Origin of the sequence: Ilumatobacter sp. (genome assembly GCF_039969435.1) — a bacterium.
Lineage (GTDB): Bacteria > Actinomycetota > Acidimicrobiia > Acidimicrobiales > Ilumatobacteraceae > Ilumatobacter_A.
Window position 1 is genome coordinate 113,601 of record NZ_JBDVNU010000021.1, and the last position, 57,671, is coordinate 171,271.

The 57,671-nt window shown below is 67.7% G+C and carries 50 protein-coding genes and 1 tRNA gene (2 of these 51 cut by a window edge); 20 read left to right on the forward strand and 31 right to left on the reverse strand.

Features of this window, described 5'->3' with window-relative positions:
- The 3 genes from ABJK40_RS12300 to ABJK40_RS12310 all read right to left on the reverse strand — a co-directional run.
- Positions 1–246, reverse strand: partial view of a hypothetical protein gene (locus ABJK40_RS12300; protein WP_348479564.1) — the start only. The gene continues 897 nt to the left of window position 1, outside the view; only the first 246 of its 1,143 coding nucleotides appear in the window; it begins with the start codon at positions 244–246; its stop codon lies beyond the left edge, outside the window.
- A 102-nt stretch (positions 247–348) separates the two neighbouring features.
- On the reverse strand, positions 349–1,614 hold the full coding sequence (locus ABJK40_RS12305; RefSeq protein ID WP_348479565.1) for a citrate synthase: 1,266 nt from the start codon (positions 1,612–1,614) through the stop codon (positions 349–351).
- Between the two features lie 136 nt (positions 1,615–1,750).
- Positions 1,751–3,973, reverse strand: coding sequence for an NADP-dependent isocitrate dehydrogenase (locus ABJK40_RS12310; protein WP_348479566.1), 2,223 nt, complete (start codon positions 3,971–3,973; stop codon positions 1,751–1,753).
- A 198-nt stretch (positions 3,974–4,171) separates the two neighbouring features.
- Here ABJK40_RS12310 and ABJK40_RS12315 point away from each other — a divergent pair, with 198 nt between their 5' ends.
- Positions 4,172–5,278 carry an acyl-CoA dehydrogenase family protein gene (locus tag ABJK40_RS12315; RefSeq protein ID WP_348479567.1) on the forward strand — a complete coding sequence of 369 codons (1,107 nt, stop codon included), beginning with the start codon at positions 4,172–4,174 and terminating at the stop codon, positions 5,276–5,278.
- A gap of 17 nt (positions 5,279–5,295) precedes the next feature.
- Positions 5,296–6,165 carry an alpha/beta fold hydrolase gene (locus ABJK40_RS12320; RefSeq protein ID WP_348479568.1) on the forward strand — a complete coding sequence of 290 codons (870 nt, stop codon included), beginning with the start codon at positions 5,296–5,298 and terminating at the stop codon, positions 6,163–6,165.
- Positions 6,166–6,188: 23 nt separating this feature from the next.
- Here the strand turns inward: ABJK40_RS12320 and ABJK40_RS12325 are convergent, their stop codons facing one another.
- The 9 genes from ABJK40_RS12325 to lepA form a co-directional block, all read right to left on the reverse strand.
- A complete protein-coding gene (locus ABJK40_RS12325) occupies positions 6,189–7,223 on the reverse strand; it encodes a hypothetical protein (RefSeq protein WP_348479569.1) in 1,035 nt (344 codons plus the stop codon).
- Positions 7,224–7,292: 69 nt separating this feature from the next.
- Positions 7,293–7,366 (reverse strand) — tRNA-Val (locus tag ABJK40_RS12330).
- A 46-nt stretch (positions 7,367–7,412) separates the two neighbouring features.
- A complete protein-coding gene (hemW, locus tag ABJK40_RS12335) occupies positions 7,413–8,498 on the reverse strand; it encodes a radical SAM family heme chaperone HemW (protein ID WP_348479570.1) in 1,086 nt (361 codons plus the stop codon).
- Between the two features lie 59 nt (positions 8,499–8,557).
- Positions 8,558–9,061, reverse strand: coding sequence for a transcriptional regulator (locus tag ABJK40_RS12340; RefSeq protein WP_348479571.1), 504 nt, complete (start codon positions 9,059–9,061; stop codon positions 8,558–8,560).
- 108 nt (positions 9,062–9,169) lie between these two features.
- Positions 9,170–9,874 (reverse strand): RsmE family RNA methyltransferase, encoded by a 705-nt coding sequence (locus ABJK40_RS12345; RefSeq protein ID WP_348479572.1) that lies wholly within the window; start codon positions 9,872–9,874, stop codon positions 9,170–9,172.
- Positions 9,875–9,951: 77 nt separating this feature from the next.
- Complete coding sequence (gene dnaJ / locus ABJK40_RS12350) at positions 9,952–11,088, reverse strand: molecular chaperone DnaJ (RefSeq protein ID WP_348479573.1); 1,137 nt, start codon at positions 11,086–11,088, stop codon at positions 9,952–9,954.
- Between the two features lie 84 nt (positions 11,089–11,172).
- Positions 11,173–12,168, reverse strand: a complete 996-nt coding sequence (hrcA, locus tag ABJK40_RS12355) for a heat-inducible transcriptional repressor HrcA (protein ID WP_348479574.1) — start codon at positions 12,166–12,168, stop codon at positions 11,173–11,175.
- 12 nt (positions 12,169–12,180) lie between these two features.
- Complete coding sequence (locus ABJK40_RS12360) at positions 12,181–13,542, reverse strand: deoxyribodipyrimidine photo-lyase (RefSeq protein WP_348479575.1); 1,362 nt, start codon at positions 13,540–13,542, stop codon at positions 12,181–12,183.
- Positions 13,543–13,662: 120 nt separating this feature from the next.
- Positions 13,663–15,447, reverse strand: coding sequence for a translation elongation factor 4 (gene lepA / locus ABJK40_RS12365; RefSeq protein ID WP_348479576.1), 1,785 nt, complete (start codon positions 15,445–15,447; stop codon positions 13,663–13,665).
- Between the two features lie 244 nt (positions 15,448–15,691).
- On the opposite strand from lepA, the gene rpsT reads away from it, so the two are divergent.
- Together rpsT and ABJK40_RS12375 are read left to right on the forward strand one after the other, a co-directional pair.
- Positions 15,692–15,943 (forward strand): 30S ribosomal protein S20, encoded by a 252-nt coding sequence (gene rpsT, locus ABJK40_RS12370; RefSeq protein ID WP_348479577.1) that lies wholly within the window; start codon positions 15,692–15,694, stop codon positions 15,941–15,943.
- Between the two features lie 164 nt (positions 15,944–16,107).
- Positions 16,108–16,995, forward strand: coding sequence for an EamA family transporter (locus ABJK40_RS12375; protein ID WP_348479578.1), 888 nt, complete (start codon positions 16,108–16,110; stop codon positions 16,993–16,995).
- Positions 16,996–17,099: 104 nt separating this feature from the next.
- On the opposite strand, the gene holA is transcribed toward ABJK40_RS12375, so the two are convergent.
- On the reverse strand, positions 17,100–18,056 hold the full coding sequence (gene holA, locus ABJK40_RS12380; RefSeq protein WP_348479579.1) for a DNA polymerase III subunit delta: 957 nt from the start codon (positions 18,054–18,056) through the stop codon (positions 17,100–17,102).
- Positions 18,031–19,404 (reverse strand): ComEC/Rec2 family competence protein, encoded by a 1,374-nt coding sequence (locus ABJK40_RS12385; RefSeq protein ID WP_348479580.1) that lies wholly within the window; start codon positions 19,402–19,404, stop codon positions 18,031–18,033. Before ABJK40_RS12385 ends, holA begins: the two co-directional genes overlap by 26 nt.
- A 106-nt stretch (positions 19,405–19,510) precedes the next feature.
- Between ABJK40_RS12385 and ABJK40_RS12390 the strand changes: the two genes are divergently transcribed.
- The gene (locus tag ABJK40_RS12390) at positions 19,511–19,990 is read left to right on the forward strand and encodes a hypothetical protein (protein WP_348479581.1); all 480 of its coding nucleotides are present in this window, start codon (positions 19,511–19,513) and stop codon (positions 19,988–19,990) included.
- Positions 19,991–20,107: 117 nt separating this feature from the next.
- Here ABJK40_RS12390 and ABJK40_RS12395 read toward each other — a convergent pair whose 3' ends face one another.
- Complete coding sequence (locus ABJK40_RS12395; RefSeq protein ID WP_348510281.1) at positions 20,108–20,860, reverse strand: ComEA family DNA-binding protein; 753 nt, start codon at positions 20,858–20,860, stop codon at positions 20,108–20,110.
- A 106-nt stretch (positions 20,861–20,966) separates the two neighbouring features.
- On the reverse strand, positions 20,967–21,674 hold the full coding sequence (gene trxA, locus ABJK40_RS12400; protein WP_348479583.1) for a thioredoxin: 708 nt from the start codon (positions 21,672–21,674) through the stop codon (positions 20,967–20,969).
- Between the two features lie 44 nt (positions 21,675–21,718).
- Between trxA and ABJK40_RS12405 the strand changes: the two genes are divergently transcribed.
- From ABJK40_RS12405 to ABJK40_RS12415, 3 genes are all read left to right on the forward strand, one after another.
- Positions 21,719–22,810: a phosphotransferase family protein gene (locus tag ABJK40_RS12405; protein ID WP_348479584.1), complete on the forward strand. Its 1,092-nt coding sequence runs from the start codon at positions 21,719–21,721 to the stop codon at positions 22,808–22,810.
- The gene (locus ABJK40_RS12410; RefSeq protein ID WP_348479585.1) at positions 22,807–23,766 is read left to right on the forward strand and encodes a PAC2 family protein; all 960 of its coding nucleotides are present in this window, start codon (positions 22,807–22,809) and stop codon (positions 23,764–23,766) included. The genes ABJK40_RS12405 and ABJK40_RS12410 overlap by 4 nt, the downstream gene beginning before the upstream one ends.
- A 139-nt stretch (positions 23,767–23,905) precedes the next feature.
- Positions 23,906–24,925 carry an LLM class F420-dependent oxidoreductase gene (locus tag ABJK40_RS12415; RefSeq protein WP_348479586.1) on the forward strand — a complete coding sequence of 340 codons (1,020 nt, stop codon included), beginning with the start codon at positions 23,906–23,908 and terminating at the stop codon, positions 24,923–24,925.
- A 64-nt stretch (positions 24,926–24,989) separates the two neighbouring features.
- On the opposite strand, the gene ABJK40_RS12420 is transcribed toward ABJK40_RS12415, so the two are convergent.
- Entirely contained in the window at positions 24,990–25,835 is an 846-nt protein-coding gene (locus ABJK40_RS12420; protein WP_348479587.1) for a PhzF family phenazine biosynthesis protein, read from the reverse strand.
- Entirely contained in the window at positions 25,832–26,554 is a 723-nt protein-coding gene (locus ABJK40_RS12425; protein ID WP_348479588.1) for a MerR family transcriptional regulator, read from the reverse strand. Before ABJK40_RS12425 ends, ABJK40_RS12420 begins: the two co-directional genes overlap by 4 nt.
- Before the next feature lie 90 nt (positions 26,555–26,644).
- Here ABJK40_RS12425 and ABJK40_RS12430 point away from each other — a divergent pair, with 90 nt between their 5' ends.
- Positions 26,645–27,601 carry a diiron oxygenase gene (locus tag ABJK40_RS12430; RefSeq protein WP_348479589.1) on the forward strand — a complete coding sequence of 319 codons (957 nt, stop codon included), beginning with the start codon at positions 26,645–26,647 and terminating at the stop codon, positions 27,599–27,601.
- A 66-nt stretch (positions 27,602–27,667) separates the two neighbouring features.
- On the opposite strand, the gene ABJK40_RS12435 is transcribed toward ABJK40_RS12430, so the two are convergent.
- Entirely contained in the window at positions 27,668–28,123 is a 456-nt protein-coding gene (locus ABJK40_RS12435; RefSeq protein WP_348479590.1) for a transcriptional repressor, read from the reverse strand.
- Positions 28,124–28,607: 484 nt separating this feature from the next.
- Here ABJK40_RS12435 and ABJK40_RS12440 point away from each other — a divergent pair, with 484 nt between their 5' ends.
- Genes ABJK40_RS12440 through ABJK40_RS12455 form a run of 4 tightly spaced genes read left to right on the forward strand, consistent with a single transcriptional unit; the run spans position 28,608 to position 33,421 of the window.
- Positions 28,608–30,128: a Gfo/Idh/MocA family oxidoreductase gene (locus ABJK40_RS12440; protein ID WP_348510282.1), complete on the forward strand. Its 1,521-nt coding sequence runs from the start codon at positions 28,608–28,610 to the stop codon at positions 30,126–30,128.
- A 2-nt stretch (positions 30,129–30,130) separates the two neighbouring features.
- The gene (locus tag ABJK40_RS12445; protein ID WP_348510283.1) at positions 30,131–31,183 is read left to right on the forward strand and encodes a Gfo/Idh/MocA family oxidoreductase; all 1,053 of its coding nucleotides are present in this window, start codon (positions 30,131–30,133) and stop codon (positions 31,181–31,183) included.
- Positions 31,176–32,108: an alpha/beta hydrolase gene (locus tag ABJK40_RS12450; protein ID WP_348480922.1), complete on the forward strand. Its 933-nt coding sequence runs from the start codon at positions 31,176–31,178 to the stop codon at positions 32,106–32,108. The genes ABJK40_RS12445 and ABJK40_RS12450 overlap by 8 nt, the downstream gene beginning before the upstream one ends.
- Positions 32,105–33,421, forward strand: a complete 1,317-nt coding sequence (locus ABJK40_RS12455; RefSeq protein WP_348480923.1) for a hypothetical protein — start codon at positions 32,105–32,107, stop codon at positions 33,419–33,421. The genes ABJK40_RS12450 and ABJK40_RS12455 overlap by 4 nt, the downstream gene beginning before the upstream one ends.
- A 60-nt stretch (positions 33,422–33,481) precedes the next feature.
- Here the strand turns inward: ABJK40_RS12455 and ABJK40_RS12460 are convergent, their stop codons facing one another.
- The 5 genes from ABJK40_RS12460 to ABJK40_RS12480 form a co-directional block, all read right to left on the reverse strand.
- Positions 33,482–35,548 (reverse strand): ABC transporter ATP-binding protein, encoded by a 2,067-nt coding sequence (locus ABJK40_RS12460; protein WP_348510284.1) that lies wholly within the window; start codon positions 35,546–35,548, stop codon positions 33,482–33,484.
- Complete coding sequence (locus ABJK40_RS12465) at positions 35,545–36,504, reverse strand: ABC transporter permease (RefSeq protein ID WP_348480925.1); 960 nt, start codon at positions 36,502–36,504, stop codon at positions 35,545–35,547. Before ABJK40_RS12465 ends, ABJK40_RS12460 begins: the two co-directional genes overlap by 4 nt.
- Position 36,505: 1 nt before the next feature.
- Positions 36,506–37,453 (reverse strand): ABC transporter permease, encoded by a 948-nt coding sequence (locus ABJK40_RS12470; protein ID WP_348510285.1) that lies wholly within the window; start codon positions 37,451–37,453, stop codon positions 36,506–36,508.
- A gap of 103 nt (positions 37,454–37,556) precedes the next feature.
- Complete coding sequence (locus ABJK40_RS12475) at positions 37,557–39,284, reverse strand: ABC transporter substrate-binding protein (protein WP_348480927.1); 1,728 nt, start codon at positions 39,282–39,284, stop codon at positions 37,557–37,559.
- Between the two features lie 255 nt (positions 39,285–39,539).
- Entirely contained in the window at positions 39,540–40,178 is a 639-nt protein-coding gene (locus ABJK40_RS12480; RefSeq protein ID WP_348480928.1) for a TetR/AcrR family transcriptional regulator, read from the reverse strand.
- 86 nt (positions 40,179–40,264) lie between these two features.
- On the opposite strand from ABJK40_RS12480, the gene ABJK40_RS12485 reads away from it, so the two are divergent.
- Complete coding sequence (locus ABJK40_RS12485) at positions 40,265–41,248, forward strand: LLM class F420-dependent oxidoreductase (protein WP_348480929.1); 984 nt, start codon at positions 40,265–40,267, stop codon at positions 41,246–41,248.
- A gap of 117 nt (positions 41,249–41,365) precedes the next feature.
- On the opposite strand, the gene ABJK40_RS12490 is transcribed toward ABJK40_RS12485, so the two are convergent.
- On the reverse strand, positions 41,366–42,622 hold the full coding sequence (locus ABJK40_RS12490) for a Ca2+-dependent phosphoinositide-specific phospholipase C (protein ID WP_348480930.1): 1,257 nt from the start codon (positions 42,620–42,622) through the stop codon (positions 41,366–41,368).
- A 38-nt stretch (positions 42,623–42,660) separates the two neighbouring features.
- Entirely contained in the window at positions 42,661–44,361 is a 1,701-nt protein-coding gene (locus ABJK40_RS12495; protein ID WP_348480931.1) for an AMP-binding protein, read from the reverse strand.
- A 376-nt stretch (positions 44,362–44,737) separates the two neighbouring features.
- Here ABJK40_RS12495 and leuS point away from each other — a divergent pair, with 376 nt between their 5' ends.
- Complete coding sequence (leuS, locus tag ABJK40_RS12500) at positions 44,738–47,611, forward strand: leucine--tRNA ligase (protein WP_348480932.1); 2,874 nt, start codon at positions 44,738–44,740, stop codon at positions 47,609–47,611.
- Between the two features lie 3 nt (positions 47,612–47,614).
- Here the strand turns inward: leuS and ABJK40_RS12505 are convergent, their stop codons facing one another.
- The 5 genes from ABJK40_RS12505 to ABJK40_RS12525 all read right to left on the reverse strand — a co-directional run bounded on the left by ABJK40_RS12505 (position 47,615) and on the right by ABJK40_RS12525 (position 52,738).
- Positions 47,615–48,481, reverse strand: coding sequence for a hypothetical protein (locus ABJK40_RS12505; protein WP_348480933.1), 867 nt, complete (start codon positions 48,479–48,481; stop codon positions 47,615–47,617).
- A gap of 52 nt (positions 48,482–48,533) precedes the next feature.
- Complete coding sequence (locus tag ABJK40_RS12510; protein WP_348480934.1) at positions 48,534–48,776, reverse strand: TOBE domain-containing protein; 243 nt, start codon at positions 48,774–48,776, stop codon at positions 48,534–48,536.
- 15 nt (positions 48,777–48,791) lie between these two features.
- A complete protein-coding gene (locus ABJK40_RS12515) occupies positions 48,792–50,192 on the reverse strand; it encodes a radical SAM domain-containing protein (protein ID WP_348480935.1) in 1,401 nt (466 codons plus the stop codon).
- Positions 50,193–50,294: 102 nt separating this feature from the next.
- Entirely contained in the window at positions 50,295–51,218 is a 924-nt protein-coding gene (locus tag ABJK40_RS12520) for a 1-acyl-sn-glycerol-3-phosphate acyltransferase (protein WP_348480936.1), read from the reverse strand.
- A gap of 71 nt (positions 51,219–51,289) precedes the next feature.
- Positions 51,290–52,738 carry an AMP-binding protein gene (locus tag ABJK40_RS12525; RefSeq protein ID WP_348480937.1) on the reverse strand — a complete coding sequence of 483 codons (1,449 nt, stop codon included), beginning with the start codon at positions 52,736–52,738 and terminating at the stop codon, positions 51,290–51,292.
- 126 nt (positions 52,739–52,864) lie between these two features.
- On the opposite strand from ABJK40_RS12525, the gene ABJK40_RS12530 reads away from it, so the two are divergent.
- From ABJK40_RS12530 to ABJK40_RS12550, 5 genes are all read left to right on the forward strand, one after another.
- Complete coding sequence (locus ABJK40_RS12530) at positions 52,865–54,319, forward strand: HAD-IB family hydrolase (RefSeq protein ID WP_348480938.1); 1,455 nt, start codon at positions 52,865–52,867, stop codon at positions 54,317–54,319.
- A 93-nt stretch (positions 54,320–54,412) separates the two neighbouring features.
- On the forward strand, positions 54,413–55,831 hold the full coding sequence (locus ABJK40_RS12535) for a wax ester/triacylglycerol synthase domain-containing protein (protein ID WP_348510286.1): 1,419 nt from the start codon (positions 54,413–54,415) through the stop codon (positions 55,829–55,831).
- Positions 55,832–55,879: 48 nt separating this feature from the next.
- The gene (locus ABJK40_RS12540) at positions 55,880–56,221 is read left to right on the forward strand and encodes a hypothetical protein (RefSeq protein WP_348480940.1); all 342 of its coding nucleotides are present in this window, start codon (positions 55,880–55,882) and stop codon (positions 56,219–56,221) included.
- A 167-nt stretch (positions 56,222–56,388) separates the two neighbouring features.
- Positions 56,389–57,357, forward strand: a complete 969-nt coding sequence (corA, locus tag ABJK40_RS12545; protein WP_348480941.1) for a magnesium/cobalt transporter CorA — start codon at positions 56,389–56,391, stop codon at positions 57,355–57,357.
- A 142-nt stretch (positions 57,358–57,499) separates the two neighbouring features.
- On the forward strand, positions 57,500–57,671 hold the 5' portion of the coding sequence (locus ABJK40_RS12550) for a hypothetical protein (protein WP_348480942.1). 77 nt of this gene lie beyond the right edge of the window; only the first 172 of its 249 coding nucleotides appear in the window; its start codon is at positions 57,500–57,502; the stop codon falls past the right edge of the window.

The window sequence follows — 57,671 nt, forward strand, 5'->3', positions numbered from 1 at the left end:
GGCGGTCGTCGGTGATTCCGACGGGGTGGAGTCGGGGACCGCGGACGTGGAGGTCGCTCCGGTCGCGCTCGGATCGTCGGCACCGGTGGACACCGTCTCGACGTCCGACGACGCAGGATCGGTGGGCGCCGACACCGGTTCGCTGTCGGAGCCGGCCCCACCGCCGGGAGCCTCGCCGTCGGGCGCGACCGGGTCACCGCATGCGGCGAGGAGGACGCCGATGACGAGCGGGAGGAGACGCTTCATGCGGACCACTCTCGCGCACCGACGAGGTCGGTTCGGGAGATTTTCGGTCGGTGTCGGACGACCCGACCTCGTCACCCCGACAGCAACCGGGGCGACGTGAGGTCAGCGGTCGGTGAGATCCACGTAGTCACGCTCGTCGGCGCCGGTGTACCACTGGCGGGGACGGCTGATCTTCTGGCCCTCCACGAGCAGTTCGTCCCAGTGCGCCAACCAGCCCGACATGCGGGGGATGGCGAACAGCACCGTGAACATCTCGGTCGGGAACCGCAGCGCCTGGTAGATCAGGCCCGAGTAGAAGTCGACGTTCGGGTAGAGCTTGCGCTCGATGAAGTAGGGGTCGGACAGAGCGACCTCTTCGAGCTTGAGTGCGATGTCGAGCAACGGGCTCTTGCCCGTCACGTCGAACACGTCGTACGCGGCCTTCTTGATGATCGTGGCACGCGGGTCGAAGTTCTTGTAGACGCGGTGGCCGAATCCCATGAGTCGGCCTTCACCCTTCTTCACCGACTCGACGAACGCCGGAACGTCGTCGATCGAGCCGATCTCGGTGAGCATGCGGATGACGGCCTCGTTGGCGCCTCCGTGACGGGGCCCGTAGAGGGCAGAGGCAGCGCCGGCGGCCGACGAGTACGGGTCGGCATGGCTGGAACCGATCACCCGCATCGCGGTGGTTCCGCAGTTCTGCTCGTGGTCGGCGTGCAGGATGAACAGGATGTCCATCGCCCGCTCGAGGCGCGGGTCGACCTCGTAGTTCTCGCCGATCTTCCACATCATGTTCAAGAAGTTGGCCGAGTACGACAGGTCGTTGTCGGGCATGTTGAACGGCAGGCCGACGGAGAACCGGTAGCACATGGCGGCGATGGTCGGGGCCTTCGCGATGAGGCGAAGAACCTGGTGGTTGCGCGAGACCGGATCCTCGATGTTCTTCGCTCCGTCGTAGAACGTGCCGAGCGCTGCGACGGCCGACACGAACATTCCCATCGGGTGGGCGTTGTAGTGGAAACCGTCGACGAAACGCTTGCGCATGTTCTCGTGGATGAACGTGTGATGGGTGACGTCGTGGGTCCACTGGTCGAGCTGCGTCGTGTCGGGCAGGTCGCCGTTCATCAGGAGATAGGCGACCTCGAGATACGTCGACTTCTCGGCCAGCTGTTCGATCGGATAGCCGCGGTAGCGCAGAACGCCGTTGGTGCCGTCGAGGTACGTGATCGCCGACTGCGTGGCCGCCGTCGACATGTACGCCGGGTCGTACATGAAGAGGCTCGGATCGAGTTCACGCAACGCCGAAGAAGAGAACACACCGCCCTCGATGGGGACCGTGACGGTCTTTCCGGTGCGGTCGTCGGTGATGGTGATCGTGTCGGGCACGTGGCTTCCTCCGTGGCTCCAGGGTTGTGGGTCGTGCTCGGAGGATCCTCTCCGAACACGTGGTCACGATAACTGCTGTTCGCTCGTCGGACCGCAACGCAGTGGCCGACATCGACGCATCGATGTCGGCCACCGATCAGAGCGTGGCCAGGATCGCGTTGAAGGTGTCACTCGGACGCATGACGGCGCCGGCCTTCGCGTCGTCGGGCTGGTAGTAGGCCCCGATGTCGGCGGGATGGCCCTGCACGGCGAGCAGCTCCTCGTTGATCGTCTCCTCGTTCTCGGTCAACGCGGCCGCCAGGGGGGCGAACCGGGCGGCCACCGCCGGATTCTCGGTCTGTGCTGCGAGCGCCTGCGCCCAGTACAGCGCGATGTAGAAGTGGCTCCCCCGGTTGTCGATCTGCCCGAGGCGGCGCGCGGGCGACTTGCCGTTCTCGAGCAGCTGCCCGGTCGCGGTGTCGAGAGCGTCGCCGAGCATCCGCGCGGCGTCGTTGTCGGTCACCTCGGCGAGGTGCTCGAACGACACGGCGAGGGCCAGGAACTCACCCAGGCTGTCCCAGCGCAGGTAGTTCTCCTTCATCAGCTGCTGGACGTGCTTGGGCGCGGACCCGCCCGCACCGGTCTCGAACAGCCCGCCGCCGTTCAGCAGCGGCACGATCGACAGCATCTTGGCCGAGGTCCCCAGTTCCAGGATCGGGAAGAGATCGGTGTTGTAGTCGCGCAGAACGTTGCCGGTGACCGAGATCGTGTCCTGTCCGTCACGGATGCGGGCGAGCGAGTACTTCGTGGCGTCGGTGGGGTTCATCACCGAGATGTCGAGGTCGGTGGTGTCGTGCTCACGCAGGTAGGTCTTGACCTTGGCGATCAGTTGGGCGTCGTGGGCCCGTTCCTGGTCGAGCCAGAAGACCGCCGGCGCTCCGGTCGCGCGGGCACGGGACACGGCGAGGCGCACCCAGTCCCGGATCGGCTCGTCCTTCACCTGGCACGCGCGGAAGATGTCGCCCGCCTCGACCTCGTGCGACATGAGCACACCACCGTCGGCGGTGACCACACGGATCACACCGTCCGACGGCGCCTCGAAGGTCTTGTCGTGGCTGCCGTACTCCTCGGCCTTCTGGGCCATCAGGCCCACGTTCGGGACGGTCCCCATCGTGGTCGGGTCGAAGGCGCCGTTCGCGATGCAGTCGTCGATCGTGGCCTGGTAGATGCCGGCGTACGACGAGTCGGGGATGACCGCCTTGGCGTCCTGACGTTCCCCCGCCTTGTTCCACATCTTCCCCGAGTCCCGGATCATCGCCGGCATGGAGGCGTCGATGATCACGTCGGACGGAACGTGCAGGTTCGTGATGCCCTTGTCGGAGTCGACCATGGCGAGGTCGGGACCGGCGGCGTAGGCGGCGTCGAAGTCCGCGGCGATCGCAGCCTGCTGATCGGCGGGCAGCGATTCGATCGCCTTGAGCACTCCCCCGAGGCCGTTGTTCGAGTTGGCACCGACGGAGCGCAACGCGTCGCCGTGCTTGGCCCACACGTCGGCGAAGAACACCTCGACGGCGTGACCGAAGATGATCGGGTCGGACACCTTCATCATCGTGGCCTTCATGTGCAGGGAGAACAGCACGTCGCGATCCTTGGCGTCGGCGACCTGCTCGGCGAGGAACGTCCGCAGAGCCGACACGCTCATGACGGTCGAGTCGACGACTTCGCCCACCAGGACCGGGAAGTCGGCCTTCAGCACGGTCACGGCGCCGTCGGCGTCGACGTGTTCGATCCGGATGTCGCCGGCGGTCTCCATCGTGACGGACTGCTCGTTCGATGCGAAGTCACCGGCCTCCATCGTGGAGACGTGCGTCTGGGAATCACCCGACCAGGCACCCATCGAATGAGGGTTCTTGCGAGCGTATTCCTTGACCGCCTTGGGAGCGCGGCGATCCGAGTTCCCCTGGCGCAGCACGGGGTTCACCGCGGAACCGAGGGCGACGCTGTACCTCGCACGGGTGTCGCGCTCCTCGTCGGTCTGCGGGTCGTTCGGGAAGTCGGGCAGGTCGTAGCCGAGGGCCTGCAGTTCGGCGACCGCTGCCGTGAGCTGTGGGATCGAGGCCGAGATGTTCGGCAGCTTGATGATGTTGGCGCCCGGGGTCAGGGCGATCTCACCCAACTCGGTGAGCGCGTCGGGCACCTGTTGTTCGGCCGTCAGACGATCGGGGAACTGAGCGAGGATGCGCGCTGCGAGGGAGATGTCACGGGTCTCCACGTCCACGCCGGCTGCACCGGCGAAGGCCCGCACGATCGGCAGGAACGAGTAGGTGGCGAGCGCCGGTGCCTCGTCGGTGATGGTGTAGATGATCGTGGATTCGGTCATGGGTGCTCCGGTTTCGTGGAAGGCGCTGCGGACCGGACATCCCGGCCACTTGTCTTGTACTTGTCTACCACCTTAGCGCGCCCCCGCCGACCGCCGCTCCCGCAGCTCCTGCCGCCCGTTGCGAAGGTGGTGCGGTGTCCGGCACGCCATGGGGAACGATCGGGGGAGGTGGATGACGAACGCATATCCTGCGTGGCGATGGACTTCGCGTGGACCCCCGACCAGATCGAACTGCGGGCCAGGGCCCGTGAGGTCGCCGCCGATGCCGTCGGTCGGTACGGGCGCCACAACGATTCGTGGATCAACGGGTACTCGAAGGAATTCGCCCGAGAACTCGGTGCGCTGGGCTGGGTCGGCATGTGCTGGCCCGAGGCGTTCGGCGGCGGGGGGCGCCCGCAGATCGATCGGCTGATCGTCGGGGAGGAACTGATTGCGGCCGGTGCTCCGATCGCCGCCATGTGGTTCGCCGACCGCCAGATGGGCCCGACGTTGATCGCCTACGGCACCCCCGACCAGCAGGCCGAGTTCCTCCCACCGATGCTCGCAGGCGACACGACGTGGTGCATCGGGATGTCGGAGCCCGACTCCGGGTCCGATCTCGCTTCGCTCTCCACGTCAGCGGTTCGCGACGGTGACGACTTCGTGATCAACGGCCAGAAGATCTGGACCAGCTTCGGGAGCGATGCGGACTACTGCTACCTGATCTGTCGGACCGATTCGTCGGGTCCGCCCCATCGCGGGATCAGCGAGGTCATCGTCCCGATGGACACGCCCGGGATCGAGGTGCGACCGATCACCGACATGACCACCAATCGTCACTTCTGCGAGGTGTACTTCACCGACGTGCGAGTTCCGGCCGTCAACCTCGTCGGCGTCGAGGGCAACGCCTTCAAGCAGACGATGGTGCAACTCGAACACGAACGCGGCGGCATCGACCGGCTCGTCTCGAACCGTGCGCTCTACGAACTGGCCCTGGAGCGCGCCGACCGCAGCGACCCGATCGTGCGCCAGGAGATCGCCCGACTGGAGACCGCCTACCGCCTCGGCCGGATCCTCGTGACCCGCGAGGTGCTGCGCCAGGCGCCCGCCGGATTCTCGGCGGCGACGAAGTGCTTCTGCACCGAGCACGAACTCGACGTCGCCGAGTTCGTGGCCCGATCGTTCGGGGCCGAGGCCACGCTGTGGACCGATGTGACCCGGGGATTCTCGTACGGACCGGGGTACACGATCATGGGTGGCACGTCGAACATCATGCGCAACATCCTCGGCGAACGGGTTCTCGGCCTGCCGCGCGAACCGCGCTGAACCGGGAGGATGACACGATGACGAGGCGGCCGGACTTCCTTTCGTTCGACGTGACCGGTGGAACCCTCGGCGCGCTCCGGTGGAGCGGCATCGACGGCGCTCCGACGGTGCTCGCCGTCCACGGGATCACCGCGAACGGGTGGCACTTCGATCCGCTCGCACACCAACTCTCGGGAGGCGCCCACGTGGTGGCGGTCGACCTGCGTGGTCGGTGCAGGAGCCACGCCCACGCCGGACCGTTCGGCCTGCGGGCGCACGCGTCCGACGTGGCGACCATCGCTGGACACCTCGGCGAACCGGTCATCCTCCTCGGGCACGCGATGGGCGCATTCGTCGCGCTGTTGGCGGCCGAACTCCATCCCGAACTCTTCCGGGGGATCGTGCTCGTCGACGGTGGAACCCCCCTCACGCTCCCCGACGGCGACATCGAGGATGCGCTGGTCGCCTCCCTCGGGCCGGCCGTCGCACGACTGAGGGTCACCTGGCCCGACCGGGTGTCGTATCAGACGATGTGGTCCCAACACCCCGCGTTCACCGACGGCATCGGGCTCGACCTGCAGCGGACACTGCTCGCCGACCTCGTCGAGGCACCGGGTGGATTCCGCAGCGCGGTGAGTGAGGCGGCCGTGTTGATCGACGGTCGGGAACTCCTGCTCGACGAGCACGTCCGGACGGTCCTGACCAGACGGAACGAGCCGACGACGATCGTGCGCGCACCCGAGGGGATGCTCGGTGCTCTCCCGCCGCTGATCTCCGACGAGACCGTCGAAGCGTTCCCCGATCACCGCTGGACCACGGTGCCGGGCACGAATCACTACACCCTGCTCCTCGGCGTCGACGGCGCCTCGGCCATCGCCGCTGCGATCCGCAACGAACTCGCAGCCTGACGGTCCGAGCCGGTCGGTCGCGGTCAGGCGCGCGGCACGGCGAGCTTGAGAACGACGTCGGCCGAGTCACTTCCGATCGATCGCGTCACCACGTTGAACGCTTCGACACGATCGAGGTCGACCCCGGCGGTCAGCGTCACCGAATCGCCCTCGTTGAAGCTCCCCGCCGACAACTCGGTGCCGTCCTGCAACACGAGCACGCCCTCGTAGAACTGGTCGCCGGCACGCCGCGGAAGCGTCGGGGCGTCGAGTTCGATCTCGAGTCCAGCGTCGCGCTCGGTGACGGTCACCTCGCCGCCGTCGACGTCGAGGATCGCTCCGGTCGGCGTGAGGTCGGCGGTGAAGGCGACCGGGTCGACCGATCCGCTCGCCGCGCTCAGAGCGATGATCGCGACGAGCAGCACCGCTGCTGCGCCCGACAGACCGAGCAGAACGGGTCGCAGGGACCGGGCGACGCGGCCCGGGCCGTCGATCGCCTCGTCGTCGACGCCGGTGCCGGGGACTCCGGCACCCGCGTCACGGCCCGGCGGCTCGTGATCGTGCGTGACGGCCGCACGCACGTTCGCGACCAGATCGACGGGTGGGTCGGACCAGGGCGCCGGGTCGCGCAGCGCAGCCGCCACGAGTGCGTCGTCGCCGAGATGGGCGAGTCGGCGGCGGAGTCGCAGTTCGTGTCGATCGAGATCGTCGGCCAGATCCCGACCCCCGACGTGGAACTCCCGCAGCCCGGCTCGGGCGTCGTCGGCCACTGCGTCGACGGCCATCGCCGTTGCCCAGGTCGGGGCGACCTCGTCGGAGGTCCGCCCGACGGCGTGGGCCGCCAATCCCCCGACCAGCGGCGCGAAGTCCGTGCCCGGCTCGATGTCGTGACGCACGGTCCACAGCCGGGCGAACACCTCGACCACGCGTTGGGTTCCGTCGTCGTCGTCGACGACCGCCACGACGGCGCGTCCGTAGCGCTGGACGAGTTCGTCGAGTGCAGCGAGATCGCCCTCCGCCAGCGATTCGGCGAGGCGGGTGTCCTGCTCGATCACATCCGCTGGTCGGAACTCCTGCACGCGGTCAGGATACGTGCCCGAAAAACGAAGAACCCCGCCCGATCACGTGGATCGAAGCGGGGTTTCCGGTGGGCACAGAGGGATTCGAACCCCCGACCCCCTGCGTGTCATGCAGGTACTCTAACCAACTGAGCTATGCGCCCTCAGCGGGCACCGACACTACCACTCCGGTCGCCGCTGCCCACCTGGTCAGACGAATCTCGTGCTGATCTCGTTGGCCATCAGTCGACCCCGTCGCGTGAGCACCACGTGGTCGGGCCGATCGGGGTGGGGAACGACCATTCCGTCGAGGAGTTGGAGCGTCGCCGTGGAGAACGAGTCGGCCGGGATCCCGTCACGCGTCCGCAGCAGCAGTTGGCGCCGCTCGAACAGGCGGGACTCGGCGTCGAGGGTCTCGGAGGAGGCTTCGACCGACTCGCCACGACCGACTGCGTCGACGTAGCGGTCGGGCGTGCGCAGGTTCCACCATCGGCGCCCGTCGGCGTGGGAATGCGCCGCACAGCCGAATCCCCGGTAGTCCTGCTGACGCCAGTACAAGAAGTTGTGGGCTGATTCGTGGCCGGGTCGCGCCCAGTTCGAGACCTCGTAGTTCGCCAGCCCGTGATCGGTCAGGCGGTCGTCGACGATCTCGTACTTGTCGGCCTGGTCATCGTCGTCCGGGAACCGCTCGGGTCGAGCGGCCAGCGCCGTCCCGGCCTCGACGGTGAGGCCGTACGCCGAGATGTGAGGTGGGTCGAGGGCGATCGCCTCCTCCACCGTGGAGGTCCAGTCGTCGACCGACTCGGCCGCCGCGCCGTAGATCAGGTCGAGATTGAAGCTCGGGAGACCGGCCTGACGCACCGCGTCCACCGCCCGCGCCACATTGGCCCGATCGTGGGTCCGCCCGAGTGAGACCAGCACGTGGTCCGACATCGACTGCACGCCGATGCTGACGCGGTTGACGCCGCCGTCGCGAAACGTTCGCAGCATGTCGACGCTGACGTCGTCGGGGTTGCACTCCACGGTCACCTCGGCTCCCGCCGTGACGGGGATCGAGTCGATGGCGGCTGCCAGTCTCTCGGGAGGCACGAGCGTCGGTGTGCCTCCACCGACGAAGACCGTGGTCGCGCGTGGGAGCCCGGAGTCGACCGCCCGGGAGATCTCGACCATCAGCGCGTCGAGGTACGCGTCGACCAGATGACCTCGATCGGTCCACGTGGCGAATGCGCAGTAGTCGCACTTCGACGCACAGAACGGAATGTGGAGATACACCCCGAACGGCTCGACAGCGATCACGACCGCAACCTACAACCGACGGCGAGCGCCGACGCCGGGGTCGTGGGATCGGGACCGGTTCAGCGGAAGAGGAGGTCGAGGGCGAGGAGCCGATCGCCGACCTGATCGACGGGCACGTCGAGCATCGCGGCGATGGCACGGGTGTCGTCGCCGCGCACCGTGATGACCCGTCCGTTGAAGTCCTGGCGCTGCACCTGGATGAGACGCAGGTAGCGGGCGAGCATCTCGAACGGCGATCCGCTGAGTTGCATCAACTTCGACACGTCGATGGCGAGCTTCTTGTTGATCGGGGAATCGATCGCAGCCGCCTCGCTCCCGGTGATCTCACGCGGGAGGAGCTGCTCGATCGGCACCGTGTAGAACTGCGCAAGGCGATCGAGGCGTGGCACGGACAACGCTCGCTCCCCACGTTCGTAGGCACCCAGGACCGAGGCCTTGAACTCCTGATTCGACTGCGCCTCGACCTCCTGCAGTGACAGCCGCTTCTGCTTGCGGATGACCCGCAAACGCTCGCCGACCTGCTGGCTGTACGCAGATGGAGCATCGTCGTCGAAAGTAACCATGTGGTGAGTTCCGCCTCTCAACTGGGGTGGAGTGATGCCATCAGGGTCGACGACACGGTGAATGGTGCGCTGCCAATCTACACGTCTGCGCGCCTCGGAAAACATCTCTCAGTGGTGACCGACCATTCTCAGTGTGGTTGCGGCGACCGCCGCAGTCTCCGTACGCAGGATGTTCGCGCCGATTGAGACACGTCGACCCGCAGTTTCGGCCTCGACGTCCGACCACCCGCCCTCGGGTCCGATGGCGACCATCGCCTCGTCGCCACGGATCGCCTCGCCGCCGGGTTCGGCGATCGTCGCGTCCGCGAGCACGTCCATCGCGGCCACCGGTCCGACGATCGTGCATCGCCAGACGCGACGACTCTGCCGCAACGCCTCGTCGGCGATGCGCTGCAACCGGAGGAGTTGCTTCGCCGAGCGGTCGGGCTTCCACCTCACGCTCGATCGTTCCGCGTGCAACAACATGACGCGATCGGCACCGAGTTCGGTGGCCTTCTGCACCATCCAGTCGACGCGGTCGCCCTTCGGGATCGCCGACGCGAGCGTGAAGCCCGCTGGCGCACCCGCCGCGACGACCGAGCTCGTGGCCTCGAGCGAGCCGCTCGATGCATCGCGCAGGACGCACATCCGCCAGCGGCCGGCCCCGTCGGTGACCGACACCGACTCCCCGTCACGGAGGCGCAATACCCGGCGGAGGTGGTGTTCGACGTCGTCGCCGACGACGATGACGTCGTGGAGCAGCGTGTCGGCATCCTCGAGCAGGACGTGCGTCGCGGATCTGCGCAGATCGTCGCTCTCCGGCACACCATCCATCACACGACCCCGGCGATCACGCATTCGTTCGGGGACGGCACCACGGCGACCAGCGCACCTCCGACATCACCTGTCACTCAGGTGAACGCCGACTTGATGCGTGAGAAGATCCCGTCCTTGCCGTTGCCGACCCGCTCGCCGCGTGCATCGGCGAACTTGGTGAGCAATGCGACTTCGGAGTCGTCGAGTTTCGTGGGAACCTCGACCCGTACCCGGGCGATGAGGTCACCCCGACCCCGCCCCTGCAGGTGCGGGACCCCACGCTGACGGAGGATGAACTCGCGGCCGGGCTGCGTGCCGTGCGGGATCACGAGGTCCTCGTCACCGTCGAGCGTCTCGAGCGTGAGAGAGGTTCCGAGCGCAGCCTGCGCGATCGAGATCGGCACGTCGGTCACCAGATCGTCGCCGTCGCGATCGAACCGTTCGTCGGGTTGCACCCGCAGGTGGACGTACAGGTCACCGTTGGCCCCCTTGCGCGGTCCTGCGGCTCCTCGTCGCGTCAGACGCAGTGTCGACCCGGTGTCGACACCTGCGGGCACGTCGACCTTGTAGGTCGTGTCCTCGGTGACACGACCCTCGCCACGACACGTGTCGCACGGCGAGGCGATGACCTCGCCCAGCCCGCCACAGCGGGTGCACGGCGAGGCCGTCACCATCTGGCCGAGCAGCGACTGGCGGACGCGTTGTACCTGGCCGCTCCCACCGCATTCGCTGCACGTGACGGGTTGTGTGTCCTGCGCCGCCCCGGAGCCGTCGCACGTTCCGCACCGGACGGGCAGCTTCAACTGCACGTCGATCTGGTCACCGAACACCGCCTGCACGAAGTCGATGTCGGCGATGACTTCGACGTCCTGCCCGCGTGGCGGACCCGCCGGACCCCGCTGGCGACCTCCACCGAAGGGGCTCCCGCCACCGCCACCGAAGAAGGTCTCGAAGATGTCGCCGAGCCCGCCGCCGAAGAGGTCGTCGGCGGATCCCGCGCCGCCCGACCTGCCTCCGACGCCCGCCTCGCCGAACTGGTCGTAGCGCGAACGCTGCTGGTCGTCGGACAGGACCTGGTAGGCGCGTGCGAGGTCCTTGAACTGGGCCTCCGCCTCGGGGTTGTCCGGGTTCGCATCGGGGTGCAGCTCTCGGGCGCGCTTGCGGTACGCCTTCTTGATCTCGTCGCCCGATGCCGAGCGGGACACACCCAGGAGGTCGTAGAAGTCAGCCATGGCGGCTCACAGGATGCCGTGAACTGCACCGAATTCGGCCGTCGCCGCTCCGCGGTTCGCCCGGGAGCAGTGCACCGTCCCGGGTCAGCCTTCTTCGATCCGCTGGCCGAGCTGCTCGCTCACGACGTCGACCGTCGCCAGTGCCTGCGGATAGTTCATCCGCGTCGGACCCAACACACCGACCGAGCCCAGATGCTCGCCGTCGACCACGACCGGGGCCACCACGACCGAGCACGCCGACAACGGCTCGACGCCGTGTTCCACCCCGATCGCCACCGACATCCCCCGATCGACGATGTCGGACACGAGTGACACGACGACGAACTGCTGCTCCAACGTGTGGAGGACGGATCGGACCACCTCGACGGCGTCGAATGCCCGCGCCACCTCCGACGCACCGCCCGTGTAGACGTGGTCGGCGGCCGCGATGGTGCGCATCCGCTCGAGTGCCGTGACCGACAGTCGGTCGAGCGCTGCGTCGCCGGAGGGGTCGAGTGAACGAACCACCTCCAGGACGCGTCCGTCGAGTTGTGCGGAGAGGTGGGCACTGGCGGCACTCAGCCGATCGTCGTCGTCCCCGTCGAGCAGATCGAGCGTGACGTGTTCGACCGAGCCGTTGACGAACACCACCACGACGGTCGCTGCGGTGTCGGACAGCCCGACCAACTGCACACGCCTCACTGCGACGGCCTCGGCCCGTGGACCGACGACGACCGCAGCACTGTGGGTCAGCTCCGCCAGCAGGTTCGACGTCTGGTGCAACATCTCCTCGAGTCGCCCGTGCGCCGCGGAGAAGAAGTCGCCCACCTGACGTTGCGTTGCACGGTCGAGTCGGCCCGGAGTGGTCAGATGGTCGACGAAGTAGCGGTATCCCCGATCGGTCGGGATCCGCCCGGCCGACGTGTGCGGCTGGACGAGGTATCCGTCACCCTCCAGGGCGGACAGCTCGCTGCGCACGGTCGCCGACGACACGTTGACCGACGGCATGCGGGCGACACTGGCGGAGCCGACCGGCTGCGCCGTGGTGATGTACTCCTGCACGACGGCGGCGAGGATCGCCGTCTTTCGGTCGTCCAACATCGTCGGCTCAGCTTACTCATCCGCCGATGGCGGCACGGCCGAGAGCGCCTGGAGGCGCCGGAGGGCCTCGTCGCGTTCGACCTTGTGGTCGACCATCGGCTCGATCCCGTCGGGCACCCAACGGGCGACGTAGGCGCCGTCGGGGTCGTAGCGCTCCTCCTGCAGCGTCGGGTTGAACACGCGGAAGTACGGCGCCGCATCGGTCCCCGTGCCCGCTGCCCACTGCCATCCGTGGTTGTTCGACGCCAGATCGCCGTCGACGAGGTGCGTCATGAACCAGCGCGCACCCCACTGCCACGGGAGATGGAGATCCTTCACGAGGAAGCTCGCGACGATCATCCGGACCCGATTGTGCATCCAACCCGTCGCCCGCAGTTGACGCATCCCGGCGTCGACGATGCCGAAACCGGTTTCGCCTCGCGACCAGAGATCGAACTTCCCCTCGGCTGCGGCATCGGTGTCGATCTCGATGTGGTCGTACTTCGGGTTCAGGTTCTCCCACGCGGTGTTCGGCTTCTGGAACAACACGTCGGCGTAGAAGTCACGCCAGGCCAGCTCGCTGGAGAACACGGTGTGACCGCGTTCGCCGTCGCCGGATGCGTCGAGGTCGGCGAGCAGGGTCCGAGGGTGAATGGTGCCCCATTTGAGATCGGGCGACAGACGACTCGTGCCGCCGACGGCCGGCAGGTCGCGCAGATCGTCGTAGGCCTGAACGCCCGAACGCATGGTTCCGTCACCTGCGCCGGTGACGTCGAGGAACGCTCGCCACCTCTCGAGCGCTGCGTCCTCTCCCGCCTCGGGCAGGTCACAGTCGGGCGACGGTCGTTCGTCGAGGTCGTCGCTGGGGATCCCGGCAGCCCAGCGCACGTCGTCACCGATCGTGGGGTGCGGAGCGTCCCACCCGGCACGCCGCCACACCTTGGAGAACGGGGTGAACACCGAGTACGGGGTGCCGTCGCCCTTGCGCACCCTGCCCGGATCGACGGCGTACGGCGAACCCACACCGCGCAGCTTGCGGCCGCCGACCGTGAGCGCGGCGCCGACGGCTGCGTCCCGCGAACGTCCGTACGGCGAGTAGTCGCGACTGACGACGACCGAGTCGGCGCCGACCTCCTCGGCGAGCTCGGGGACCACGTGGGTGGGGTCGCCGTGGCGGATCAACAACCCGGGCGACCCGTGATCCCGGAGCCCACGATCGAGCGATCTCAGGCAGTCGTGGAGGTGTGCGAGGCGTGGTCCGCCCGCCTCGGCGAACGTCGGGTCGACGACGAACAGCGGGACGACCTCGGCTCCATCGGCCGTCGCAGCCAGCAGCGCCGGATGATCCCCCAGACGCAGATCCCGCCGGAACCACATGATCGTGCGAGTCACCATCACCACGTTGTACCCCGACGGATCGGCACCCACCCCAGCGTGCCCGATGTGTCATCCCGTGTCAGGCCCGGTTCGGCAACGACCTCTGTCGATCCGTCCGGGACGGATCGACAGAGGTCGTCAATCGTCGAGTTTGAGGGCGCTGATGAAAACGTCGCCGGGAACTTCGACGCGGCCGATCGACTTCATCTTCTTCTTGCCCTCCTTCTGCTTCTCGAGCAGCTTGCGCTTGCGGGTGATGTCACCGCCGTAGCACTTCGCCGTGACGTCCTTGCGCTTCGCCTTCACGGTCTCACGCGCGATGATCTTGCCGCCGATCGCGGCCTGGATCGGAACGTCGAACATCTGGCGCGGGATCAGTTCCTTGAGCTTCTCGCACATCCGGTTGCCGTAGGCGTAGGCCTTGTCGCGGTGCACGATCGTGGAGAAGGCGTCGGCCGGGATGGCGTTGAGCAACAGGTCGACCTTGACGAGGTTGCTCCGGCGGTAGCCGGCCAGTTCGTAGTCGAGGCTGGCGTAGCCCTTCGTGCGTGACTTCATCTGGTCGAAGAAGTCGACGACCACCTCGGCGAGCGGCACCTCGTAGACGAGTTCCATCCGCTCGGGGCTGAGGTACTCCATCTTCTTCATCTCGCCGCGTCGAGTCTGGCAGAGGTCCATCAGCGGGCCCGTGTACTCCGTCGGCGTGATGATCGACACCGTGAAGTACGGCTCCTCGACCATGTCGATCTTCTGCGCCTCGGGGAGATCGGCGGGGTTGTCGACCTTGATCGTCTCTCCCGCCGTCGTGGTCACCAGGTACTCGACGCTCGGCGCCGTGGCGATCAGCGCGAGGTCGAACTCGCGCTCGAGGCGCTCCTTGACGATCTCCATGTGGAGCAGGCCGAGGAATCCGCATCGGAAGCCGAAGCCGAGCGCGCCCGACGATTCCGGCGTGTAGGTGATCGACGCGTCGTTCAGCTTGAGCTTCCCGAGCGCCTCGCGCAGGTTCTCGAAATCGTCGCCGTCGATCGGGAACAGGCCGGAGAACACCATCGGCAGCGGCTCGCGATACCCCGCAAGTGCATCGGGGGATCCCTTGGAGGCCGTGGTGACCGTTTCGCCCGACTTGGCGTCACCCACGTCCTTGATCCCCGCGATCAGGTAGCCCACCTCACCCGGACCCATCTCCTTCAGCGGAGTCATCACCGGTTGGCGGGCACCGATCTCCAACGCTTCGTGCTGCGCTGCGGCGTTGAGGAACTCCAGCTTCTCGTTGGCGTGCAGTCGACCGTTCATGACGCGGATGCTGGACACGACCCCGCGGTACTGGTCGAACTGCGAGTCGAAGATGAGTGCTTGGAGCGGCGCGTCCGGATCGCCCGTCGGTGCCGGGATCCGTTCGATGATCGCGTCGAGCAGTTCGGGCACGCCCAACCCGGTCTTGGCCGACATCGGCAGGATCTCCTCCCGCGGGATCCCCAGCACGGTCTCGATCTCCGCGGCGTACCGGTCGACGTCGGCCGCCGGGAGGTCGATCTTGTTCAGGACCGCGACGATCTCGAGGTCGCTCTCGAGCGCGAGGTAGCAGTTGGCCAGCGTCTGGGCCTCGATTCCCTGCGCTGCGTCGACGACGAGCACCACGCCTTCGCACGCGGCGAGCGAGCGACTGACCTCGTATCCGAAGTCGACGTGGCCCGGGGTGTCGATCAGGTGGAACGTGTGACCCTTCCAGGGTACGCGCACGTTCTGCGCCTTGATCGTGATGCCACGTTCGCGCTCGAGATCCATCGAGTCGAGGTACTGGGCCTTCATGTCCCGCGTCTGCACCGCTCCGGTGATCTCGAGGATGCGGTCGGACAGCGTCGACTTGCCGTGGTCGATGTGCGCGATGATCGAGAAGTTGCGGATCTTGTCGAGCTCCATGACGCCGCTGACGCTACCGCCGCCTCCCCGGCCCCAGCCCGTTCCACGAATCGACGCCGTCGCCAGGTCTGCGTGACGCTTTCGGCGGTCCTGGCGGCGGGAAGTGTGACGCACACGTGGTGCGACCCGGCTCGATGCGCCAGGTTGAGTCCCGGACCGCGCCCGGTAGAGTCTCACGGCTGTTCGAGGCGGCAACCGATCCGCCAGGCGACCACGACGTACGAGAACCATCAAGGACTGAACCATGGCAAACATCAAGAGCCAGAAGAAGCGCATCCTCACCAATGCGAAGGCTGCGGCCCGCAACAAGGCCGTGCGCGCCGAGGTGCGGACTCGCGTCAAGACCGCCATCGCCGAGGGCGACCCGACGAGCGACGCCACGCGTGCGGCGATCTCCAAGATCGACCGGGCCGCTGCCAAGGGCATCCTGCACAAGAACACGGCAGCTCGCAAGAAGAGCCGCCTGATGAAGCAGCTCCAGACCACCGAGAGCTGACCGATTCCCCTCGACGGGGTCGATGACGAGCGCTGCGGCCCGCCCGTGGCGCTTTCGTCGTTTTCGGGAGCCGTGTCGCTCCCGCAGGCAGTCGGTTTCGGGTGCCGGGTCGATTTCGGGCCGCGGAGCAACCCGCACGGCCGATGAGGCCATAGGTTCTGGCCGTGCCCGGCCCGACAGCGAGAACGCCATCAGGGGCGTTCGCCGCAGTGGCCGGATCGGCGGCGCTGTTCGGATTGACCGGCACGGTTGCGGCGCTCGGTCCCGACGACCTCTCGCCGGTCACCGCCGGCGTGTGGCGGTCGGTGATCGGTGGCGTGTGCCTGCTCGGGCTGTCCGCCTGGCGACGGATGCCGATCAGCCGCTACCCGCTGCGCAACCCGTGGATCCTCATCGGCGCCATCGGCGTGGCTGCGTACCAACTGGCGTTCTTCGAGGCCGTCGACCGCACCGGCGTCGCGCTCGGCACGCTCGTGACCATCGGTGCGGGCCCGCCCGTCGCCGGGTTGCTCGACTGGTTCGTGAGCGGCCGTCGACCGAGTCGATCCTGGATGTTCGGCTCGACGGTCGCGATCGCCGGCGTCGCACTCCTGTCGGGAGGCTCCGACGGCGCCGACGCAACCGGGATCGCCTTCGCACTCGTCGCCGCCACGTCGTTCCCGCTGTACGGCAACGCATGTCAGCGGTTGATGCACGACCGGCCGTTCCTGCCGGCCATGGCGACGGTCTTCGGTGCCGGCTTCGTCCTGCTGATCCCGTTGGCGGTCGTCAGCGCCGACGACGTCCTGACCGACGGATCTGCCGTGGTGACCGTCGTGGTGCTGGGGGTCGTGACGCTCGCGATGGCGTACGTCCTGTGGGGGGTCGGGCTGCAGGCCCTCAGCCTCAGCGTGGTCGTCACGACGACGCTGCTCGAACCCGCCGTCGCCGCAGCGCTCGCGGTGACCGTCCTCGACGAGCCTGCATCGGTGGGCCTCGCCGCAGGCCTCGTGCTCGTCGCGACGGGGGTGCTGATCAGCTCGCGGCCGAGCCGGGCGACGCCACCTACCTGACGTACCTGAGCGACCCGACCCAGCGAGACCCGACGAGACTCGGTCGGCCCCGTGCCGGCCGCCCCGACCAGCGGGCCCGAGGCCGAGGTGCGTGCGTCGGTCGGTCAGCGCAGCTTGGAGAGTCGGGCGACGAGAACTTCCATGACGAGTTCGCTGTCGAGATCCTTGGCGCCGCGCAGGTCGAGGTCGGCCTGGGCGAGCAAGCCGATCGCACGCTTCGTGGACGCACCACCCAGGCGGTTGTAGTTCTGCAGGGACTTCTTTGCCGGGAACCCTTTGAGACCCGTGGCGGCGGATGCGTCCTGTTCGGTGCGGGCGTTCGCCCCGTCGAGTCGGGCGAGGCCCGCGTAGTGGTTGTGCAGGGTCGACATGATCTGCAGGGGGTGACGCTTGCCGCCGTGGATCATCCGGCCCATCATCGTGAGCGCCTTGGTCGTGTCGCCGGCCATCACCGCATCGGTGAAGTCCCACGGCGGCACGCCGCCCGCTTCGCCGAGGAACGGTTCGATGTCGGAGTCCGTCAGCGTGGCATCGGTGCCGAAGGCACCGCGCAGCGTTCCGAGCACCCCGTCGAGGCGGGCCGGCTCCTCGCCCAGCCACTCGGTGAGCCGCTGGATCGCACGTGGCTCGATCGTCAGGCCTGCAGCCTTGATCTGGTCGCGGATCCACGCACCGCGCTCGCCGGCCTTCTTCGGGGGTGCCGTGGCGACGACCGTGCCGACCTTCTTGACGCCGTCGACGATCTTCTTCGACAACTGCCCGTCCCCACCCTGCGCGAGGACGAGATCGGACGAGTCGAGCGGGTCGTCGAGGTAGGCCAGCAGAGCGGGCAGATCCGCCGCGTTGAACCGGCTGACGTTGCGAGCGATGACGACCCGCTTGTCGGTGAGGAACGGCGGGGTCTGCGCAGCGTCGATCACGGAGCGCAGTTCGTAGTCCTCGGTGTCGAACTCGTCGACCATCAGCGAGCGCTCGCCGTTGCCGACGAGGTCGTCGACGAGGTCGGCGACCGCAGTGCGAACGAGTGATTCGTCGTCACCGGTGAGGAGGAAGATCGCCATGGGTGGGGGCAGTATTGCGCGTCATCACGACCAGCACCACCACGGCGACGGCGATCAGTGCCCAACCGGCGAACTGCACGGGAGGGTCCGGTTCCAGGCGTGCACCGAGGGATGCGACGGTGTCGACCCAGCGGGTGCCGAGCCGAGCGGGGAACATCAACACGGGGGCGGTGAACGGCACCCATCCCGCAACGAGACCCGCCGGCATCCCGTAGAGCATCACCGCTCCCGCCACCGGCACGGCGAGCAGGTTGGCCGGGATGCTGACCAGCGGCAGCCGCCCGAACACCAGCACGGCGGGGACCACTACCCCGATCTGCGCTCCGAGTGTGACGCCGAGCGGCAGGGCGAAGATCCCCGTGGGGTCGATCCGGCGGATGCGGGTCGCGAGCCACGGCCCCAGTGCACTCACCCCGAGCGTTGCACCGACCGACAACCAGAACCCGATCGACCACACGAGCAGCGGATCGACGAGCACCAACCCCGTGACCGCGACGGCGAGGATCCGGACCGGAGAACGGTCCCGACCCAGGAGGAACGCGGTCGTGGAGAGTCCTGCCATCACCCCGGCCCGGAGGATCGACGGTTCGTACCTCGTGAGCGCCACGAACCAGGCGATCAACCCGATCGTGAACGCCCAGCGCGCCCAGGGACGGAGCCTGCGCAGGAGCGGCCCGGCCGCTGCGAGCAGGAACGACACGTTCTGACCGGAGACCGCCGTGAGGTGCGACAGCCCGCTCGCACGGAAGCGATCGATCATGTCACGTGGCTGGTCGCGATCGTCACCGACCACGAGGCCTCGGAAGAGTGCCGCGTCGTCGCCGGGGAGGTGCGACGAACCGCGTTCGATCGATGCACGTACACGATTCGACGCACGGGCCACGGAGTCGCCGGGATCGACGTCACTCGCCCACTCCATCTCGAACTCGCCCACGACGTGCTGCCATGCGACGCGCCCGGCTCGCTCGTCGTCGAGTCGGACCCGACGACCCTCCATGGCGACCCACTCCCCTCCGCGCCACGTCGCGACCCGTTGGCGCTGAGCGCGACCTCGCGACCAGATCTCGAAGCGCTCACCTTCGATCTCGACGATCACCCGCGTGCTCGACGGATACGGCTGAGGATCGTCGACGAGGCGGACCCACCCCCGATGGTCCCCGAGGCGGTCGGGTTCGAGCGACGCCCAACTCTGCTCACTGCGCACCAGCCCACCGACCGCGACCGCCACGAGCAGGAGTGCGAGCAGCCACGACCGACAGACCACCGCCACAGCACACACCACCACCGCGACCACGCCGATGTCGCCCGCCCACGCCGCGAACACGGTGACCGCTGCCAGCACGAACATGCGCGACGTGGTGGTGGACTCCCCCATCGGCGCGGCGGCGCCGGCGGTCGCCGGATCGAGAGGGTGGCTCGGATCATCACCGTCGGTGGCGTATCGTCCGTCTCGCGTGTCCTGGTCCCCCGAATCACCGTCGACGTTGCCGTCCAACGCGACCACCACCGAGTACGGCCTCACCGGAGGCCCCCGCTGGTACCAGCGGCGTATCCGCATGTTCGGCCCCCTGCTCGGGCTCCTCGTCCCCGGCCTGGTCGCCGTCGCCTCCTACGCCGCGCTGCAGATGTCGGATGCGGCGTGGAGCGGGACGTCGGGCACGGCGGCGAGCTATTTCGCCGCTCCGGCGCTCGTGGCGATCGGCGGCCCGTTGGCCGACCCCGCACTGCGTCCGTTGGCGCTCGGCGCCTCGATCGTGATGTGGCTGCTCGCCGGCGTGCTCGCGTCGCGTCGGGCGACCCGCAACCCGTTCGCCACCTGGGGTGACTTCTGGCGTCACTACTCGTGGTTGCTGTTCGGCATCTGGGTCGGCGTGCTGATGGCGCTGGCCATCGCGAGCGCGTGGATCGGGCCCGAACTGATCGACCTGATCTGACGCCTCCCGCGGCGTCCACCGCGGCACCGACTCCCCTGCCCGATCCGAGCGGGTTCCCGGGTACCGGGTGTTCCGCACGCTCGCCGGCATCGAACCGCCTCGCCTGTGTGCGGGTCGTCACGTCGTCACCAGGCCGTCGAGCGCCGACAACTTCGCCGGCCCGATCCCGGGTACCCGTTCGAGATCGTCGAACGAGACGAAGGGTCCGTTGCGATCGCGTTCGGTGATGATCGCCGCGGCGGTTGCCGGACCCACGCCGGGCAGCGACTCCAACTCGGAGGCGCTCGCCCGATTGACGTCGATCGGGCCGGCGGGGGCGCTGCCGACCTCGTCGACGGGTGACACGGACGGGAGATCCTCGACCGGGACCTCCTCCCCCACCATCGGCACGTACACCCGGGTTCCGTCGACGAGTGGCGCCGCGAGGTTCAACGCACCCGGGTCGGCATCGGGTGACGGTCCACCCGCCTGCGCGATCGCGTCGGCGACTCGACTGCCCGAGTCCAGTTCGAACACACCCGACACCATGACGGCTCCGGCGACGTGGACCACGACGACGCCGTCGACGTCGTCCGTCGGGTCGGGAGCGGAGTCCGGCACCCGCTCGATCGTGGACGGTGGTGGGAGCGTGACGCTCCCGGCCGCCACGTCGCCGGCCGCGACCGGCAGCGAGGACTCCGGTGGAGCCTGCGGAGTCCGGACGAGCCACCAGCCCCCGACGCACACCACGAGCACGGCGACCGCCGAGGTGACGAGGCGGGTCAGGCCGAACCAGTCGACCCAGTCACGGAGTCGGTCGGGTGCCGACCTGGTCGCGACCGGGCGGGCAGCGACCGGCGTCGACGGGGAATCCTCGATGGGCTGCCGCACGGCGGCCCCTTTCTCCTGGTGGTGACATCAGGAGGGAGTCGGTCCGACAGAAGCTACAACGCGATCGAGGACTCCGGCAACCGACCGCCGGCGAGTACGGCGCCCGTCAGAAAAGTCGACGTGTGAGTTGCTTGCGGTACTCCGCCGTGCGCGGATCCTCCGAGCCCATCAACTCGAGCAGATCGACGTACTGCTGGCGGGCTTCGTCATCGTCCTTCACGCGTTCCAGCAACGCGCTCAGCGTTGCGTCGTGGTCGTCGGTCGGTGCGGTGCCGACCCGTGCTGCGGCAGCGACCTTGCGGGTGCGGTCGGACTCCGGGATGCGCGCCAACAGTTCGAGCGCCTCGTCACCCCGACCATCGGCGACCAACAGGTCCCCGAGCGCCACGATCACGTCTTCGTTCGCCGGTTCCATCCCCAGTGCGGTCCTCAGGCCGGCTTCGTCGCCGGCTGCGAGCAGGTCGGCCACGGCGTCCTCCTGTTCGCTCGGCAGAAGTTTGTCGACGAACTCCTGCACCGTTGCCTCCGGGTACGCACCCATGAACCCGTCGACGACCTTGCCGTCCTTCATCGCGTACACCGCTGGAATCGACTGCACCTTGAAGGCCTGGCTCAGGCCGGGGTTCGCGTCGACGTCGACCTTGGCCAACACGACCTTGCCGTCCGTGGCGTCGATGATCTTCTCGAGGATCGGCCCGAGGGTCTTGCACGGCCCACACCACTCCGCCCACAGGTCGACCACGACGGCCACGTCGTTCGACTTGTCGATGACCTCGGTCTGGAACGTTGCTTCGGTGACGTCGATGGCTGCCATCGGATGAACGCTACCCTGCGGTCCTCGCTACTCTCGGAGACGACATGACCGACTCGTCAACGCCCCGCTCCACGACAGCCGCCTCCGAGACGACCGACTCCCCGCCCGACGTCGACGGTGTCGACGTCGCTCGCATCTCGACGTGGTTCAGCGAGCACGTGGCCGGCGCCGTCACTCCGCTCCGGTTCAGCGCGATCACCGGTGGGCACTCGAACCTCACGATCACGGTCACCGGCGCCGACGGCCGACGATTCGTCCTGCGACGACCGCCACTCGGTCACGTCCTCGCGAGCGCTCACGACATGGAACGCGAGCATCGCATCATCTCGGGGCTGCAGTCCTCCTCGGTCCCCGTCCCACAGGTCGCCGGGATGTGCACCGACGTGTCGGTCAACGGCACACCGTTCTACGTGATGGACTTCGTCGACGGACACGTCCTGCGAGACGCCGAGGCTGCTCGAAGCGCCCTCGACGCCGACGCTCGCGCCAATGCGTCACGATCGCTCGTCGACACGATGGCCGAGATCCACGCGGTCGACCTCGACGCAGCCGGCCTGGACCAGCTCGGTCGCCACGAGGGGTACATCGCTCGCCAGCTCAAGCGCTGGTACGGCCAGTGGAATCAGGGCAAGACCCGTGAACTGGCCGCCGTCGACGCCGTCCACGACCGGCTGCTCGAGCGGATCCCCGAGCAGGGACCCGCCACGATCGTCCACGGCGACTACCGCCTCGACAACTGCATGGTCGACGACCGTGGCGAGGTGATCGCCGTCCTCGACTGGGAGATCTGCACGCTGGGCGATCCGCTCGCGGACCTCGGGCTGCTCCAGGTGTACTGGACGGGGCCAGAGGACGACGCGTCCGCCTGGACCGGGAGTGCGACCTCCGTCCCCGGGTTCTGGAACCGGGCGCAACTCGCCGAGCGCTACGCCGAGGTGTCGGGGCGCGACATCGGCCAACTCGACTTCTACGTCGCCTTCGCCTACTGGAAACTGGCGTGCATCCTCGAGGGCGTGTACTCGCGCTACCTCGGTGGTGCGCTCGGCGAGCAGGAACCCGCCGCCCTCGAGGCCTTCAAGACCCAGGTCGACAGTGCCGCAGCCCAGGCCTCCCGATGTTTGGAGGAGTTGGGGTGAGTGACGCCGACGAGCGCTGGACGCTCCCCGCCGGTGGGGATGGGCAGCCCGCCGATCGAGCGGCTCGGGACCGCGAGCACGGCATCGAGCGCGATGTGGAGGATCCGACTCTGCACGAGCCCGTGTTGGTCGTGATGCTCGACGGCTGGATCGACGCAGGGGGCTCGGCGTCCGCGGCGATGCAGGCGCTCAGTCAGGCGTCGGAGTCGACGCCGATCCTGAGTTTCGACGACGACACCTACATCGACTACCGCGCCCGGCGACCGACGATGCAACTGCGTGACGGCCTCAACACGGATCTGCGATGGTCGACGATCGAGATGCGTGCCGGACGCACCGCCGGAGGGCGCGACGTCCTGCTCCTCCTCGGTCCCGAGCCCGACATGGCCTGGCGTCGGTTCGGCCGAGCGGTCGCGCTGCTCGCCGTCGAGTTCGGCGTGACGCAGATGGTCGCGCTCGGCGCCTACCCGTTCGCCGCACCGCACACCAGGCCGGCCCGACTCTCGGTGTCGTCGCCGTCGATCGACGTACTGGCGACGGTCGATTTCGCCCGCAGCTCCGTCGACGTCCCAGCCGGCATGGCGGGGGTCCTCGAGCACGCGATGCACGCCCAGAAGATCCCGTCGCTCGGCATCTGGGCCCAGGTTCCGCACTACGTCGCGGCCATGGAGTACCCCGCCGCCAGCGTGGCGCTGCTCGACGGACTCGACGAGGCGTCCGGCATCTCCATCGAGGCGCTCGGGTTGCGCGAGGAGGCTCGCGAGCACCGCATCCGCCTCGACCGCATGGTCGCCGAGAAGCCCGAGCACGAATCGATGGTGCGTCAACTCGAGGAACTGCACGACCTGGCGATCGAGCAGGAATCCGACCCCGAGACCGGATCCGTCGACCTCGAACTGCGATCGGGTGACGAACTCGCCGCGGAGATCCAGGAGTTCTTCCGCGACCAGTCCTGATCCCCGTCGGCCGCAGCGACGATGTCGGGCTGCAGACGCGGGCGCTGCGGTGACGCGGTCGGGCTCGTCGTTCTCGCTCTGAGCCGGAGCGACGAGGTCGGGCTGGAGTTGCGAGCAATGCGCTGGCTAGCTTCGGGCCATGAAAGTCGACGGAAACATCGGAATCGACCTGGCCACCGTGGCCGAGAACGCGAAGGAGGTCGAAGCCGCCGGATACTCCGGGGCGTGGACCGCCGAAACGGCGCACGACCCGTTCCTCCCGCTGCTCCTCGCAGCCGAGCACACCAGCGAGATGGAGATCGGCACGTCGATCGCCGTGGCGTTCGCCCGCTCGCCGATGACCACGGCGAACACCGCTTGGGACCTCCAGGCGTATTCGAAGGGTCGTTTCGTGCTCGGGCTCGGCAGCCAGATCAAGCCACACATCGAGAAGCGCTTCTCGATGGAGTGGTCGCATCCGGCCGCCCGGATGCGCGAGTTCGTGCTGGCGATGCGGGCGATCTGGCACACCTGGCAGACGGGTGACACGCTCGATTTCCGCGGCGAGTTCTACAAGCACACGCTGATGACCCCCTTCTTCACACCGGACAAGGACGAGTTGGGCGACTTCGGAACGCCGAAGGTCTTCCTCGCCGGTGTCGGCCCTCTGATGACCGAGGTCGCCGGCGAAGTGTGCGACGGCTTCATCTGCCACGGCTTCACCACCGAGAAGTTCCTCCGCGAGGTCACCATCCCTGCGCTGCAGCGCGGACGCGAGAAGGCCGGCAAGACCATGGAGGGCTTCGAGATCGTCGGTCCGTCGTTCGTCGTGACGGGCAACACCGACGAGGAGATGGAGAAGGCTGCCGTCGGCACACGCCAGCAGATCGCCTTCTACGGGTCGACTCCGGCGTACAAGGGCGTGCTGGACATGCATGGTTGGGGCGGATTGCAGGAGGAGCTGAACGCTCTCTCCAAGCAGGGCGAATGGGCCAAGATGGGCACGCTCATCGACGACGAGATCCTGAACACGTTCGCGGTCGTCGGTGAACCCGAAGGCATCGCCCCCGAGCTGTCGAAGCGGTACGGCGACGTGATCCAGCGGATCAGCTTCTACGCCCCGTACGCCAGCGACCCCGACCGCTGGGCGTCGGTGATGGCCGCCCTCAAGGCCGCCTGAGACCGGCCAACCTCTGTTGTTCCGTCCGGGAGCAAACAACAGAGGTTGAGATGCGGCCGGGACGTCAGACGGTGATCGTGCCGGTGATGCTCACGGTGGTGTCGCCACCGATCCACAGCTCACCGTCCGCTTCGTCGACGTGGATCCGGCCGCGTCGACCGAGCATGGTCCCCTGTGCCGCCACGTACGGGGTCGACAGCCGTCCGATGCCGGTGAGCCACTGTGCGGCCGACGCGTTCAGGCTGCCGGTCACCGGGTCCTCGCGGATCGATCCTGTGGAATCGGCGAACAGACCACGTACCTCGATGGCACAGACCCCATCAGGCGGATGCGGTCCGATGAGTCCGACGTCGAACCCGGGGATGGCCACGCCCGGTAGTGCCACGTCGAGCACGGCATCAGCGGAGTCGAGGAGCAGACCCATCCACCCGGGCCCGTTGTCGATCCATGCCGACTCCACCACGTCGTCGGCAGCCAGCCCCAGTTGCCCGAGTCGCTCGGCGAGCAACTCCGCCTCGATCGGCCCGGTGCGTGTCATCGGTGGAGCAGCGAAGGCGAGGCGTGGTCCAGTGCGGCGGATCGGGATCAGGCCGGCGGTGCACTCCTGCACGATCACGTCCCGGTCCCGGGACTCGCCACCCGCCGCAACCCATGCCGCACACGTGCCGAGCGTCGGGTGGCCGGCGAACGGCAACTCGCGTCCGGGACAGAAGATGCGCACGAGGTAGTCGGCCTCGTCGCTCGTCGGCGGAAGGAGGAACGTCGCCTCGGAGAGATTCGTCCAGGCGGTGATCGCCAGCATCTCCTCCGTCGTGATCCCCGCTGCATCGTGCACCACCGCGACGGGATTCCCGGAGAATCCGCCGGCGGCGAACACGTCGACCTGACTGAACCGCACGGTGGTCCTCACCTGAGCAGTTCCGGTCCGGCCTCGAGGAGTGCGGTGAGCGCACGCTCCACCTCAGTCGCCAGGATGACGGACACGCTGTCACGAGCCGCGGGCCGCAACACGTCGATCGCCGCTGCGATGTCGCGTGCGGAGCCCGAGGCGGCGAAGCCTTCACCGACACTCTCGGCGAGCAGTTTCACGGCGTCGTCGACGGCACGCGCGATCCTGCGTCGGAACAGTTCGTGGACCCGTGCCGCCACGGCGATGTCGGTGCCGCTGAACCGGAGCCGGAGCGCCACGTCGAGCAGCGTCGGGCTGGGAATGGTCCAGGACTTCTCGGGGGCCTGGGTGATGTAGCCGTGCCGAGCGAGTTCGCCGATCAGTCCGGTCGGCGGGTCACCGTGCTGGGCGAAGATGGCGACGAGTTCATCGTGCGTGACGACCTCGGGCCGGTCCGTCGACCACGGAACGGAGAGGGTCGCGTCCACGCCGAGCCACTCCCCGATCGTCTCGGTGGCGTCGTCGCTGTTGACGAGCGCCCGGATCATGTCGAGCTTCAACCCCCGATCACCGAGCTCTCCGATCTGGGTGAGACGCTGGGCGTGGGTGTCGTCGTAGATCGCCGTTCTCCCACGTCTCGCAGGCTTCGCGAGGAGCTTCTCGGCCTGGTAGAAGCGGATCGTTCGGCCACTGACGCCGCTGATCTCGGAGAGTTCGTCGAGCGTGTACTCGCGGTCCATCCGACGATTCAACCACAGCCGTCGGCTCTGTGACAGCGTTCACTGTCGCAATACGTTGACAGTCGTCGCTGTCATCGTCAGACTGCAACCATGACATCAATCACTGTCAACGATTCGCTTCCCTCCACCGACGTCGAGGACGAGGTCGTCACCTCGCACGGCGACTTCCCCTTCCCGAACACGGCCAGGAAGGCATCGCAACTGGTTGCGGCATCGTCACGCACCACACTCGATCCGTTCGACAGCGTCGACTGGAACCGTCCGATCGACGACTCCGCGTTCCACACGTCCCCGGAACTGCTCTCGCTGTACGGCACCTCGGTGTGGGACGCCATGACCGAAGTCGAGCGCATCGAGTACAGCCGTCACGAGACCGCGGCGATCTACGGCGCCGGCATCTGGTTCGAGAACGCTCTCATGCAGGTGATCCTGCGCCACCTGACGACCGTCGACGTGACGGACCCGATGCACCGCTACCTGCTCATCGAGGTCGCCGACGAATGCCGCCACTCGACGATGTTCGGTGAGTACATCCGACGCGCCGGTACCCCCTCGTACCCGGCGTCGTTGCCACTCGAACCCGACGACTCGGCTGCCGCCCGAACACTCTCGTACCTCTTGGTCCTCGCCGTGGAGGAACTCCTCGACTTCGTGAACCGCGCCGCGATGCGCGACGAACGGGTCCACTCGACGGTCCGCGAGATCTCGAGACTCCACGTCCTCGAGGAGGCCCGACACGTCGCATTCGCCAAGTCGTTCCTGGCCGAGACCTGGCCTGCTCTGAGCGAAGAGGACAAGGTCGTGGTTCGTGCGACGGCGCCCGCACTGGTTGCAGAAGTGGTGAAACTCAACGTCAACGAAACCGTCTTCGACACGCTCTCCATCGAGGACGGATACGACATCGCCCGCTCCAACCCGTTCCACGCCGCCACCGTCGTGACCGGCCTCTCGAAGCTGACCGGGTTCCTCGCCGATGTCGGGATCATCGACGACGACAGCGCCTGGATCGAGCTCGGTCTGCTCGATGCCGCGCTTCCTCTCGACTGACCTGGGCAGGTCGGCGCACGGCGTCGACGCATCGACGAGCGGCACGGCCACCGACCCGGGCGATGATCAGTCGGCGCAGTCGGCGCACACGCCTTCGAGCGCGAAGTGACCCGGTCGGAGGTCGAAACCCGACACCGTGCGCATCTCCTGGACGAGCTCGTCGATCGGCCCGGTCGGAACCGACTCGATCTTCCCGCAGCGATCGCACACCGCAACGAGACGTCGTTCACCCCCGAGCCGCACGAGCGAGGGTCCATGACCTGCGTGCACGTGGTTGGCGATGCCGACCTCGGTGAGCGTGTTGACCGTGCGGTACACCGTCGCCTCGTGGATCCCGGGGACCAGCCGCTGAGCGCGCTGCGTCAATGTCGGGGTGTCGACGGTGCCTCCCAGTTCGAGGAGAGCCCGCAGCACGGCGATGCGCGGCTGGGTGACCCTGCATCCGTAGGCACGCAGTGCCTTCTCGGCCTCCTCGGGGGGCCACGACCGTCGATCGAACGCTCTCGTCGCCTCGGGCTCCATGGTTCGACGGTAGCGGAGCGTGCATGGTGGACCCGCGTCCCGACCCGAACGGACGGCGTCGTTCCGCGCCCCGAAAAACTCGGTGTCGATCGATGCCGGACCCCGGCGCAACTGCGGTGGCCTCCGCACTTTCCCGGCGTATTTTCCGGGTGATTCTCCGCCGAGTCGAGCGCAGCGGTCGGCATCCGTGGAATCATTGGATCCGCCAGATGATGCAACGACGAACGACGCCGCAATCGCACGGGTTCCCATACGCCCCCGTTCGACCACTCGCCGAATCTGATTGCGAGCTGGACGCAATGTCGCACACGACACGAGGTCCGCACGTCGGCCATCCGCTGGTGCCCCGTCCACGGGGGCGTGATCATGGCCTGCATCGTCCTCCCCCCGTCCCGCCGAAGGAGCAGAACCGCCGATGACCATCACCACGTCCGCCACGGACACGACACTCGGCACTTCGTCCTCGACGTCGACAGGTTCGGAGGTGCGGACATCGACGGGTCGACTGGACACCGGAACCGCCACCGCACTGGAGGCGCACGCACGGTCCGGTGGCTCCGTCCTGCTCGTGGCCGAAGCCGGCGACGACGTCGCCGCAGCTCTCGCCGGCGCGTCCATCGCCCTGTCGCTTCCCCACACCGAGTGGTTCGTGACGCTCGCAGCGCGCGCCGAGGCCGTCCGTCTCGACGGCGAGGTCCCGATCACCACACCGCTGGTCACCTTCGACCCGTTCGATCCGGACGTGGAGATCGCCGCCACGACGAGCGTGCGGTTCCGACACGAGCCGACGATCATCGTCCGCCGAGTCGGGCCGGGCCGCGTGGTCACCGTGGGGATGACGGCGCTCGGGACCGTCGACGTGCATCCCACGCTCGGCCCCTACGTCCGACGCCTCCTCCGCACCGACTTCCCGAACGCTGACTCAGGCGCCCCGGTGGCAGACCTCGGCGTCGCCGTCGTCGGGTATGGGCCCTTCGGAGGGATGGGATACCTGCACGGCCTCGCCGCGACCGAGACCGACGGCCTCTCCCTCGTCGCCGCCGCCGACAACTCGCCCGATCGCCTCGACGCTGCCACGGTCGACTTCCCCGACCTTCGGGCGCATGACTCTGCCACCTCCCTGGCCGCCGACGACGCCGTCGACATCGCGATCGTCGCCACGCCGCCGGTGTTTCACGCCGAGTTGGCACTGGAGTTGCTCCGAGCCGGCAAGCACGTCGTGGTCGAGAAGCCGATGTGCCTCACGACCGCCGACGCCGACGAACTGATCCGCACCGCGCAGAGCGTCGGCCGGGTCGTCTCCGTGCACCAGAGCCGACGCTGGGACACGGACTGGCTGGCGATCCGCCGCCTCGTCGACCGCGGTGACCTGGGCAGCGTGTTCAACATCGAGACCTTCGTCGGCGGATTCGAGCACCCCTGTCGGGCGTGGCACTCCGAGGACTCGATCTCGGGTGGAGCGGTCTACGACTGGGGTTCGCACCACATCGACTGGATCATCCAGCACTACGGCACGGCTCCGAAGAAGGTGCTCTGTTCGGCTCACACGAGGGTGTGGCACGACACGACCAACGTCGACCAGCTGTCGGTGTGGATGCAGTGGGCCGACGGACGCGAAGCAACGTTCCGCCAGAGCGACGTGTGCGCGATCCGGCGGCCGAAGTTCCACATCGAAGGAACGTCGGGCACCCTCGAGGGCCACTACGAACCGGTTCGAGCAGACGCCGTCCTGGCCGGACGTGGATTCCGAGCCCACGAGTCGCACCACGCCGAACGACCCGTCGACCTGACCCTCGTCCGGTACGACGGCGACCACGGCCTGATCGAGTCACAGGTGAGGCCTGCGCCGCATCCGGGCTGGGGCTTCCACCGCAACCTGGCCGACCACCTCCTGCTGGGCGAGCCCCTCGCGGTGCGTCCCGAGCAGTCGCGTGACGTGGTGTCGGTGCTCGAGGCGGCGCATCGCTCCGGTGCCAACGGCGGCGAACTGGTCGAACTGTCCTGAGCGTGGACCCGACCGACTCGGGAGCGGAGGCGCCCACGCCGAACACGGTGCCACCGGTCGGGTTCGGGGTGATCGGCGCCAACTCGTTCGTCGCGAACGCCGCGGTGTTGCCGGCGATCGACGCTGCAGTCAACTCCCGCCTGGTCGCAACGGCGTCGCGCAGCAGCCACGTCCCGGAACGATGGCGTTCGACCGACGTGGGTTCGTACGAGGCGGTGATCGCGCACCCCGAGGTGGAGGCCGTGTACATCCCCCTTCCCAACGGCATGCACCGGGAGTGGACCGAACGGGCGGCCGCGGCGGGCAAGCACGTCCTGTGCGAGAAACCGCTCGCATCCGATGTCGCCTCGGCGACCGCGATGGCCACGGCATGCACCGCCGCCGGTGTCCTCCTGGCCGAAGCGTGGATGACACCCTTCCACCGGCGCTACCGCGAGGTCGTCCGGCGCGCGATCGCAGGCGACATCGGCGACGTCGTCGCCGTCGACGGGTCGTTCCGATTCACCATCGGGCCCGAGGCCGACGGCAACTACCGTTGGGATCCGCACCAGGGTGGTGGCGCCCTCCTCGACGTGGGGATCTACTGCCTCGGTGCGATCGTCGAGATCTTCGGCGACCACCCCGAGACGATCCGGGGGACCCGCGTCATCCGTGGCGGGGTCGACGCCTCGACGGCAGCGATGCTGGAGTACGCGGGCGGCCGCGTCGGGTTCATCGGCTGCTCGTTCGTCGACGAACCGTTCCAGCAACTCGTCATCGACGGGACGCTCGGAACTCTCGCGATCGCCACGGAGGCGTTCACCGGAGGCATCGACGACACCGGGTACGTCCACGACACCGATCCCAACGTCGAGCTGTCCGCTGACACCCCACCCCCCACCCGGAATCCCGACTCGGAGCACACGCTGCACGTCGACGCGAACGACCCCTACCAGTCGATGATCGAGGCGTTCGCCGACGCGGTCCGCGGCGGATCGGAATGGCCGAGGCCCGTCGAGCGTTCGATCGAGATGCTCGCCCTCGTCGAACGCATCAAGGAAGCCACACGTGACTGACACCGACGACATCGCCGAGCGCATCGAACCGAGCGACGAGTTCCACTCGATCCCCTCGGGTGTCGAACTCCACGTCCTGCGATGGGAGCCCCCTCCGGGCGTCGAGTCGACGGGGTCGTCGTGGATGCTCACCCACGGGCTCGCGTCGAACGCTCGCCTCTGGGACGGTGTGGCACGTCGCCTCGCGGCGCGGGGCCACCTCGTCGTCACCGTCGATCAACGAGGTCACGGCCTGTCGTCGAAGCCCGACGACCGCTACGGCGTCGCCGACTGCGCCGACGACCTCGCCCTGCTGATCGCCGCACTCGAACTCGACCGGCCCGCCGTGGCCGGACAGTCCTGGGGTGGCAACGTCGTGCTCGAACTCGGGCACCGCCATCCGGACTCGGTGACGTCGATCGCGTGCGTCGACGGCGGCTTCATCGACCTGTCGGCGACGTTCCCGAACTGGGAGGACTGCGTCGAGGCCCTGGCTCCCCCGCGCCTCGCCGGCACGCCGCTCGCCGCGATGCGCGGCTGGCTCGACGATTCCGCGTCGGACTGGCCCGAGGAAGGCCGTGCGGGCACGATGGCGAACTTCGAGGTGCGCGCCGACGGCACGATCGCCCCGTGGCTGACCTTCGAACGCCACCTGACGGTGCTGCGTGGACTGTGGCAGCACCGCCCGTCCGCGGTCTACCCGGACGTCCGGGTCCCCACGCTGCTGATCCCCGCCGACAGCGGCGACGCGAGTTGGACCTCGTCCAAACGTCGCGCCGTCGACGACGCCATCGCCGCACTCCCTCGCAGCCGGGCACACTGGTTCAGCCCGGCGCACCACGACGTCCACGCACAGCAGCCCGCCGCGGTCGCTGCGCTGCTGCACGAGGCGCTCACCTCCCCCGACTTCTTCCCTCGACCTCACCCATCGGAGCCCACGTCATGACCCTCCCCCGCCTCCTCGTCATCATGGGTTCCGGCGAAACGGCGCCCACCATGAAGGTTCCGCACCGTCGGGTGTTCGAACGTCTCGAAGCCGACGGCGACCGAGTGGTGCCCGTGATGCTCGACACCCCGTTCGGATTCCAGGAGAATGCGCCGATCCTGGCCGCTGCGACCACGAAGTACTTCAGCGACGCGGTCGGCAAGGACGTCGCCGTGGCCGGGCTCGCCCGCACCGACACGGGTGACTCGGCCGCCATCGAAGCGGCGATGACGCGTGTGCGTGATGCCAGCTGGATCTTCGCCGGTCCGGGCAGCCCAACGTTCGCACTGCGCCAGTGGCACCGCACCGGTCTGCGCGACGTGATCGCCGAGAAGCTCCGACCGACTGCGCAAGGAGGAGGCGGCGCGATCGTGTTCTCCTCGGCGGCCGCGCTGACACTCGGGTGCGTCACGGTTCCCGTCTACGAGATCTACAAGGTCGGCGCCGACCCGTGGTGGGAACCCGGACTCGACGTGCTGTCCGAGATCGGGATCAGCGCCGCCGTCGTCCCCCACTACGACAACCAGGAGGGCGGCAACCACGACACGCGGTTCTGCTACCTCGGTGAACGTCGCCTCGCATTGCTCGAGCCCGAGCTGCCCGACGGTGCCTTCGTGCTCGGTCTCGACGAGCACACGGGCGTGATCATGGACCTCGACGCCGACACCGCCGAGATCGTCGGCAAGGGTGGCCTCACGCTGCGCCGCAACGGAGAGTCGGTGCGCTTCGAGTCGGGCCGGACGATCCCACTCGACGTGATCCGCGCCGGTGGCGACGCTCACGCCGGCACCGGCGGAGCGGACGCAGCGCCGCGGAACGCCTCGCCTCACGCGGCCGTCACGTCGGGTCCGTCGGAGGACCCGACGGTCGGCGGCGCCACGTCCCTGGGGGCCACCGCCTCGCGACTCGAAGCCGAATTCGCTCGCGCGCTCGACGAACGCGACTCGGGAGCTGCCGTGTCGTGCGTCCTCGATCTCGATTCGGCCATCGCCGAATGGTCCGCCGACACTCTGCAGTCCGACGAGATGGACCAGGCACGCCGCGCCTTGAGGTCGATGATCGTCAAGCTCGGCGATGCGGCGACGAACGGTCTACGCGACCAACGCGATGTGCTCGGCCCCGTCGTGGCCGCGGCCCTCGACGCACGGCGCGTCGCCCGTGAGGAGAAGGCGTACGCCGTGTCGGACGCCGTCCGAGACGGTCTCGACGCCGCCGGGATCGAGGTACGCGACACCGCCGACGGCGCCGAGTGGTTGATCCGCTCGAGCGTCTGAGTCACCCGGACGGCGCGCACGACCGTGGTCCGAATCCCGTGGCCCGGCGAGTGAGCCCGTTCAGGCGAGTTCGGCGAGTTGGTCTCGTTCTCGGATCACCACGGGCTGGGAGAGTTCCTCGACGCTCAGCACGCACTTGATCGAGTGGCCCAGGCTGATCTCCCTCATCGGCGGCTCCTCCACGTCGCACACGCCGTCGATCGCTCGGTGGCAGCGCGTGTGGAAGACGCATCCCGACGGAGGATTCGCCGGAGACGGGATCTCGCCGTTCAGCGGGATCCGGTTCTCGGCCTCGCCGTCGACGGAGGGAACCGCCGACAACAACGCCTCCGTGTACGGATGGTTGGTTCCGTGGAAGATGTCGTCGGTGGATCCGAGTTCCATGATCCGACCGAGGTACATCACGGCGATCCGGTCGGCCAGGTAGCGGACCACGCCGATGTCGTGGGTGATGAACAGGTAGCTCGTGCGCTCCGCGTTCTGCAGCGTGGCGAGCAGGTTGAGGATCGCCGCCTGCACCGACACGTCGAGCGCGGAGGTCGGCTCGTCACACACCACCACGTCGGGATTCCCTGCGAAGGCGCGCGCGATCGCCACCCGTTGTTTGAGACCACCGGACAGCTGCCGCGGGCGCATGTCGAGATGCCGCGGGGACAACCGCATCGCCTCGGCGAGTTCCTCCACCCGACGATCGGCGTCCTTGCCTCTGACACCGGTCAGTTTGGTGACCGTGCGCGTCAGGATCCGTCGGACCGTCCACACCCGGTTCAGGGCGGAGTCGGGATTCTGGAAGATCATCGAGATCGCCCGGGTCGATTCCTCGATCCGATCCGAGGCCTTGGCCTTCATCACGCGGCCGCGCAGGGAGATCTTCCCTCCGTCGTCGGATGCGTGGATCCCGAGCATCGTCTTGGCGAGCGTGCTCTTGCCCGACCCGGACTCGCCCACCAGACCCAACGTCTCGCCTTCGTGGAAACCGAGGTCGACGCTGACGAGAGCGGGCACGTCCTCGCCGCGCTGGCGGAAGGTCTTCGACACGGCGTCGAGCTGGATGACGGTCTCGTCGCCGACGTGGAAATCGGTGACGTTCGACTCGGGTTCGACGACCTCGTTCAGCCGGTCGACGTGATGGCACAGCGTCCAGTGCCCACTCTCGACCTGCACCTGCGGAGGGACCTCGGTGCGACACAGCTCGTCGGCCAGCGGGCACCGGTCGACGTAGACACACGTGGGGAGATCGGTGCCGATCAGCGGCAGGTTGCCCGGGATCGTGAACAGCGCGCGATCGGTCTTGCGGACGCCCTGGCGCGGGATCGCGTTGAGGAGGCCCTTCGTGTACGGGTGCTGCGGATCCTCGAAGACACTCTGCGCCTCGCCCTCCTCGACGATCTTGCCCGCGTACATCACGCCGACCCGATCACACATGCTGCGGATCACGCCGAGGTTGTGGGCGATCAGCAGGATCGCAGCGTTGGTCTCCGCACGCAGGGTCCGCACGAGATCGAGCACCTCGGCTTCGACCGTTGCGTCGAGGCCGGTCGTGGGCTCGTCGAGCACGAGCAGCTTGGGATCGGACGCGAGGGCCATGGCAACGACCACGCGCTGCAGCATCCCACCCGACAACTGGTGTGGATAGCGGTCCATCACGCTCGCCGGGCTGGCGATCTTCACCCGCTCGAGGGCGTGCAACGCGTCCTTGCGCGCGTCGGACTTCGATCGGCCGATGATCTGGAAGCACTCCTCGACCTGGCGGCCGATCCGGAGGGCCGGGTTCATCGCCTGCACGGGATCCTGGTAGACCATCGACGCTTCGTTCGCTCGGAACCGCCGGAGCTCGGTCGGCGACATCGCCATGACGTCGTTCCCGTCGACGAAGATCTCGCCGCCCTGGACGACGGCGTTCTCCGGCATGTACCTCAGGGCGGCGAACGCGGTGGTCGACTTGCCGCACCCGGACTCGCCGACCAGACCGAATGCCTCCCCCGGTGCCACGTCGAACGACACACCTCGCAGCACTGCGCGCGGCACCCCGCGTACCTCGTAGGCGAGACGCAGGTCGCGGACGGACAACGCTGCGGGTGCGTTCGCCGGGGCGACGGGGGGATCGAGGGACGCGGTCGGGCTCATAGTTTGCTCACTCTGTCGATGGAGTCGGCCACGAGGTTGACGGCGATCACCAGGCTTGCGATCGCGAGCGCCGGGAACAGCGACGGCCACCACTGCCCGGCCTTGATCAACTGGAAGGTCTCGGCGATGTCGAGCCCCCAGTCGGCCGTGGGCGGCTGGACCCCGCCCGATGCGAGGAAGGACAGCGTTGCGATGGTGAACACTGCGTACCCGACGCGCACGGTGAACTCCACGACGATCGTCGACGTGATGTTCGGCAGGATCTCGCGGGTCATCGTGAACAGCGCCGATTCACCGCGGAGGCGTGCGGACGTGACGTAGTCGAGCTGGGCTTCGGCGAGCACCGACGAGCGCACGGTGCGGGTGACCACCGGCGTGAAGAGCGCCGCCACCGTGAACACGACGACGACTCGCGACTGACCGAGGACGGACAGCGCCAGCAGCGCGATCAGGATCACCGGGATGGACAGCAGTGCCTCGATGATCCGACTGAGGATCTCGTCGATCCACCCACGGAAGTAGCCCATCACGAGTCCGAGGAGGGTTCCTGCGATCACCGAGATGATCGCCGCGGTCGGCGCCATGACCAGGATGCTGCGGGCACCGTAGATGACCCGCGAGAACACGTCGCGACCGGCGGTGTCGGTTCCGAACAGGTAGTCCAGACTCGGGGCCTGACGCGCCGGGCCGCGCAGATCACTCGACGGATTCGCCGCGTACGGCGCGATCAGATCTCCGAACAGCGCACAGACGACCCAGAACGCGAGCACGACCAGACCGAAGACGAATGCCGGACTCCGCAGGAGCAGCCGCCGTCGCTCGCGACGGACCTGCCTGCGTTCGCCACCGGCGTCGACCTGCCCGGGTGAGACCGGTTCGAGATCCACGACCTCGGAGGTTCCGTGGAGGTCGTCGGGCTCGTCGGCGATCGGATCGCCTTTCGTCACGTCTGTCATGTCACGACCTCACGTTCAGTCGGGCACGCGGGTTCATCCAGGCGATGACGAGGTCGGCGATCAGGGTGCAGATCATGAAGATGATGGCGACGAGGATCACGCCGGCCTGCAGCATCGGGTAGTCCTGCTCGCGTGCGGCGTTGTAGATCAGATTGCCGAGTCCCTGGTAGTTGAAGATCACCTCGAGGCCGACCAGTCCTCCGAAGAGGTACCCGATCTGGGTCCCGACCACGGCGACGGTGGGCTGCAAGCTGTTGCGCAGCACGTGTTTGCGGATCACGTCGCGACTCGACAGACCCTTCATGTACGCGGTGCGCGTGTAGTCGGCATCGAGCGCCTGGATGGTTCCGGCACGGGCGATCCGGGCGATGTATCCGAAGTACACGATGACGATCGCGAACGCCGGCAGCATCAGGAACTTGAGCTCGCCGAAGAATCCACGGTTCGGTGCCGCGACCGCCTCGAACCATCCGAGTTTGACGGCGAGCACGTACTGCAACGCCACGCCCGAGACGAACTCGGGAATCGACGAGCTCGCGAGGCCCAGGGTGACGATCCCGCGATCGAGCAGCGTGTCCTTGCGCCGTGCGGCGATGATCCCTCCCATCAGAGCGAGCGGCAGGGTCATGATCAGACCGAGGGCCACCAGCTTGGACGAGCGCCCGAGTGCCGGGAACAACGTGTCGCTGACGGGCTGGTTGAACTGGAAGGAGTCGCCGAAGTCGAACGTGATCGTGTTCTTGACGAGACGGAAGTACTGCTCCGCCTTGGGATCGTTCGCGCCGATCCGTTCGTTGATGCTGTCGACCACCTCCTGCGAGGCGAACGGCCCGGCCAACGATCGCCCGGGGTCGTCGGGGAACACCGACGTGATGAGGAACACGATCGTGATCAGGATCACGAGCGTGACGATCGACAGTGCCAGTCGGCGGATCACGAAACCGAGCACGGGGCGGTCTCCTCTCCCTGGATGTGTTCGTGGACCCGGGCGCGTCGCCGACCGTTGGCGACGACGTCGTCGCCGTCACCAACGGTCGGCTGGGCGTCCGAACTCAGCTCTTGCTCGCCTTCTGGACGAAGGTGTGGCCGAGAGCCGTGACCTGCATGCCCGTGACGGAGCTGGAGTGACCCGACAGGTAGTCGTAGAAGTACGCCATCCCGATCGGCACCTCCTCGTTGAGGATCGTGGCAAGGCTCGTCGCCGCTGCGGTCTGGTCCTCGATGGTCACTGCCCGCTGGTAGTCCTCGAACGTCGAGTCGTACTCGGGGTTCATGTACTGCGACGAGTTCCACACGCCGCCGGTCTTGAGCGCAGCGTTGAGGAACGTGTCGGGCACGGGCCGGTGGCCGTAGTCGACGATGCCGAGCTCGGCGGCTCCCGAGCACGGTGGATCGGCGGGCTCCGCCGGGCACCACTGGTTGCCGTAGAACGTGTCCTGGCTCTCGACGTTGACGGTCAGCGTGAAGCCGGCTTCGGCGGCGTCGGCGACGATGATGTTCGCGAGGTCCGGGATCTCCTGCAGGTCGCCGCAGTTCAGCTGGGCGGAGATGCCGCCCTCGAAGCCCGCATCGCTGAGGAGTTGCTTGGCCATCTCGATGTCGCGCTCACGCTGCGGAACCGCCGAGGCATCGAAGAACGGGAGGAAGTCGGCGAAGACGTGGTCGTTCCCGATGTTCGCCCGACCCGTGAAGAGCTGATCGACCATGGCCTGACGGTTGAAGGTCAGTGCCAGCGCTTGACGCACTCTCGGGTCCGAGAACTGCCCGGTGTCGCACTTCATCCAGATCTCGCGGTGAGCGGCGGACGGCGGAGTGAGGACGGTGAAGTCCCCCGAGTCGAGCAGGCCCTCGCCACCGACGACGGAGAACTGCTGGATCGCATCGACCGAACCGCCCTGCATCGCTGTGACGCCGGTGCCGCCGATGTCGGCGAACACCTGGTAGTTGACGCTGTCGAGCAGCGGTGCTTCGCCCCAGTAGGTCTCGCTCCGGGAGAAGATCGCGCCAGTGGACGGGTCGTAGGAGTCGAGCTTCCACGGGCCGGTCCCGTTCGGCATGCCGTCGAGCGTGGAACCCGCCTCGTACGAGGCCGGCGTGATCACCGACTGAGCGTTGAAGACCGAGACGAGGTACGGCAGGTTTCCGTTCGACGCGGTCAAGGTGAACACCGCCGTGAGCGGGTCGGACGCATCGACCGCCCCCTCCTCGAAGACACCGGCGATCGCTGCGTTGTTCGACGCCACGAGGCGGTCCATCGTGGCGGCCACGTCAGCGGACGTGAAGTCGCTGCCGTCCTGCCACTTGACGCCTTCGCGCAGCGTGAACGTCCACACCGAACCGTCGTCGTTGGGGGTCCAGTCGGTGGCCAGCATGGTCGGCCCGATGTCGCCCTCGTCGTTGAGGCCGACGAGGAACTCGAAGCTCTGCGCCAGGAGGTTGTACGAGCCGAGGTCCTGCATCGCGATCGGGTCGAGCGGACCGCTCGGCTTCTGGTTCGCGATGGTCAGCGTGCCGCCGGCGGTTCCCCCTCCGGCAGCCGGGGTAGAGCCTCCGGACGCCGAGGTGGTTCCCGGCTCGCCGGCGCCGGTGTCGCCGCCGCCGTCACTGCTTCCGCCACATGCGGCGATGATCCCGCCCATGAACGGAACGGAGAGTCCGATGACGGTTCCGCGCTTCACGAAATTGCGGCGGTTGATCTTTCCCTGTGCGTAGGCCTCGATGAGGTCGACTTCGATTGCGCCCGCATCGCGGCGTGCGCTGTCCAGGTGTTTCCAGTCCATTCTGCTCCCCCTTAGGAGTGTGTACTTCGCCTCTGCTGTCTCGCATCAGGCTCTTCGACCATAGGAGCCGATCCATGGCGTTCCAAGAATCCACACGCACGACCACCCGCCGTTCTCGCGGGTGAAGGCGAAGGTAGCACCATTCCACGATACGGAATGACGTCGGTCACACCGGCGGTTCCGGACGCATCGCGAGGCGGAGCGGAGCGCGACTCGGCCAGGTTCGAACGACCGGTTCGACGACTCCCCGAGCGGTCAATCCGAATTGATCGCGCCCGATCGGCGCAGTGCGTCGTCGCGGTGCGGTCCGCCGAGGACCGCGGCGAGGATCAACTCGAGCCCGAGTGTCGACGAGGCCCGGTACGCCGTCCAGTCGATGTCGTCGGTGGCCCACTTCTCGAGCCGGTTCATCCTGGTGATGAACGCATGTCTCGCCAGCGCCACGACGTCGACGTCGGCGACGAAGCGGCCATCGGCTGCTGCCTTCTCGAAGTCGGCTTCGATCGTGGCGACCACGCGGTCTCCCACCTCGCCCATCCCGTGACCACCGCTTCCGGACTTGAGGGATGCGAAGATCGGTCGCCACACCTCGGGTTCGGCCGCGAACTTCTCGTCGAGCGCCTCGAACAGTTGACGCGTCGTGTCGATCGGCCCGGCGTCGGGTTGAGCGTCGAGCTCGAGTTCGAGTTGATCGAGGCCGCTGCTGACGAACGCGACGAGAACGCCGTCGCGGTCGCCGAACTGGTTGTACAGCGTTGCCACCGCGACACCCGCCCGTTCGGCGAGTTTGCGCATCGTGAGTCCGTCGACACCCGATTCCGAGATCAGCGCACCGGTTGCGTCGAGTACGTCACGTCGGGTCCGTTCCTGTCGCCGTTCCCACCCGTCACTCATCGTCCTCCGATCATAGGATCTCCTGGGCATCCCGAGCGGCCCCGGTCCAGCTTGACATCTCTTTGGGACAGTGTTCTAATCCACTGATGACCAGACTCGGACTCCAGATCCCCAACTTCACCTACCCCGGCGTCGAGACCCCGGAGCTGTTCGATGTCGTGGCTCGTCAGGCTCGTGAAGCCGACGCGTCGGGGTTCGACACCGTGCTGGTGATGGACCACTTCTATCAGCTCCCGATGATCGGCGACGCGAGCGACAACATGCTCGAGTGCTACACGCTGCTCTCGGCGCTGGCCCGCGAGACGAAGCACGTCAAGCTGTCGTCGCTGGTCACCGGAAACACGTACCGCAACCCCGCAGTCCTCGCCAAGACGGTCACGACGCTGGACGTCGTGTCGGGTGGGCGGGCGATGCTCGGAATCGGCGCAGGCTGGTTCGAGTTGGAGCACGATGCGTTCGGCATCGAGTTCGGCAGCTTCACCGACCGTTTCGAGAAGCTCGAGGAGTCGCTGCAGATCGTCGGGCCGCTGCTGCGCGGCGAGCGCGCATCCCTCGACGGCACGTGGTACACGGCGAAGGACGCGATGAACAATCCGGCGCCGATCGGTGACGTCCCGATCATGATCGGCGGGAGCGGCGAGAAGAAGACGCTGCGGATGGTGGCCCAGTACGCCGACGAGTCGAACCTGATCTGCGACGACGGAGACCTCGCCCACAAGCTCGACGTGCTCGCCGAGCACTGCGAGGCGCTCGGCCGCGACCGGTCGGAGATCACGGTGTCGAAGCAGAAGAACTGCTGCATCGCGCCGACGCACGACGAGGCCCGCAGCGACATGCTCGCGTTCCTCGACCGTCGCGGTTTCGACACGTCGTCCATGTCCGAGGACGACCTCGCTCCCTGGCTCGGGCTCGTCACCTGGGGGAGCCCCGACGAGGTCGGCGAGCACTTCTCCGACCTCCTCTCGGCCCACGACGGCCTCGACGGCTTCACGGTCAACATGATCCCGAACGGTTTCATGGAGGGGCGCGTCGAACTGCTCGGCCAGACCCTGGCTCCCCTCTTCGCCTGACAATCCCTCTCTCAATCCGGTTCGCGTGACACTTTCGGCCGTCCGGACGGCCGAAAGAGTCACGCAAACGGTGCTGGGGGTTCGCGGAGGGAACGGCGCAGGGCGGAGCCCACGCCGTCACTCCACCACTGATTCGGGCGTGCAGGACGGCGGCGCCGTGACGGGATTGCATCGGGCGGTCACTCCGCCGGGCAACTCCACGAAGTACGTGCTGTCGAACAGCGTCGACGGCTCGTAGTAGTCGGTGCTGAGGTAGGTCGCCCCGCCGGCGAGTGCGACGTCCCGGTCGGTCGTGTCGTTCTCCCGTGCGTCGACGGTCGGCGAATCGGTGCGCGTCCGCATCAGGTATCCCGCCTCCGCTGCGGCGTCGAGACCCGGAGCGTTCGGGTCGTCGAAGCGCAGGAACGCGGCGTCGGGCGCACCGGGAGTGGAACTCGTGAACATCGCCCTCCCCTCCAGTGCCGGGGTGTCGGCGATGAAGAGGTCCCGCTCGGCTCCGCTGTTGTTCAGCGCCACCACGATCTGGCCTCGTGAGTCGGCCAACGCCGGCCAGCCGATGCCCTCCACCGCCTCGACGAGGGTGGCCGCGTCGCCGCGCACCTCGTCGGGTTCCAACAGCTGCCCGGGAGCCAGCGTGGATCGGACTTCGGCGTCGAGGGCCTCGAGCACGTCGATCGTCGTGTCGACAGGAATCGCCCACGGCAGGTCGAGGGTGAGCTCCAGACCCTCCTCGGCAGCGGCCTCGGGGACCGACAGTGACTTCAGCTCCAGCAGGATCACGATCGGCAGGTGGTTCGGGTGTTCGGCGGACCAGGAGCCGATCTCGCCGAGGCAGCCGACGAGCGTGAGGCAGGTCGTGGCGTAGTCGAAGTCCTGGGTGTGCATCACCTTGAAGCCGGGTTCGTCGAGCGCCGGTTCGCCCGATTCGGGGGCCAGACCGACCACGGCGTTCGCCGCCCGGCTCGCATACAACCCGCCGTCGGGGTCGGCGAAGACGTCGAGCTCGAACTGGCGGATGCCGAAGTCGTCGAGTTGCTCGGTGAGCGTCCGGTGCGTGTATTCGATGTCGCGTCCGAGTTCGGGCGACAGTGCCACGATCCCGTCGAACAACGCCGGCGGCGGCAGCAGGTGGAAGCTGTTGTGCGACCCGACGGCCTGGATGTGGTTCATCCTGACCACTTCGTCGACGACCTCCGGCTCGGTCGTCTCCGGCTCGGTCGTCGCAGGCTCGGTCGTCGCCGGATCGGTGCTCGCAGTGGTCGTTGTCGACGTGGCGTTGACGTCCGGACCGGCCGCACCATCGTCGGTGTCGCCACCGCTCGAACACGCCGCCACCACGACGACCGCCACGCACAACCACCGTCGTCCGACCATCCGGACGACGGTAGTGACTCGGCCGGTGTCGGACCGGATCAGTCGACGAGCACGAGGTCGTCGTTCAGGTACTCGTCGCGGCACCTGGAACGTTGCAGCTTGCCGCTGCTGGTCTTCGGAAGTGTTCCCGGCTGTACCAGCATCACGTCACGAGGTGGGAGCCCGCACACGTCGAGGGTCCGTTCGTGGATGACCTTGCGGATCGCGTCGAGGTCACCCGAGGTGTCCGTGGGTCGCACCTCTGCCACCACCACGACCGACTCCTTGCCCTTGTACCCGTCCATCCCGAATGCGATCACGTTGCCGGCACGCACGCCGTCGAGTGGTCCGACCGATCGTTCGATGTCCTCGGGGAACACGTTGCGACCACCGACGATGATCACGTCCTTGATCCGCCCACACATCACCAGCTCGCCGTCGAGCAGATAGGCCAGGTCGCCGGTGCACAACCAGTCGTCCCGGAAGAGCGCCGCCGTGGCGTCGGGCCGCTTGTAGTACCCGGGCGTCACCGACGTCCCGCGAAGCAGCAACTCGCCGACATGGCGTTCGGGCAGTTCCTCGAAGGTGTCGGGGTCGACCACCTTCATCTCCAGCCCCGGCACCGCCCGGCCGAGCAGCGGAAGCCGACGGGCACGTAGCGCGAAGTCGGTCGGATCGTCGATGTCGATCGGCTTGGCCACGCGCTGCGTCTCGAGCACCTGGCGGTCGACGACGTCGGTCCGCAACCCGCGCCCCCGTTCGGGGAATGCGCCGGCGATCGCCACCTCGGCCATGCCGAACGCCGGGAACACTCCGCCCGCGGTGAACCCGAACCGGCTCGCTTCGGCGACGAACGCCTCGACGGCGACCGGGTCGACGGGTTCGGCTCCCGAGAGTGCGAGCGTCAGCGACGACAGATCGAGGTCGGTCTTGCGCTTGAGCGCCCGAGTGGCGAGTACCCACGAGAAGTTCGGTCCAGCCGTGGCGGTTCCGCCGTGATCGGAGATCCAGTCCATCCAGTTGCCGGGACGGGCCAGGAAGTCCTGCGGCGCCGCCTGCACCAGGTCGACCCCCTTCGTCATCGGCAGGGCGAGGAACCCGACCAGGCCCATGTCGTGGTAGAGCGGCAGCCAGGACACCATGGTCTCCCCCGGCCCGAGGACCGCCGCTTCGCACGTGGCGTCGAGGTTCGCCGAGAGGACCCGGTCGGGGATCATGACGCCCTTCGGCTCGCCGGTCGACCCGCTCGAGTATTGCAGGATGACCAGCCGCTCGGGATCGTGTCCGGGGATCTGCAGGGCATCACCGGACGGCACGTTCGGCGCTCCGGGCAGGACGGATCGCATCGGTTCGATCGGCGGGTCACCGGCCACGGCGGTGTAGAAGTCGGCGAGCTGGTCGTCGATCAGCACGAGCTTGGCGTCGCCGTGGCGGATGCGCGCTCGGGTCGACTCGATGAACGCCTCGAGCGATCCCATCCGCATCGGCAGCGGCAGGACCATCGATGCGATGCCCGCCATCCAGCACCCGCGCACGATCGTGATGAGGTCGCGACTCGTGGGGCCGAGGACCGCGACGTGATCGCCCGGCACGAGGCCCTTGGCATGGAGCGCTGCGCCCACGGCCCGAGCCTCGTCGTGGATCTGGTCCCACCCGACGTAGACCGGTTCCCCGTCGGGCATCACCGATGTGCCGACGAACCGGATGCCGGTGCCCGAATCGGCGGCGGCTTCGAGGCGGGCGATCGTGGAGTCGGCCATGGTCGCTGACGTTAGTCGCAGCGCCCACCCCGCTCTGGGAGCAACGAGCGTCCCGACCTGACCCATCGGTGAGGCTCCGTCGCCGCCAGACCGACCCAGACTCACCGACAACCACCTTGACCGAACCGGTGAGACTCCGTCGCCGCCAGACCGACCCAGACTCACCGCTGCAGGACGAACGCACCGACAGCCGGGGGTGTTTGCGTGCGACGGCGTGTCTGCGTGGGGAGAATCCTGACGAAAACACCCCGTCGTCATGGAAACACCCATCGGAACGGACGCGCTTCGGTGATGCGATCCCCGCCTGGCCTGATGGACCACGTCCGGAACGGGGGGCGGGCCCGGTCGCGGCTCGGCCGTAGGATCACGGGTCGGTATGAGTGACGTGAACAGCAACCCCAGCCCGACCACGCCGGCCCATCGCTACGACGCTGCGCTCGCGCAGGTGATCGAGACCGGCTGGCAGGATCGGTGGGACGCGGCGGGCACGTTCCACACCCCGAATCCGGTCGGCCCGTTGGGCGACGCCGAACTCGTGGCAGAACGCGGCGAGAAGCTGTTCGTCCAGGACATGTTCCCCTATCCGTCGGGCGTGGGGCTCCACGTCGGGCACCCGCTCGGCTTCATCGGGACCGACGTGTTCTCGCGCTACAAGCGGATGACCGGCCACAACGTGCTCTACACGATGGGCTTCGACGCATTCGGTCTGCCCGCCGAGCAGTTCGCCGTCCAGACCGGCACGCACCCGGCGATCACCACCGACGCGAACATCGCCAACATGCGTCGCCAACTGCGTCGCCTCGGGTTGAGCCACGACACCCGCCGGTCGATCTCCACCACCGACCCGTCGTACTACCGCTGGACGCAGTGGATCTTCGGTCAGATCTTCAACGCCTGGTACGACGTCGATCAGCACCGGGCGCGGCCCGTCGAGGAGTTGATCGCGGAGTTCGAGTCCGGCGCACGGAGCGTCTCCGACGGGCGCGTCTGGTCGGAGTTGACCGAGGCCGAGCGCAACGACGTCGTCGACGACCATCGCCTCGCCTACATCAGCGATGCCCCCGTGAACTGGTGCCCTGGTCTCGGCACCGTGGTGGCCAACGAGGAGGTCACCGCCGACGGTCGATCCGATCGAGGCAACTTCCCCGTCTTCAAGCGGAACATGCGCCAGTGGATGATGCGCATCACGGCGTACGCCGACCGACTCATCGATGACCTCGACACCCTCGACTGGACCGACGCGATCAAGGCGATGCAGCGCAACTGGATCGGTCGCAGCCAGGGGGCGAAGGTCGACTTCGCTTCGCCGACCGGGCCGATCACTGTGTTCACCACTCGCCCGGACACGTTGTTCGGTGCGTCGTTCATGGTTCTCTCCCCCGAGCATCCGTTGGTCGACCGACTGGCCGATCCGTCCAAGACCGCCGAGATCGAGGCGTATCGCGCGCAGGCGGAGGGAAAAAAGGACTTCGAACTGCAGGACGACACCAGGGAGAAGACCGGCGTCGACATCGGGGCGACCGCCACGAACCCGGTCAACGGCGAGCAACTCCCGATCTGGATCGCCGACTACGTCCTGATGGGCTACGGCACCGGAGCGATCATGGCGGTGCCGTGCGGTGACGAGCGCGACTTCGAGTTCGCTCGCAAGTTCGGGCTCCCGATTCCCGCCATCCAGCAGCCGACGGACTCCTTCTTCGAGAGCCACGACATCGAGCCCTCGCTCGACACGTCGACCTGGCCGACCGCGTTCGTCGGCGACGGCGCCTACGTCAACTCCTCGAGTGACTCGCTCACCCTCGACGGCATCGGCGACAAGGCCGGCGGCATCGCCAGGATGAACGCGTGGCTCGAGGCGAACGGCCACGGCGAAGCCACCGTCAACTACAAGTTGCGTGACTGGCTGTTCAGCCGCCAGCGGTACTGGGGCGAGCCGTTCCCGATCGTGTACGACGCGGACGGCCGGCCCCACACGGTGCCCGACGCGCTCCTCCCGATCGAGCTGCCCGAAACCGAGGAGTTCTCGCCGCGGACCTTCGACGCGGACGACGCGATGTCCAACCCGGAGAGCCCACTCGACCGACTGCAGGACTGGGTGGACGTCGAGCTGGATCTCGGCAACGGCGACGGCGTGCAGACCTACCGGCGCGACACGAACGTCATGCCGCAGTGGGCCGGCTCGTGCTGGTACCAGATGCGCTACATCGACCCCACGCTCGACGACCGTTTCGTGGCGCCCGAGAACGAGGCGTACTGGATGGGGCCCCGCACCGACGTGCGTCCGGACCATCCCGGTGGCATCGATCTCTACGTGGGTGGTGTGGAGCATGCGGTGCTGCACCTGCTCTACGCACGTTTCTGGCACAAGATCCTGTTCGACCTCGGTCACGTCAGCTCGATCGAGCCCTACGCCAAGCTGTACAACCAGGGCTACATCCAGGCCGCGGCGTTCAAGGACTCGCGTGAGATCTACGTCGAGGCCACCGAGGTCGACGGCGACGAGAAGTCCGGCTTCACGTTCCACGGCGAGCCGGTCACCCGGGAGTGGGGGAAGATGGGCAAGTCGCTGAAGAACGCGGTGTCCCCCGACGAGATGTACGAACAGTACGGCGCCGACACGCTGCGTCTCTACGAGATGGCGATGGGTCCGCTCGACGCGTCACGCCCCTGGTCGACGCGCGACGTGGTCGGCCAGTACCGATTCCTGCAGCGGCTGTGGCGCAACATCGTCGACGAGGACACCGGCGACTGCGTCGTCGTGGACGAGCCGGCCGACGACGACACGCGCAAGCTGCTCCACCGGACGATCGACACCGTTCGCACCGAGATGGACGCACTGCGCTTCAACACTGCGATCGCCAAGCTGATCGAGCTGAACAACGCCGTCACCAAGCTCGACGCGATGCCGCGCGAGATCGCCGAACCGATGGTGGCGATGCTCGCACCGCTCGTGCCGCACATGGCCGAGGAACTGTGGACCAGGCTCGGCCGTTCCACCGACACCGGCGGCACGATCGCCTACGTCGCGTTCCCGGTGGCCGATCCGGCCCTGCTCGTCGACGAGACCGTCGAGGTGCCGATCCAGATCAACGGCAAGGTCCGCTCGAAGATCGTGGTCGCCAGTGATGCGAGCAGGGACGCCCTCGAGGCGGCTGCGATGGCCGATGCCCGGGTGGTCGAGGCGCTCGACGGCGGCGAGCCGAGGAAGGTCATCGTCGTTCCCGGTCGGATGGTCAACGTCGTTCTCTGAGGATCAGTCGTCGAGGCTCCAGCGCCAGGATTCGTCGTCGTCGACCTCACTCGGCGCGTCGTCGGGAGCCGATCGCACAGCGGCACCGGCCGCCAGCACCACGGCTACGGCCAGTGCGACCAGTCCGACGGCACCCGTGCGCAAGGTGAGGTCGGAGTCGAGCGCGATCTCCGATCGCTCGAGCTTCACGACCATGACCGCCACGATCTGTGTGGCGGCCGCCGATCCGACGAGCACCGCGGACGCCACGGTACGAAACAGGGTGCCACCCACGACGATCGCAGGAACGGTGAGCATCGCTGCGGTCTGGCCGAGCCACGCCACGTCCACCCCGTCGCCGATGCCCGTCAGCATCACCACCGCAACGAGGACGAGGCCGACACCGGTGGCACCATGCGACATCGGACGCATCGGCCGCCGCTCGTCGATCACGAGCGACAGTGGGTGGTAGACGAACCACCGCACGATCATCACGGTGCCGAGCAGCGCGGCGGTCAACGACACGGCCACGCCGACGTCGGCGAACGCCGAGTCGTCGTCGAGGAAGAGCGACACCGAGAGCGAACCGGCCAACGCGATGCCGGGGGCGAGCACTCCCGTCGCCGCAGCGGCGAGCAGTTCGGATCTGCGTCGCGCGGCCACACCTGCGAGCACACAGGCGACGAGGGGGAGACCGATGACGAAGATTCGCAGCGGGGCGTCGCCGGTGCGGAGGCGTTGCGCCGGAAGATCGATCAGGTCGAACATCGACGACGTCACCAACGCCACGCCGGTGACGATGATCCACACCACGTCGAGCGGGGCGCCCGATGCGATCCGCCTCGCTCTCGTGGGGGCCGCTGCGCCGGCGATGAGTGCATCATCCGTCATCAGCCGACATTGAAGCATCTCGCCGACCGGCTCCGGCGTCGGGCGTCGTGTGTCAGTCGGGGAGCACCACCGTCGACGTGTCGGTGAACTCCACGTCGACGGTCGCACCGACCGGCGGTGCCGAGGCGGTCGGGAGCGACGCGATGACATCGAAGGGATCGTCGGCGTCGTCGCCACCGCCGTGCGTGTGCTGCACCAGGATCTCGGTCGTCGGTCCGAGGTAGCGACGACGTCGGACCGTCCACTCACCCGTCGGCGATCCGGTGACACGAACCGTTGCGGGTCGGATGGCCACCGGCGTTCGTGCTGATCAGACGGGTTGTGGCTTGCGTCGTGTCGGCATCGGCAGGAGCGAGACCAGTTCGCGGTTCTCGTTCGGATCGAGGATGCTGTGCTGCACGCACGCAGGAATCAGTTCGTTGCTCTCGGGATGCCCCATCGTGTACGCACACGCGGCGAGCCGTTCCTGCGCGGCGCGGATCTCGACGTCGTCGCTGACCTCGCCGACCTTGTTCAACTCCCAGGCAGGCGCGACCACGCGAGCGTCCATGAAGTTGTGCATCACGTAGGTCATGGGGTGCACGGGTCCGGACCGCAGGGCCCGCAGGCCACCGGCCCGCTTCGCGAATCGACGGAACCAGCCGAATGCGACCGGGAGGATTCCAGGGTTCCGCAGCACCAGACGCGCCACGCGCCATCGGATGACCGATCGATCCTGGCTGATGTAGTTCCCCTTGAACACGCGGAAGAACTCGTCGCGAGCGTGCAGGTCGTCGGCATCGTCCTCGTCGAGCACCGGAACGTAGGAGTCGTCGACCCAGGCACCCCACGAGACGCGATTGCAGCGGAAGTCGCCGAACTGCAGCGCCTTGTACGGCAGACGGGTGCCGACTCCGTCCTCGATCTCGGCCCACACCGAGTCGTCGGTGACCTCGCGGAAGTCGCTCGTCCAGCGCTGCTCGTTGCCGACGTAGGCAGCCGGTTGGAACGACATCATCCGGAAGCCGAGGTCCTTGCTGTCACGGACCACTTCTGCGACCTCGGCGACGTTGTCGGGGGTGACGGTCATGTTGTGCGCGACGTAGTGGCGCAGGCCGGTCTCCTCGCGCAGCTTCTCGACCATGTCCATGAACTTCTTCCGGAAGGGCTGGAGTTCACGTTCGCTCTGCGGCTTCTTCGCACCCTCACGTCCGAACATCGTCCGGTCGAAGTGCACGGCCCACGACCAGTCGGCCCAGCGCTTCTTCCCGTCGGAGTCGAGCGCGACGTCGCGCAGGTACTGATCGGAGACGTCGCCGTGGCTGAAGCTCATCGGCACACGACCCCTCGCACGCATGAGGTCGATCGTGGCGGCGTGGTCCTCGGCCTCGAGCAGGCTCACCTCGCCACCGATCAGCTGCACGTGGGACTGCGGCCCGCGCTGCTCGTGGAGGAAGTCCATCTGCTTGGCGACCTCGGTCTTGGTGTGTTCGCCGTCGACGCGCACCTTGTTCGCGTCGGCCGAGTGATAGCACGGCTTGCACGCGAAGTCGCACGCCGGGAACACGCCATGGGTCCCCTCACAGCCCGTCGTGCGTCGACCGAGGAGTTGCGCCGGCGTCTTGACGTGTTCGGGCAGTCCCTCCCAACGTCGGTCCATCGCCGCTGCGATGGCGGGGTCGGTGGGACGGGTCCGGCGTTCCCAGTCGCGCACGCGTGTGATGAGGCTCATGATGTTGGTGTCACTCCGGTTCGCACAATAGCCGGGTTCTGCTCGCGGGAGCAGCAGGACGACGCCTCCGAACCGCATCGTCGGGACGGGACCGGCGAGGGATCAATCGGCGCCGGATCGCACGGCGTCGTGGGCCACTCGCCCTCGCCGGCCGGGCGGCAGCCGCAACGCGGCCACCTCGGTGCCGGAGTTGCTGCGTTCCGGACGTCGGGCCGGAACCGTGGGGCGGTTGCTCGGGGGTCGGATCGGCATCGGCTCACCCGTGGTGGGCACGGTCTCGTGCACCGTCGGCCGAGCCGAGGGCGCCGTCCCCACGACACTCGGCCTGCTCGGCGTGACCCGGCCCTGGTCGTCGCTCCCCGCGGGCACCGCGGCGCTCGCATCGTCGCTGGAGCCGGCATAGGTGTCGACGTAGGTCTGCCCCGAGAGCTGTGCGATCTCGAACATCACGGCGTCGGTGAATCGACGCAACGTGCGCGGGTCGTCGACGTCGCCGAACTCGCGCGCCCACATCGGACGTCCGAAGCGAACCACGACGTCACGCCCCAGCTTCATCTTGACGGAGTCCGGCGGCTGGACCTCGAGTGTTCCCTCGTGCCCGACGGGAACGATCGGCGCACCGCAACGCAGCGACAGCCGGGCCGCGCCGGTGCGACCCTTGTGGAGATTGCCGCTCCGCGACCGCGTGCCCTCCGGGTAGATCATGAACAACCGGCCGGCGTCGAGCACCCTCGCTGCGGCATCCAGTGCCGCCATGGCTGCGTCGCCACCCGACCGGTCGACGGGAATCATGCCCATGGCCGGGAACAGGTGCTTGGTCTTCCAGCTGTCCATGTATTCGCCCTTGCCGATCGCCCACACGCGGCGAGGCAGCGCAGCCGGCACGAAGATCGAATCGCAGAAGGACAGATGGTTCGGAGTGAGGATCGCCGGACCGTCGGACGGGACGTTCTCGCGACCCTCCACCTCGAAGTTCCACCCCCGCGAGGCGAGATGTCGGATGCCCCCGAAGAGGTACTTGCTCAACCGATCCGATCCGGGCAGTTCGGGTGCCGGCTCGAAACGGAACGGGCCGGGGCGCCTCCCGAGCCGGCCCATCAGCGCAGTGCCCGTCGGATGGCCTTGCCGTTCGAGGCGATCGGCAGTTCGTCGAGGAAGTGGTAGACGCTGGGCTGCTTGTACCGACTGAGGTGGCGGGCGACGTGCTCCTGGAGTTCGGCCTCCGTCGCGGTGCCCGTGACGTGTGCGACGACCGCCTCACCGGTGAGTGCGTCGACGGTCCCGGTGACGATCGCACCCTGCACGCCGGGATGCGCCATGAGCACGTTCTCGACCTCGGCCGGGTACACGTTGAAACCGGACACGATCACGATGTCCTTGATCCGGTCGACCAGGTACAGGTAGCCGTCCTCGTCGAAGATCCCGACATCACCCGTCCAGAGCCATCCGTCCTCGGAGAGCACCGACTCGGTGGCAGCGGCGTCCTCGAGGTATCCGGCGAACACACCGGGGCTGCGCACGACGATCTCGCCCTCGTCGCCCATGTCGACCGGTGACCCGGACTCGTCGACCAGAGCGACCTCCACACCGGGCAGCACACGGCCGACCGAGGTCGGGCGAACCGGGAATCCCCGGCCGAGCGTGACGATCGGCGAGGTCTCGGTCAGCCCATAGCCCTGTGCGATCTCGACGCCGAAGCGGTCTCGCACCGCTTCGAACACCGCGACCGGGAGGGCCGCTGCGCCCGAGGCCGCGAACCGGACGCTGGCCAACACGTCGTCGGGGAGGTCCGAGGCCAGCCACCGCTGCCACATCGGAGGTGCCCCGGTGAGCATCGTGACGCCGTGCTCCTGGACGAGACGAAGGCTCTCGGTGGCGTCGAACCGCTCCTGCAGCACCAGCTTGCCACCGACGCGGAGCATCCCCAGCAACACGACGTTGAGCCCGAAGATGTGGGTGAAGGGCAGCACCCCGAGCGACACGTCGGCCGAGGTCGCCGGAGACTCCATCTCGGCGAGTGCGTCGTGGATCCACCCCAGGTTCCGGTGCGTGAGCACGGCGACCTTGGCGTCACCCGAGACTCCGCTCGTCGCGAGGTAGAAGGCCGCATCGCCGTCGTTGCGCTCGACGACGATCCGATCGGCGACGTCGCCGGCGGTTGCCGACCGGTTGGAGAGTTCGATCAGGTCGAGGCGTTCGGTCGTGATCGTCTCGGCGTCGAGATGAGTGCGACCGGCGTGGCCGATCAGCAACAGGTCGGGGCGGGCGACGTCGAGCTTGCGGACGAGTTCGAGCGTCGGGCTGCTCGGGTTGAGCGGCATCACCACACCGCCGAGGCCGAGGACCGCGAGTGTGGCGAGCACGAACGCGACGTCGTTCCCGGTGGCCAACGCGACGACCGAATCCTCTCGGACTCCGTGCTCTGCGAGGTCACCCTGCATGGCACCCACGCGGCGACGCAGGTCGCCGTAGGTCAGGACCTCGTCACCGTCGACCAGCGCCGTGGCGTCGGCGTCGTGGTCGTTGATCAAGCCTGCGAGATTCATCGTTCCCCACTCCGCCGTCGTACGGGCGAGACGCCCCTCGTCTCACACCCCGTCAGTATGACACGATCAGGGAATTCGCAAGATTCGAGGCACGATGCCGGAACGCCTCGATCGCAGGGAGCTTCAGTGACTACAGCAGCCATCTTCGACCTCGACAGAACCTTGATCGACGAGTCGTCCACGCCCATCTTCATGCGGCACCTCGCCGAGGCGGGGATCGGCTCCGACTCGTCGATCCCGTTCGCCGAACCGCTCGTCCACGCCACCTCGTCGCTTCTCAAGACGATCTTCAACGTCATGGGCGAGTCCCGCATCCTGATGCAACCGGCGAAGCTCGCCGTGCGTGCGTCGGTGGGCTGGTCGGTCGGCGACGTGGACACGGCAGCACGCAAGGCTGCCGCCGAGATCGTCGATCATCTCCTCCCCTTCGCGAAGCTGGTCATCGAGGAGCACCGAGCGGCAGGCGACCTGCTGGTGCTCGCCTCCACGTCGCCGCTCGCCTTCACCCGCCCGCTCGCCGAAGCACTCGGCTTCGACGGCGTGATCGGCACGGCGTGGGGTCGCACCGACGACGAGCACTCGAGGTACACCGGGACGATCGACGGTGTCTTCGTGTGGGGGCCGGCGAAGGCAGACGCCGTGCGCGAGTGGGCCGCCGAGCACGGCGTGCGACTGTCGGACAGCAGTGCCTACAGCGACAGCTACTACGACGCTCCCCTCCTCGACCTCGTGGGCCATCCCGTCGCCGTCAACCCCGACGCCCGCCTCCAGGCGCTCGCCGCGGTGAAGGGCTGGCCGGTCCGACACCTCGACAAGAGCACGGGCGTGATCAAGGTCGCCGGTCGGGAGATCCAGGAGTGGGCTCGCCCGATCATGCGACCCGAGTTGATCGCGCCGTACGCCGACATCGTGTTCCAGCACGACGACAAGATCCCCGCCGACGGGCCGGCCATCGTGGTGTTCAACCACCGCTCGTACTTCGACCCGACCGTGATGGGTCTCCTGCTCGCACGAGCGGGCCGCAACGTGCGTGGTCTGGGCAAGAAGGAGGTGTTCGACGTCCCTCTCGTCGGCCGACTGCTCGAAGGGATCGGTGGCGTACGCGTCGAACGGGCGTCGGGCTCCGACGAACCACTCGAGGCCGCAGCACGAGCGCTTCGGGGCGGCGAACTCGTGATGATGGCCCCCGAGGGCACCATCCCCCGTGGCCCTGCGTTCTTCGACCCGGAGCTGAAGGGCCGCTGGGGAGCCGCCAAGCTCGCGGCCGACACGCGTGTCCCGGTCATCCCCGTCGGCCTGTGGGGCACCGAGAACGTGTGGCCCCGCAACCAGCGCCTCCCCAACCTGAGCCCGCGGACACGGCCGGTCGTCACGGCGGTGGTGGGCGACCCCGTCGACCTGAAGTACCGCAGCCCCGACGCCGACACCAAGCGGATCATGGCGGCGCTCGGCGATCTGCTCCCTCCGGAGTCGCGCATCCGCCGTCAACCGACGACGGAGGAACTGCTGCGCACCTTCCCGCCCGGATACTCGGGAGACCCGAACGCCGAGGTGCTGCGCCGACCCGGCACGGACACCTGAGCCCACGACCTGCGCACCGACACTTCGAAGACCATCACACGATCGAGAGACACCATGGCACGACGCGAACGAGAGACCGACGGGGCCGCCCGCATGAGCGAGCACGAGGCTCTGATGTGGAACATCGAGAAGGACCCGTGGCTCAATCCGAGCGGTGGGTCGGTGATCCTGCTCGACCGCGAGTTGGACATGGACCGGTTCCGTCAGACACTGCGCGCCGGCATCGCCAAGACCCCGCGGCTCTACCAGCGAGTCGTGCCCGGCTTCGCCCGGTTGTCCACCCCGGCGTGGGTGCCCGACGCCGAGTTCGATCTCGACGCGCACCTCCGCGAGGTCGTCCTCCCGTCCCCCGGCACCGAGCGACAGTTGTTCGACCTCTGCGCACAGCTGTACTCCGAGCCGCTCGACCGGACGCGACCGCTGTGGAAGTTCGTCGTGATCCACGGGCTCGCGAAGCAGCGCTCGGCGATGTTCGCGATCATCCACCACTCGGTGAGCGACGGCATCGGACAGCTGCGGATGGCCGAGTTGTACCAGCAGATCAGCCCCGACGAGCCGCCCCCACCCGACGTCGACCTCGACGCCCTCGTCGCCGCTGCGGTCGAGCGGGGGAATGCGAAGGAACTCGGCGGCAACTACGGCACCAGCACCCGAGCAAACATCCAGGCGTCGGCGACGCACGTGGCACGACGTCAGTTCGGCATCGGACGACGGATGGTCGGAGAGGTGGCGATGTGGCCCGCCGACCCCTCGCGGATGACCGGAACGGTGAGCACACTGATCGACACGGTGAAGGGGGCACTCGCCCAACTCTCCCCCAGCGAGGAGGAGGCCCATTCCGGGTCGCCACTGTGGTCGGGTCGATCCCGTCACCGCCGTCTCGAGTGGGTCCAGTTGCGCGTCGACGATCTCAAGACGATCGGCAAGTCAGCAGGTGGCACGATCAACGATGCGTTCATGGCCGGTCTCGCCGAGGCGGCGCACCGCTACCACGTCGCTCACGGCGTCGAGATCGACACGGTCAACTCGAGCTTCGTGCTGAGCACTCGCACCGACAAGAAGGCCGGCGGAAACGCCTTCACGCCGGTCCCCGTCAAACTGCCCGCCGGCGAGATGGACCCGGCCGATCGCGTCGCCGCGGTCATGGCAGCAGCCGAAGCCGCCCGACTCGACGCACAGAAGACCGGTGGCATGACCGGCCTCTCCGGCGTCGCGAATCTGCTCCCCACCTCGGTCGTCACGTCGGCAGCTCGTTCAGCCGCCGGGCGGATCGACTTCGCCACGTCGAACCTCCGCGGCGCGCCGTTCCCGATCTTCGTCTCGGGCGCCGAGGTCATGGCGACGATCCCGATGGGACCGGTGGCCGGCACCGGCGCCAACATCACCGCACTGTCGATGAACGGCATGTTCGACATCGGCATGTTCATCGATCCAGAGGCGATCACCGAGCCCGAGGAGTTCCGCCGCCACGTCGAGGAGTCGTTCGCCGACATGCTCGCCGCCTGCAGCTGACCGCGACCGACCCGGTTGAGACACGCCTCGCGCGGGTAGGACCCGCGCATGAGCAAAGCCACCAATCTGCGCCCGGGAGCGGGAGGAAACCCCGCCTGGTCGAACAGCACCGGGTCCAAGAACGACCCGAAGGCGCGCCAGCGCCGGAACGACTTCCCCGATTCCCCCGACTCCGACGTGGACGCCACGCCTCAGGACAAGCCCGACCTCGATGCGTTCGCGAAGCGCATCGGCACCGACACCGTCGAGACAGGTGACGGGCTCGACGCCGTTCCCAGCGATCGCTCCCCCGAGTCCGACGAGCCGAACCGGCGTCTGATCGGTGCCGGGGTCGGAGCGGCCGTGGCTGCCTTCGTGGCGATCGCAGTCCTGCGTCGCAGGAACCGCTGATCCGTCGGGCCGCGCCGCCGTCGCGATCGGCGGCGCACCGCTGATCGACGACTCCGGGAACGATCCGGACCACCTCTGGGTGAGCGGGGCACCGAGGCCCGTACTGCGCGAGCAGCGTCCGTCCTGCGTTCACACTGGCGACTCGCCCCATCCGACAGACTGACCGGATGATCGTCGACTGCGGTGTGTACGTGGACGGCCGCAGGGTGGATGTCGAGGCGCCGCTCGCCGATGTCCTCGCGCGTGCCGTCTCGATGGGAGGATTCGTGTGGGTCGGCCTGCACGATCCGAACGACGAGGAGTTCGAGGACATCGCTTCGGCGTTCGGCCTCCACTCTCTCGCGGTGGAGGACTCGATGCGCCCGCACCAGCGCCCCAAACTCGAGCGGTACGACGACTCGGTGTTCGTCGTCCTCAAGCCGGCCCGGTACGTGGACACCGAGGAGGTGGTCGAGGTCGATCACCTCATGGTGTTCGTCGGCGAGCACTTCGTCGTGACGGTCCGACACGGCCCGACCGCGTCGCTCGCCGGTGTACGGGATCACCTCGAGGGAGACCCACACCGCCTCCGCTGGGGTCCGACGTCCGTGCTCCACGCGCTCGCCGACAGGGTGGTCGACGACTACGCCGTCGTGATGCGCGGCCTCGACGTCGACATCGACCAGATCGAGTTGGAGGTCTTCAGTGCCCCCAAGGCCGCTCACGCAGAGCGAATCTTCAAGCTCAAGCGCGAAGTGCTCGACTTCAGGCGGGCCATCGCTCCGCTCGAGGAGGCACTCGTGGAACTCGGTGTCGGGGAACCACCGATCCACGCCGACTCGAGCAACTACTTCCGCGACGTGCTCGACCACCTGAAACGGGTGTCGGACAGTCTGGAAGGCCTCGACGCGCTGCTCGACAGCGCCTTGCACGCCAACGTCGCCCAGGTCGGGATGCGTCAGAACGAGGACATGCGGAAGATCTCGGCGTGGGTCGCGATCATCGCGATGCCGACGATGATCGCAGGGATCTACGGGATGAACTTCGAGCACATGCCCGAACTCGGCTGGACGGGCGGCTACCCGCTGGCCCTGAGTGCGATGGTCGTGTCGTGTCTGGCGCTGTACCGCAACTTCAAACGTCGCGGCTGGCTCTGATCGACAGGCGGACCCGGCGCGTCCGGTGGTGACGCCCCCTTTCGAATCGGCGACCGGACACGGTCCGCTCCCGCCCGTCTCCTCGCCGGTGAAGCGTCAACGAATGGTTGACATCTCGACGGCGTCAACGTATCATTGACGCATGAGATCGAAACCGACTCTTCGCACGACTGGATGGGGCATCTTCCTGGCCGGCCTGGTCACGTTCCTGCTGAGCACGGTCTTCACCTCCGGCTTCGTCCACGGTCTCTTCCAGGGCATGACCGTGGCGCTCATGCTCGGTGCCGCCTACCTCTTCGGGGCGCACTGGAGAC

What these genes read in the sequence shown, in the direction of transcription:
- ABJK40_RS12310 (WP_348479566.1), bottom strand. Translation starts at nt 3,973, where the DNA reads ATGACCGAATCCACGATCATCTACACCATCACCGACGAGGCACCGGCG.
- ABJK40_RS12315 (WP_348479567.1), top strand. Translation starts at nt 4,172, where the DNA reads ATGGACTTCGCGTGGACCCCCGACCAGATCGAACTGCGGGCCAGGGCC.
- ABJK40_RS12320 (WP_348479568.1), top strand. Translation starts at nt 5,296, where the DNA reads ATGACGAGGCGGCCGGACTTCCTTTCGTTCGACGTGACCGGTGGAACC.
- ABJK40_RS12340 (WP_348479571.1), bottom strand. Translation starts at nt 9,061, where the DNA reads ATGGTTACTTTCGACGACGATGCTCCATCTGCGTACAGCCAGCAGGTC.
- ABJK40_RS12345 (WP_348479572.1), bottom strand. Translation starts at nt 9,874, where the DNA reads ATGGATGGTGTGCCGGAGAGCGACGATCTGCGCAGATCCGCGACGCAC.
- dnaJ (WP_348479573.1), bottom strand. Translation starts at nt 11,088, where the DNA reads ATGGCTGACTTCTACGACCTCCTGGGTGTGTCCCGCTCGGCATCGGGC.
- hrcA (WP_348479574.1), bottom strand. Translation starts at nt 12,168, where the DNA reads ATGTTGGACGACCGAAAGACGGCGATCCTCGCCGCCGTCGTGCAGGAG.
- ABJK40_RS12360 (WP_348479575.1), bottom strand. Translation starts at nt 13,542, where the DNA reads ATGGTGACTCGCACGATCATGTGGTTCCGGCGGGATCTGCGTCTGGGG.
- lepA (WP_348479576.1), bottom strand. Translation starts at nt 15,447, where the DNA reads ATGGAGCTCGACAAGATCCGCAACTTCTCGATCATCGCGCACATCGAC.
- rpsT (WP_348479577.1), top strand. Translation starts at nt 15,692, where the DNA reads ATGGCAAACATCAAGAGCCAGAAGAAGCGCATCCTCACCAATGCGAAG.
- holA (WP_348479579.1), bottom strand. Translation starts at nt 18,056, where the DNA reads ATGGCGATCTTCCTCCTCACCGGTGACGACGAATCACTCGTTCGCACT.
- ABJK40_RS12385 (WP_348479580.1), bottom strand. Translation starts at nt 19,404, where the DNA reads ATGTTCGTGCTGGCAGCGGTCACCGTGTTCGCGGCGTGGGCGGGCGAC.
- trxA (WP_348479583.1), bottom strand. Translation starts at nt 21,674, where the DNA reads ATGGCAGCCATCGACGTCACCGAAGCAACGTTCCAGACCGAGGTCATC.
- ABJK40_RS12405 (WP_348479584.1), top strand. Translation starts at nt 21,719, where the DNA reads ATGACCGACTCGTCAACGCCCCGCTCCACGACAGCCGCCTCCGAGACG.
- ABJK40_RS12415 (WP_348479586.1), top strand. Translation starts at nt 23,906, where the DNA reads ATGAAAGTCGACGGAAACATCGGAATCGACCTGGCCACCGTGGCCGAG.
- ABJK40_RS12425 (WP_348479588.1), bottom strand. Translation starts at nt 26,554, where the DNA reads ATGGACCGCGAGTACACGCTCGACGAACTCTCCGAGATCAGCGGCGTC.
- ABJK40_RS12430 (WP_348479589.1), top strand. Translation starts at nt 26,645, where the DNA reads ATGACATCAATCACTGTCAACGATTCGCTTCCCTCCACCGACGTCGAG.
- ABJK40_RS12435 (WP_348479590.1), bottom strand. Translation starts at nt 28,123, where the DNA reads ATGGAGCCCGAGGCGACGAGAGCGTTCGATCGACGGTCGTGGCCCCCC.
- ABJK40_RS12455 (WP_348480923.1), top strand. Translation starts at nt 32,105, where the DNA reads ATGACCCTCCCCCGCCTCCTCGTCATCATGGGTTCCGGCGAAACGGCG.
- ABJK40_RS12460 (WP_348510284.1), bottom strand. Translation starts at nt 35,548, where the DNA reads ATGAGCCCGACCGCGTCCCTCGATCCCCCCGTCGCCCCGGCGAACGCA.
- ABJK40_RS12465 (WP_348480925.1), bottom strand. Translation starts at nt 36,504, where the DNA reads ATGACAGACGTGACGAAAGGCGATCCGATCGCCGACGAGCCCGACGAC.
- ABJK40_RS12475 (WP_348480927.1), bottom strand. Translation starts at nt 39,284, where the DNA reads ATGGACTGGAAACACCTGGACAGCGCACGCCGCGATGCGGGCGCAATC.
- ABJK40_RS12480 (WP_348480928.1), bottom strand. Translation starts at nt 40,178, where the DNA reads ATGAGTGACGGGTGGGAACGGCGACAGGAACGGACCCGACGTGACGTA.
- ABJK40_RS12485 (WP_348480929.1), top strand. Translation starts at nt 40,265, where the DNA reads ATGACCAGACTCGGACTCCAGATCCCCAACTTCACCTACCCCGGCGTC.
- ABJK40_RS12490 (WP_348480930.1), bottom strand. Translation starts at nt 42,622, where the DNA reads ATGGTCGGACGACGGTGGTTGTGCGTGGCGGTCGTCGTGGTGGCGGCG.
- ABJK40_RS12495 (WP_348480931.1), bottom strand. Translation starts at nt 44,361, where the DNA reads ATGGCCGACTCCACGATCGCCCGCCTCGAAGCCGCCGCCGATTCGGGC.
- leuS (WP_348480932.1), top strand. Translation starts at nt 44,738, where the DNA reads ATGAGTGACGTGAACAGCAACCCCAGCCCGACCACGCCGGCCCATCGC.
- ABJK40_RS12505 (WP_348480933.1), bottom strand. Translation starts at nt 48,481, where the DNA reads ATGACGGATGATGCACTCATCGCCGGCGCAGCGGCCCCCACGAGAGCG.
- ABJK40_RS12515 (WP_348480935.1), bottom strand. Translation starts at nt 50,192, where the DNA reads ATGAGCCTCATCACACGCGTGCGCGACTGGGAACGCCGGACCCGTCCC.
- ABJK40_RS12525 (WP_348480937.1), bottom strand. Translation starts at nt 52,738, where the DNA reads ATGAATCTCGCAGGCTTGATCAACGACCACGACGCCGACGCCACGGCG.
- ABJK40_RS12535 (WP_348510286.1), top strand. Translation starts at nt 54,413, where the DNA reads ATGAGCGAGCACGAGGCTCTGATGTGGAACATCGAGAAGGACCCGTGG.
- ABJK40_RS12540 (WP_348480940.1), top strand. Translation starts at nt 55,880, where the DNA reads ATGAGCAAAGCCACCAATCTGCGCCCGGGAGCGGGAGGAAACCCCGCC.
- corA (WP_348480941.1), top strand. Translation starts at nt 56,389, where the DNA reads ATGATCGTCGACTGCGGTGTGTACGTGGACGGCCGCAGGGTGGATGTC.